We start from the raw sequence: 56,428 nt of genomic DNA, 5'->3' as shown, positions 1-56,428 counted from the left end.
CCCACGCAGGCGACCCTATGCCTGCAAGGAGAGAAATGAATGTCCCCTCTTGAAGGTTTAAAAGTGGTCGAGTTGGCCAGAATTCTGGCTGGACCGTGGATCGGTCAATCGCTGGCCGATCTGGGCGCAGATGTGGTGAAGGTCGAGGCCGAAACCGGCGATGACACCCGTGGCTGGGGTCCGCCCTTCATCGAGCGCGACGGCGACAAGACCGCCGCCTATTACTATTGCGCCAACCGGGGCAAGGACGTGATCACCGCCGATTTCCGCACGCCTGAAGGGCAGGAGAAGGTGCGTGACCTGATCAAGGATGCCGATATTCTGGTCGAGAACTTCAAGGTCGGTGGGCTGGCGAAATACGGGTTGGATTACGACAGCCTGTCGAAACTGAACCCGCGCCTGATCTATTGCTCGGTCACCGGGTTTGGGCAGGACGGACCGTGGGCCAAACGCGCGGGCTATGACTTCCTGCTTCAGGGTCTGTCGGGTCTGATGTCCGTGACAGGAGACCCAGCAGGACAGCCCCAGAAAGTGGGCGTCGCGATCACCGATATCGTCACCGGGCTTTACGGCACCATCGGCATTCTGGCCGCGGTCGAGCAGCGCCACCGCACTGGGCGCGGTCAGCATGTGGACATGAGCCTTCTGGACTGCGCGACCGCTCTGATGGCCAATCAGGCGATGAACTATCTGGCGACGGGCACCAGCCCCAATCGGCTGGGCAATGAGCATCCAAACATCGCGCCCTATCAGGTCTGCCCGGTAAAGGATGGGCATATCATTCTAGCGGTTGGAAATGACGGACAGTTTCAACGGTTCTGCGGCGTGATCGGGCGCGAGGATTTGGCAACTGATGCGCGGTTCGGCACCAATTCAGACCGTGTTGCAAACCGTGCCGCCCTGACCCCGGCGATTGAGGAAAGCCTATCGACGTGGACCATGGCCGACATTCTGGCCGCGCTCGAGGACGCCACCGTCCCTGCCGGTCCCATCAACACGATGGAGCAGACCTTCCAGAACCCACAAATCCTGCATCGCGGAATGCAGATCACTCCGGAAGGCGTGCCGGGAGTACGCGGACCCTGGGTGTTCTCGGATGCCGCGTTGAAGCTGGACAAGACAGCGCCGGTACTGCCACGCAACACCAATTAAACAAGCCCACAAAAGAAACCGCCGGCGCATCAAGCACCGGCGGTTTTGTTTTTGCTTCGCTATTCTATTCAGAAGAGCAGACTTGGAAGCCACAGTGCGATCTGTGGGAAGGCCACTACCAGCACCAGACCAATAATCTGCAAAATCACGAAGGGGATCGCGGCCTTGTAGATGTCACCGATAGAAATCTCCGGCGGTGCCACCGAGCGCATATAAAACAGGTTATATCCAAATGGTGGCGTCAAATATGCTGACTGCATCGACAAGATGAACAGCACCGCAAACCATGTCGTGTCATATCCCAGCTCTCGTACGATGGGCACGAAAAGCGGCACGGTGATGAAAACGATGGCGAAATCATCCAAGAACATGCCCAGCACAAAGTAAGTAAACAGCATCGCAATGATGACGAAGATTGGAGATAGCTCAAAATCCTCGATCAGCTCGCCCACGATCTGGCCCGCACCAAGACCAACATAGATCTTGGAAAAGAACACCGCGGCGATGGTAATCCACATCAGCATTCCCATCAGCTTGGCGGTGGTGGTCATGACATATTGCATCATGTCCCAGCTGACACGGCGGTGTAGCGCGGCGATCAGCAAGGATCCAAAGGCGCCAATGGCCGAAGCCTCGGAGGGCGAGGTCACGCCCCCGATGATACAACCGAGCACTGTCGCGATCAGAATGCCCGGAGGCAGCAGGTGACGTAGGGACTTCACCTTTTCCATACCACTGAACCGTTCCTCGGGTGGTGCGGGGGGGCCAAGATCAGGATTGATGCGGCAGCGGATCAGGGTATAGGCGATATAAATACCTGCCAGCATCAGACCCGGCATAAGGCCCGCAGCGAACAGCTTGCCCACCGAGTCACGACTGAGAAAGGCGTAGATAATCATCAAGACAGAGGGTGGTATCAGGAAGCCCAAAGCGCCACCTGCCATGATCGTCCCCGTTACTAGTTTTTTGTCATATCCACGGTTCAGCATTGCTGGCAGGGCGATAATGCCAAGCGATACAGTGGCCGCACCGGACACCCCGGCCATGGCCGCGATCAGAGCACAGATGATCACCGTGCCGACACCAAGTCCGCCAGGGATGCCACCCATCAACTTGTGTATCATTTCAAAAAGGTCGTCGGTTATCCCAGACCTTTGCAGAACAAGTCCCATGAAAATGAACAGCGGCAATGCCACCAACAGGAAGTTGTCCATAGCGCTGTAGGTCGAGCTGACCAGAAGTTCGAGACCTCCCGGCCCCCACAGCATGTAGGCGCTACCCACGCCAGTAATCGTCAATGCCCAGGCAAGTGGCGCTCCCAACGCCATCAGCGCAAGCATCGACAAGAACATGATCGCGGTCACCATGAGCGGATCGAGTTCAGCCATAATTTCTCCTCCCAAGTGGCGCAAGGCCACCCGTCAATTGCGCCTCAATCCCGAGCGGCTTTCAAAAGTTCTGGATCGATGTCGGATTCAACTTCTTGTTCGCGCGGATCTTCAAAGTCGATCCCCAGCAGGGTTAAGACGGCCCGAACAAGTTCAGCAATGTTCTGCAAAATGACCAAGCCCACGGCGATCGGGATAACCGTCTTGATGGGATAGATCGCTGGCTGCCAGATGCTTTTGTTGGAGTACTCCCGCACAGCCCAGCTATCGGCAGCAAAACCCACGGCCAGCTTGAAAAAGACACCAAGAACCACGAGGCCAAGAGTGAAGATGATGGTGTCGCAAAAGGCTTTGCCGCGTGGTCCCATCAGGCCATAGATCACTTCGGACCTTACGTGGCCGCGGTGGCGCAACGTATAAGCCCCTGCCAGCATACAAAATGCGCCGTAAAGCATTGTGCTTGTTTCATGGGCCCAAATTGTCGGGGAGTTCAGGAAATAACGAGCGACGATCTCCAGCATAAGCACGGCAATCATCGCCAGCGTTAACCAGGAAATGGCCCGCCCGACAAATTCGGACAGGCCATCCTGGAGAACAAGATATCTTGTCACCAGGTCCATGGTTTAGAGGCGACCTTGCGCCTTTGCATTGGCGATCAACGCGTCAACCAGTGCCTTGTTGCGATCAGAGCGGGCAGCTTCTTCGGCCCAAACGGCTTGCGAAGCCTCGGTCAGAGCTTTTGAATCCGCATCTGGCAGCGTCGCGTATTCAAAGGTGCCTTCAGCCACGCCTTTGTTGCCATCGTCCAGCCACTGATGGATGTCGTCAGCAAACTGGCCAATTGCGGTCTTCAGGATCTGCTTGTGCTCATCGCTAAGCTTTTCCCACATCTCTGGGTTGGCCAGGAAGGTTTCGGTCCAGCCAGGCATCAGCATGTTCATGAAGGTATAGTTTTGAGCGGTTTCGTGCAGCTTCAGCTGCTCGTACTCTACCGGACCACCATATATCGCGCCATCAATCACGCCGGTCGACATACCGATATAAAGCTCCTGCGCGGGCAGGTATACGGTGGGAATGCCAAAGGCGTTCAGAACCTTGGCAACGTTCGATGTCGCCCGGATTTTGCGCGTCTTCAGATCTTCCAATGAGGTGACCGGGTCTTTGGTCAGCAGGTCGTAGTTGTGGCCATAGCCCTTGCCCAAATAGACGGTGCCCGCTTCGGCGTAAGCTTCGGTCAGCAGCTTGTCGACTTCAGGACTTTCAAACAAAGTCTTGGCTTCGTCGACGCTGGCCCACGCACCAGGAAGACCGGCTTCGATGTTGCCTACGTCAATCTGACCCGACCAGTAACCACCGGTACCATGCACGATGTCGATGGTGCCTTTGGCAGCCGCATCGGCAAACTGATCCGACGCAACAAGCTCACCACCGCGGAAGTACTGGATCCGCAGGCTTCCGTCCGACATGTCTTTTACGGTGTCGCGAAATTTGTCGGCGATGTGGTCAATTTCAGTGCCGTAGAATGTGTGGAAGCGCAGGCGCACGGTATCTGCCGATGCCGCAGTTGCAATTGATGTCAGCGCTGCGGCGCCGGCCATCGCGCCCAGAACAGCGCGGCGAGTGATAGTCAGTTTCATCTTATTCCTCCTTTGGGGATCGGTGTCCCGTACCTTCAAGCCACGCTTTTTGATCAAAAATTTGCGCAAAATTACGTCGACTTGGCGGACTGCATATACGGAAAAGTCAATTTCGCGCAATAAATAATGCGCTTTATTATTGCAGTTTGCTCAGTATAGTGATCATATCGACCACGCATAACCCACCCAGATTCACCGTTATCTTCACATTATCAAAGGTTTGCGTGTCTTTTGATGGGAGGGTCAGACTCATGTCGCTCAATTTAGTGAGCAAATTAATGTCGCTTTATAGAGCATTGTCTATCTATAATGTTGTGCGGATGCGCGAATCACTGCTTCCGCTACGTCAAGAATTCCAATCCACGTCTGTGAGGAGATGGCCCAACATGAGTACTGAAAATGCACCCTTGAGGGGTCTGACGGAGATTTACCGTTATCTTCGCCGCAACGAGACGCCGATCTACGTGATCATGCCGACCCCCTTCAACCTAATGGGTCTGGATCAGTGGGTTGGTGGGCTGGAATACGTCAACTACTTCGATATCTTCGATGGTCGTCATCCGCGGGTCTTCCTGCCTACCCAAACGGAAGCACAGGATTTCCGCTCTATGGAAGACGTGGGCAACTATCTTGTCGACCACGCCGAGTTCCGCGCCCGCGCACAGTCCCAGAAACCGGGGATGGCCCTGTTTGTGCAGTTCGATGAGAAAACTGAGGAACTCTGCGAAGAAATCGGGCTGACCATCGCGCTGCCCTCAAACGATCTGCGCAATCGCCTAGACAGCAAGATCGAAACCACCCGCTTGGGCAACGAAGCGGGTGTGGCCAGCGCGCCCAACATCATGGGCGAGGCGAATACCTTTGGCGAGCTAATCAAGCTGGCCGAGCGCGCCGGACTGGGCAACGATCTGGTTGTGCAGACACCCTATGGTGACAGCGGCCGCACCACTTTCTTCATCAAGTCCCGCGAAGATTGGGACAAAAACTCCAGCAAGATGACCGGTCAACAGCTGAAAATCATGAAGCGGCTCAATCACCTGCCCGGTACGATCGAAGGTTGCGCGACCCGCCACGGCACGCTCGTTGGTCCAGTCATGACCGACATTACGGGCTTCGAAGAGATCACGCCCTATAAAGGCGGCTGGTGCGGTAACGATATCTCTCCTGGGATCCTGCCCGATGGCGTGCCGGAGAAGGTGCGCGACATGGCCCGCAAATTCGGTGACCGTCTGTATCAGGAGGGCTACAAGGGTGTCTTCTGTATCGACTTCCTGCTCGATACAGACACCAACGAGGTTTACTTGGGCGAGCTAAACCCCCGCATCTCGGGCGCTTCACCGCCCACCAACCTGATCACCTCGACCTATGGGGGCTGCCCTCTGTTCCTGTTCCACCTGATGGAATTCATGGAAGTCGAATACGAGATTGACATAGACGAAGTACAATCACGTTGGAACGATTACGATCACTGGACTCAGCTAATCCTGAAACAGACCGACGACAAGGTTGAGTTGATCACCAAGGCACCGCAATCTGGTGTCTGGCAGATGCAGGATGATGGTGAAATCGAATTTCTGCGGCCCAGCCACAGCATCAACACCCTCGGAGATGAGAATGAGGCGTTCTACCTGCGGGTCTATGGTGTTGGCGAATTTTGTTATCACGGTGCCGACCTAGGGTGTCTTTTGGCGCGAGGCCGAATGCAATCAGATGATCGTGAGCTGCTGGACCGAGCTACGGATTGGAACAAAGCGATCAAGGCCGAGTTTAAGTCGGTGCCGCTCTCGCCTAGCACCCACGTGACTCTTCCTTCGGACATGACGGCAGGAAAATGGTTCTAGGCAATGATGCACCTCATGCGGACGGGCCTGCTCAGACACAGCTGACTTTCCGCAGCCTGACTGAGGACGCCCCGGGCAAGGCTTGGCGGCGCGTGGTGGCACATGGCTGGCCCGGTTGGCGCGAATGGTTCACTGAGCGCGGCGGCGGCGAGCTATCGTTGACCGATGCACGCCGTGCACTTCGCCGACATATGCCGGAAATTGAAACGCTCTGGGATGACCTGGTTAACACCGCCGATGCCGGAAACACACTGCGTCGGTTCCTCAGCTTTTGGTGCCCACCGCGTTATCTGGTCAATTGCTCTCAGGCCGTTCTGGTTGATGACGATGGCCCCTTGCTCATCCGCAACTACGACCTGGATCCGGCGCTGAACGAGGCAACGATGCTGACCACCAATTGGCGCGGCACCCGCGTCATCGGGATGGTCGAGGCCATGTCGGGACTTGCTGACGGAATGAACGAGCACGGGTTAGCCGCCTCGTTAACTTTTGGTGGGCGCATCGAAGTGGGCAAGGGTTTTGGTATTCCGTTGATCATGCGCTATGTGCTGCAGATGTGCCGCGACGTGACCGACGCCGTCGAAGTGCTCCGTGCCGTGCCCTCACATATGTCCTATAATATCACGCTCGCCGATGCTTCGGGTAAATGGGCCACCGTTTTCATCACACCTGATCGACCGACGATGGTGCAGGAACAACCTTGGGCAACCAATCATCAAATTGGGGTGGAATGGCCCCGCCACGGTCGCATCTCCAACACATTGGGCCGGGCCGAGCATCTTGAACGTCTGCTCACTGATCCTGCCACCAATGCAACCAGATTGAATCGTGAATTTCTGCAAAGCCCGATCTTCAGCACCAACTACCGTCAGGGCTTTGGTACTGTCTACACCGCAGCTTACCGTCCTACACAAGGACGTGTCAGGCTCAGCTGGCATGACGGCACGTCGCAGGATTGGAACATCGCCAAACCTGTCACCCGTGAGCAGTCGATCGCGTATTCTGATGGCGGTTCTTATGCTCTGCCTTCGCCGAACTACATTGCCCACGATCCGCACCCGGCATGGTTTGGCCGGTTCATCGCCGAAACCCACGCCACCAACAAGGGCCCCGAGCAGGCCCGGCTGGCTGCCTTCTGGCGGCGCAATCACTATGGAACAGAAGGGGATTGGTCGAACCTGGTTCCCGTCACCACAAAAACCACTCAGGAGGACCACTAATGTCCAGATTTGCCATCGCCGGCATCCAGATGCATATCACCACGCATCGCAACATCGAAGAAATGCGCCAGCGCATGGAGATCCTGTTTCATCTCTATCCTTGGGTCGAGATGGTGGTGTTTTCCGAATTGGCCGCACATGGCCCCGCGATCCACGCCGCCCAGCCGATGGGCGGAAGCTTTGAACGGGAGTTCGCCGAGATGGCGCGCCACTATGATACCTGGCTGATCCCGGGGTCGTATTTCGAGAAGCTCGACGGCGCGATCTACAATACCACGCCTGTGTTCAATCCGCAGGGCGAAGTGGTCACCCGCTATCGCAAAATGTTCCCGTTTACACCTTATGAAGAGGGTGTGACCCCTGGGCGTGAATTCTGTGTCTTCGACGTGCCTGATGTAGGCCGCTTTGGCGTATCAATCTGCTATGATCTGTGGTTCCCCGAAGTGACGCGGACGCTGACCTCGATGGGGGCCGAGGTGATCATCAACCCGGTCCTCGCAAGCTTTGTCGACCGTCCAGCCGATCTTGCCATTGCGCAAGGTTCGGCCGCGATGTTCCAAAGCTATGTCTTCCACATCAACGGTCTGCTTGCGGGTGGCAACGGCTATTCGATGGTAATCGATCCTGCTGGTCAGGTCCTGCACCGCGGCAACGTTCAGGAAGAGATGATTCCGATCGAGGTCGATTTCGACCTGGTCCGCCGACAGCGTCGCAACGGTGTCCTGAATATGGGGCAGCCACTTAAAAGCTTCCGCGACCACACCGTCGACTTCCCGGCCTATCAACCCGGATTTGACCGGAGCTACCTCAATTCACTCGGGCCGCTTCAGAAGCCCGGACGCCCCTCAGGGAAACAACCCGTGGCAGCCCTGCCGGTTGCCGCACCCGATACAAGCCCGGACAGCGCGCAATCCAGTGCGCGAAAACGTTCCGACAAGTAAATGTGGAAAGGAAATCACATGACTACCTCCCAAGCAAAAATCCCGACCAAGCCCAAAGGGTTTAACGCAATCACTGCCTCGATTTCAGTGACCAATGTCGCCGACGCGATTGCGTTCTATACCGACACTCTTGGTGCCGAGACGGTTGAAATCCTCACGGTTCCCGGAACCGAGATAGCAATCTATGCGACGATCAAGGTTTCCGGCACCACCGTGGTTCTTAATCTCGATGAAAATGCCCAGCCATATAACGGCCAGGGGCAAGTCACCCTGCATCACTATCTGGAAGACGTCGAAGCCGTGTTCGAAAAGGCCGTCAACAATGGTGCAGCCGTCGTCTCGGCCATCACCCCGACATGGTGGGGTGATATGACCGCCATCCTCGTCGATCCGTTTGGTGTCCGCTGGAGTCTGGCTCAGCGCGCCGAGCAACTAAACGCCGAACAACGTCAGGCGCGCCTCGAGTCCATCTACGACACGCCCGAAGGCGTGGTCGCGACCGAAGTTGAAGAGGTTGAGCCTGCCGCTGCTGAGGCTGAACTTTCAGCCTGAGTGCGACAGGCGGAGTGCGACAGCCCCCGATAAGTAGCAAACGCCGGCCTTTCGCGGCCGGCGCTTTTTATTCAGCAAATGTACCCTGCTTTAAGTTTGAGTCAGAATTCGGCTCATGTCGTTAAACAATGTCCGACGCCCGTGTAGCGCATCCTGAAGAAAGCGCATTAAGTGTTGTCCAAATTATCAAGCGGGTTCTCCCCGGCGTCGCTTCGTTTCAATTGCTGACAATTACCAGAACTACACGAGTGGCGGGCTAGACCTCTGCAATGCATGCAGCGATGGGCCGCTTAGTGCTCTCTTGGTCTGAATGTAGCATCGGAAAATCCCAGACCGGCGATTATCCTTCAACGCAGGTGGGCGCCCCCCCGCAAAGCAGGTATTGAAGCAGGTCGCAGCAAATTCACACTGCCCACCAGTTATTGGATATTCGAGCATCTACTCTTTTAATTTCCTATGTTCGATACTCTTGACGCCCAGAAGCCCATGAAATATGTCCTGTTTTTACTGAGCGGGCGTTGTGTAGTGGTAAGACCTTAGCCTTCCAAGCTAATGACGCGGGTTCGATTCCCGCCGCCCGCTCCAGAAACTTCTGACATCGTAGATTCGACATCCCAATAGGGTCTTTCGCGGACGCTTAGCCCCGCGCGCAGACCTCTTCGTAGCGGATGATGTCATCTTCGCGCAGATAGGATCCGGTCTGAACCTCGATCAGAACCATGGGCACCTTGCCAAGATCTGCCAAAGGCACAAATTCGGTCGGCCCTGACTTAACGTTTCGCTTGTGCCGAATTTGGAGAGGGCATTTCGGGACTCTTTTTATATGGGTGAATGTGCCAAGGGGCTGTCAATCCGCAGGTCACTCTTCGATTTTTCGCGCCTCATCCACCAGCATCACCGGGATGCCGCCACGGATCGGGAAGGCCAGATTGGCGGCCTTGGACAGGAGTTCCTGTTTGTCCGCATCATAGGTCAGCTGCGTCTGCGTCACGGGGCAAACCAGAGCCTCGATCATGCGACGGTCAAACTTTGTTTCAGCTGGGGTGGTCATTGAACTTTCTCCTCGCCTGCGCCTTTGCGCAACGCAAATTCCATAAGAGTTACAAGGGTTTCGCGGCGTGTGGGCAGCGATGGTGCCTCGAGCAACGCCTGCTTGTCTTCGGGTGCAAAGGGGCACAGCATGGACAGGGCGTTGATCAACAGCTCGTCCTCGGCTGATTCAAGGCTTTCCCAATCGGTCTGCAATTCCTGCAGATTGAAGTACCGCGTCAGCAGCGCCAGAAATTCCTCGCGGTTCAGGGCTCTGTCATGTTCGGGCTGACCAAGGTCACGGTCGAAACTGTCCCACCCCATCTGCGCTTTCAGATAGGGCATGAACCCGGATTCTACCTGCCCAAGACGAAAGCGCGACACGCCGGTCAGAGTGATCATATAGCGCCCGTCATCGGTTTCCGTGAACGACGTGATCCGCCCCGCGCAGCCGATGCTGTGCAGCCGCGTATCCTCGCCGCATTCCTCGCCAATGGGCTGGATCATCCCAAGCAATCGCCCCGGCGTTTTCAGCACATCGTCCACCATCGCAAGATAGCGCGGTTCGAACACATGAAGGGGAAGCCGGCCACGGGGCAAAAGCAATGCGCCCGGCAACGGGAAGATCGGAAGCGTATCCGGCAGATCAGCTGATGAAATCATAACAGCAGTCTAGCGCGACTTTTCCATTCACACAAAGATCATCGACGACAGCTTGCGGCGACCGGTCAGAGCGATCGGATCCTTGGCGTCCAGAGCGTCGAAAATGGTGAAGAGCTGCTGCTTGGCGGCGGCGTCATTCCAGTCTCTATCCCTGCGGAAAAGTTCCAAAAGTTCATCCACAGCGCCTTGCACATCACCATCTGCATTCATCGCAACGGCCAGATCGAAGCGCGACTGGTGATCGTCAGGGTTGGCATCGACAGCGGCGCGCAGCTCGGCCAGCGGACCGGCACTTTCGGCCTGCCGCGCAAGCTCGATCTGAGCACGGACGGCTTCGACTTCGGGCGCATCCGAGATCTCAGCGGGGGCACCATTCAGGGTCGCTTCGGCATCATCTGCATTGCCAACAGCAAGGTGCGTACGGGCCAGACCGGCATAGGCAGGGGCTGAGTTCGGGTCTTCCTCAAGGATCGCGGCATAGGTCTGGGCGGCGTCCTGAACTTCGCCCGCTTCCAGCATTTCATCAGCGGCAGCGATCGCATCCGCCAAGCCACCGTCACCGCCAAGGGCCGCGACACGGTTGACGAATTCCTTGATCTCGCTGGGCGGCACTGCGCCTTGGAAGCCGTCCACAGGCTGCCCCTGAAAGAAGGCATAGACGGTCGGGATCGACTGCACGCGCATCTGGCCGGCAATCATCTGGTTTTCATCCACGTTAACTTTGGCCATGCGGACTTTGCCACCGGCTTCGGTCACTGCGGCTTCCAGAGCCGGGCCAAGCGTTTTGCACGGGCCGCACCACGGCGCCCAGAAATCGACGATCACCGGCACCTCTTGCGAGGCTTCGATCACGTCCTGCATGAAGGTCGCTTCGCCTACATCCTTGATCAGTTCCACGCCCGCAGACGCGCCGTCCAGTCCGAATTCCATGGCTTTGGCTCCGTTTAAAAGGTCTACCGCTTATATGGCGCGGGTCAGGCCGGTTTTAAAGATCGAATGTGGCGAAGACCGGTGCGTGATCCGACGGCTTTTCCCAGCCGCGCGCATCGCGCACCACCCGCGAGCCATGGCCTGCGTTGGAAATATCGGGCGTAGCCCAGACATGATCCAGACGACGGCCTTTGTCGGCAGCATTCCAATCGCGGGCGCGATAGGACCACCAGCTGTAAAGCTGTCCTTCCGGAATATCCTGACGGGTGATGTCGACCCACCCAGCAGCGTCCTGTACGTCGCCCAGCGCTTCAACCTCGATGGGGGTGTGGCTGACCACTTTCAAAAGCTGCTTGTGCGACCAGACGTCATCTTCGCGCGGAGCGATGTTCAGATCGCCCACAAGGATCGACTTCCGCGGATTGGCCTTCCCAAAATGGTCACGCATATCGGTGAGGTAATCGAGTTTCTGGCCAAACTTCTCGTTCACCTCGCGGTCCGGCACATCGCCGCCCGCAGGAACATAGAAGTTGTGAACCGTCACGCCATTTTCCAGCTGCCCCGCGATGTGACGGGCATGGCCCAGATCGGCGAAGTCAAAGCTCTCGGTCTCGACCATCGGGATGCGCGACAGGATCGCAACGCCGTTATATCCCTTCTGCCCACGGGCAACCATGTGGGTGTAGCCCAGCGCCTTGAAGCCCTCCAGCGGGATCTTCTCGACCGGGCTTTTGCATTCCTGCAGGCACAGCACATCCGGCGCTTCCTCTTCCAAAAGCTTCAGCACGATCGGCTCGCGCAGACGGACCGAGTTGATGTTCCAGGTGGCAAGGGTAAAGCTCATCGGGCGTCTTCCTGTTGATGGTCGCTTGAGCCATCAGTCTTGCCAGAAAATCGGGACTGGCACCATTCAGAAATTATTTGCACACTTGGAATAGAAACGAGCGCCGAGTGTTGTGGGACACTGGCGCTCTCGCATCATGGTCAATACTAATTACTCACCCCACCTGTTCACGCCTACCGCCCAACCAGCATTGAGACGCGCCCTACACTCCATGACTAAGAATTTGATCGCATGAAAACCCCTGCAAATACAGCCCGTTGGAATGAAATGCATGTTATTGCCATCAACGGTACACGTGTTCGGTGCGATTGGAGCGTTCTGCATCGGTTGCTCATTTCGGCCCGGATGAATGGCACATTCATCTTGGCTGCTTTCGCGATTGCGTCATACAGGCCAGTCCTGTTCGCGGTTCCCGCCCCCTATCTGACCCGGATCCTGTTTTGGCTGATCGGGGTCTATCTGGGTGTCCTGTTCTGGTATCTGCTGATCCGCGCGATACATCTGATCCTGTATCGCCTGCGGATCAGCATTGCCGTGATTAACTATCCGGTCGTCGCGATCGCAACCGTGGGCGCTATATTTGCCAGCACGTTTCCGCTCAACCTGCTGACACAAAGCAACTTCTTGATCGAAAACCTGACTTGGCCTGATTTTGCCCGCAATCTACTGATTGCCGCGCTGGTCGAGCTTTTGACCGCCACAAGTATTCTGCCCATCTTCTTGAAGGGCGACACGCCTGCGACTGGACAGGATGATGCGCCCGACCCAGCCCCTCGGCCGGACACCATTCGGTTCGAAGAGCGGGATATCCATCTTCCTTCCCTTCTGCATGTCCAGTCGCAAGAGCACTATCTCGAGTTCGTTTTCGATCAGACCAAATTCCTGCTGCGAGGCGCGCTGAAGGATTTCGTGGCCCTCTGCGATGAGGCCGATGGCATTCAGTGTCACCGCTCGCACTGGGTGGCAAAGAAAGCGGTCACCAGCCGCAAGCGTCAGGATGGGAATCCAGTGTTGCTTCTGTCCAATGCCGCCGCCGTGCCGATTGCGCGCGGCCGATTGGCGGACGTGAAACGCTGGCTGAAATACCACCGACCCGAGATCTGATCCATACGGCTCAGGCGTAGGACACGACCTCCCATTCGACGCCATCATGGTCATCGAAATAAAACCGCTTCCCCGGCTCGTAATCCGCGTGGTTGTGCGGGGCGAACCCCGCCGCTTTCACCCGTGCTTCGATGGCGTCTATGTCGTCCACGACAACTCCCACATGGTTCAAGCCAGCGCGGGTCGTATAGGAGTGCTGCGGATCCTTCATCGCCATGTTGGGCGTGTAAAGAGCCACATATGACCCCTCATCGCCCACGTGCGCGGTGTATCCGCCTGATATCGCGTCGCCCTCCCACCGGGTGGTCCAGCCAAACACTGCGCCAAGCCAGGCGGCGGTTGCCTTGGGATCGCTTACGGTCACATTCACATGCTCTAGATTTGCCATTTTGGCCTCCTTGATCTTCGATGTGACTCGGTTGATAATTCCTAAAGCTAACTTTAGCTCAAGCACTTTCTTTCGGGGGATTCCATGGAACGCAGAAACGAGATATCCATTGGCACATTGGCCAATCGCACCGGGTTGGCCGTGTCCGCGATCCGGTATTACGAAACCCAAGGGTTGGTCGCGCCGGAACGCAACGCAGGTGGGCAGAGGCGCTTTTTGCGCTCAGACATCCGCCGCCTGAGTTTTGTGATGATCGCGCAGAAATTTGGTTTCACGCTGGACCGCATCCGCGAAGTATTGGGCCACCTGCCCCAAAGCCGCACACCGACCGCCAAAGATTGGGCCGAGATATCGCAGGATTTCCGCGCAGAACTCGACGAACAGATCGCAGCCCTGACCCGTTTGCGCGACAAACTGGACGGCTGCATCGGTTGCGGCTGCCTCTCGCTGGATCGCTGTGCGCTTTATAACCCGGACGATGTGGCGGCAGATAAGGGTGCTGGCCCGCGGTATTTGATGGGGGATCAGGCCGTGCGGCCCGAAGACTAATTAGGTTTCGGGTCTATTGATCTGCCTTAAGGCGGCATCGCCCCCACTCCTTCAGACTGTGCTGAAGGAGATCGCCCATGTCAGATCACGGACACAGCCCGCAGGAAATCACCGCCCGCATCGGCGCCCCACCCGGTCGCGGGGTGCTGCGGGATGCCGTCTATGGCGCGATTGATGGTGCTGTAACCACTTTCGCCATCGTTGCGGGCGTCGCTGGGGCGGGGCTGTCGCCGCTGATCATCGTCATTCTGGGGCTGGCAAACGTGCTGGCCGACGGGTTCTCGATGGCTGCCGCCGCCTATTCCGGGACCAAGGCAGAACAGGACAATTTCCAGCGCATCCGAAAGGTCGAAGAGGACCACATCGCGCGTAATCCCGATGGCGAATGGCGCGAGGTGCGCGAGATCTTGGCGCAGAAAGGCCTGTCCGACCACATCCTGGACGAGGCAACAGACGCCATCACCAAGGACAAGGAAAACTGGATCGCAATGATGATGGAGGGCGAATACGGTCTGGGCGGTATAGACCCTAACCCGCTGCGATCAGCCACAACGACCTTCGTTGCCTTCCTAGTCGCCGGCATGGTCCCCCTGCTGCCCTTCATCCTCAAACTCGACGCCGCATTCACGGTGTCCGCATGGATGACCATGGCAAGTTTCTTCGCCATCGGCGCACTGAAAAGCCACTGGTCCCTCAGCCCGTGGTGGCGCTCGGCCATCGAAACGCTTCTGATCGGAGGCACGGCGGCGGCACTGGCTTACGGCGTGGGAAGTTTGTTTAATAGCTAGGGGCAGTGGGCGGATTCCAAGACCGGCCCTACAACACCAACTTCATGTGAATGACCCGTTCATCATCCCCGCCAAACGCCTCGGGATCTTCATAGTATTCGAACCCAAGACTTTCATAAAGCGGTAGCGCCTCGACATGCCGATACAACGCATCAAGCCACACGACCCCCATACCCAGCGCGCGCGCCTCATCCACCAAAGCTTGCCCCAGAGTGCGCCCGATCCCATTTCCGCGCGCCGTGTCACGCACATACATCCGATTCATCTCGACATCATTTTCGCCATGAGGCCGCATCATGACGATCCCCACAAGATCATCGTTCAGTCGCGCCAGAAAACACTCGCCATTTGGCGGTTGAAAAAAGTCCTTAAATTGGCTGAGCTGACCAGCAACATCCTGATCCTCAAGATAATTATCTATGGTCTCGTGCATTTCTGGATAGCGAACGCGAAGAAAATCGAAGAACTCCCAAACCAAGTTTCGGACTGCTTCAATCTCGTGTGATTTGCGGACCTTTGATATTTCAACTGCCATCACATCCCCCTCATGTTTGATCAGTTTACCACAGAGCGCTCGAAACAAAAAAACCGGGCCACGAGGGCCCGGTCAGTCTTCAGGGAGGAAATGTGCCTTTAACCTCGGCACCAGAGGAATCTTAGGCGTTCAAACGATAGCCACCGCTTTCCGTCACCAACAGCCGTGCGTTCGAGGGATCGGGCTCGATCTTTTGGCGCAGGCGATAGATGTGGGTTTCCAGCGTGTGGGTGGTGACGCCCGCGTTATAGCCCCAAACCTCGTGAAGCAGCACATCGCGGGGCACGACGCCATCGTTTGAACGATAGAGGAACTTCAGGATGTTGGTCTCTTTCTCGGTCAGGCGGACTTTGCGGTCATCCTCGGTCACCAGCATTTTCACGGATGGCTTAAATGTATACGGCCCAAGCTGGAACACGGCATCTTCCGACTGTTCGTGCTGACGCAGCTGGGCGCGAATGCGAGCCAGAAGGACCGGGAATTTGAAAGGCTTGGACACATAGTCGTTGGCGCCTGCGTCCAGACCCAGAATGGTGTCCGCGTCGGTGTCATGGCCGGTCAGCATCAGGATCGGGCATTTCACACCCTGCTTGCGCATCACGCGGCACAACTCGCGGCCATCGGTGTCTGGCAGACCCACGTCGAGGATCACCAAATCATAGAGCGCCTCTTTGGACTTGGTGATCGCCTCGGCCCCGTTCCCAGCTTCGAAAACATCGAAATCCTCGGTCATCAGCAGTTGTTCGGCCAATGCGTCGCGCAGATCCTCGTCGTCATCTACCAGCAAAATCTTTTTCAACGTGGACATGGCGCCCTCCTCTGTCGTGTTGCTTTCAGATTTGTGGGTGCGCACGGAAATGACAAGATATGCAACAAAACTCTCACGGCCTCGTGTCATTTCACCGGGAAATGTTTCATATGGTGACAGAACCGCCTATCTAAGGCGGGAAAGGATGCCCATGACACTTGCCCCAAACCAGACCGAGCTTCTTGCCCGCGCCCGTGCCGATCTGCGCATGGGTGTGCCGGTTGTGTTGCGGTTGGACGGGCGGGATGTGGTCGCTGCGGCGGCCGAGACCTTGTCGGCGGGGCGCTTGGATGATCTGCGCGCGTTGGGGGACGCCGTTCTGGCGATCACGCCACGCCGGGCCGAAACGCTGAAGGCGCGCGCCTATTCCGACCGCGTCGCGCGGATCGAGCTGCCGTCGGACGCAGATACCCGCTGGATCGCCTCGGTCGCGGATCCTGCAGATGACCTGTCGAATCCGATGAAAGGCCCGTTCCGCACCTGCCGTGGTGGCGATGACGCGCTCGAGGCGCATGCGATCGCGCTGTGTAAATCGGCGCAGCTTTTGCCTTCGGCTTTGGTGGTTGAAACGCTGGATGCCAATGAGCTGACCCAAATGCATGGCCTGACGTCGGTACATCTGAACCCAGAAACGCTCCGCGATTTGCATCTGGCCCCCGTGGCTCACGCCCGCCTGCCCATGCAAGTGTCCGAGGCTGGGCGACTACATATTTTCCGTCCCGAAGACGGCGGGGAAGAGCATTATGCGGTCGAGATTGGCCGTCCCGCGCGCGATGAGCCGGTGCTGGCGCGGCTACATTCGGCCTGTTTCACCGGCGACGTACTGGGCAGCCTGAAATGCGATTGCGGCCCACAGCTGAACGCGGCTTTGGCAGCGATGGGGGCAAGCGGTGCAGGCGTACTGCTTTACCTAAACCAAGAGGGTCGCGGCATTGGGCTTGCCAACAAAATGCGCGCTTATTCCTTGCAAGATCAAGGGTTTGATACGGTCGAAGCCAACCATCGGCTTGGCTTTGAAGATGACGAACGCGACTTCCGCATCGGGTCTGAGATCCTGAAATCCATGGGATTTTCTCAGGTCAAGCTGATGACGAACAACCCGCGCAAGGTGGCGATGATGGAAGACAACGGCATCCAAGTGGCCGAACGTGTGCCGTTAAAAGTTGGGGAAGGCGCACATAACGCGGCCTATCTGGCGACCAAGGCCAAGAAATCCGGGCACCTGCTGTGACACTGCCTCGTCGCCATGACATGGTAGTCACCCGCTGGGGTGCACGTTTCATGGGGCGACGCTTTCCTGTGGCGATCGGGCGCGGCGGCATGACCGATGACAAACGCGAGGGCGACGGAGCGACCCCGCGTGGCGCTTGGCGTTTGGTCGGCGGCAGTTTTCGTGCAGACCGTCTGGCTCATCCCGCGTCGCCACTCGAACTCAGCGCCATCGGCCCGATGGATATCTGGTCCGATGATCCCGCAGACCCGGCCTACAATCACGGGCTGCGCACGCATAACTATCCGCTAAGTCACGAGAAAATGCGCATGACCGCGCCGCTCTATGACGTAGTTCTGTTCAGCGATTGGAACTATCCGGACGCCACGCCCGGCAAAGGCTCGGCCATTTTCGTGCATCAGTGGCGCAAACCGCGCCACCCGACGGCAGGCTGTCTGGCTTTTGCATCGAAGGATCTGCGCTGGATCATACAACGCTGGACCCCACGCAGCCGGATCATCGTCCGCTAGGCGCATTTTCTTGCCAAATGTATCCTGGGGTGAGAGCCAAAGGCTCGAGGGGCAAAGCCCCTTACCCGTAGTCACGCTCGCCAAAGATCGCCGATCCAACCCGTACATAGGTCGCGCCCTGCGCAATCGCGCGCTCGAAATCACCGCTCATTCCCATCGAAAGTCCCTCAAACCCGTGCTTTTTCGCCAGCTTGGCCAGAAGCGCGAAATGCAGGCTGGGCTCTTCGTCCGAGGGCGGGATGCACATCAGACCTTCAACAGGAAGGTTCAGCTCGCGGCACAGCGCGACCAGCTCGGCCAAGTCGCTTGGCAAAACACCTGCTTTCTGATCTTCTTCGCCAGTGTTCACCTGAATGAACAGACGGGGGCAGTGGCCATCTTCTTCCGCGATACGCGCAATGGCGCGCGCCAGCTTGGGGCGGTCGACCGAGTGGATCACGTCGAACAGCCCAATGGCCTGCCGGGTTTTATTGGTCTGAAGCGGGCCAATCAGGTGCAGCTCGACCCCGTCGAACTTCTCTTTCAAGTCGGGCCATTTTCCAGCCGCCTCTTGCACTTTGTTTTCACCGAAGACGCGATGACCTTCTTCCAGCACAGCCACCACGCGCTCCAAGGGCTGGACCTTGGATACGGCAATCAGTTTTGCCGACCCGGGGGTACGGCCCATGCGCGCCTCTTCCTTGGCGATGCGGTCCTGAATGTCTGAAAGTGCCATGGGTCATCCTGTCGTTTGTCTAAAACAGGTGTCCAAAAACGTATTCGCGTGAACCTGAAACAGGATCACGCGGAAACGTCTCGGACATCATTAGTGTCGCGTGCGTTTCGAGAAAAATCCAAAACTAGATTTCTCTCGAAACGCTTACAAAAGAAAAGAGCGGGCGCAAGGCCCGCTCTTCCCTTACCAAATAATCCGTTAGGATTAGAAGGACATGTTGATGCCCAGATCGGCAACGGTGGTGGTGCCGTTGTCTGCAACACCAGCGTCGATCGAAGCGCCGCCGCCCAGGTCGTACGAAACGCCCAGACCGTATACGTCACCCGTTACGCCCAGAACGCTGACGCTCGAGTAAGCTGCGGTGATGGTTGCTGCACCCATGGTGTAACCAGCGGTTACGCCGAAAGTGTTGGTGTCGATGAAGCTCGAACGCGAGTACAGAGCGTTCAGTGCTACGTCACCGAAGTTGCCGCCAGCTTTCACGTGGAATGCGCTACCGCCAGGAATTACGTTGCCCCAGTCATCGTAGCCGATGCCGAAGTTGTAGTCGCCCATGGCGTAGGTTGCAACAACCGAGAAGATCTCGGTGCCCTGCATGTCGTACGACAGAGCCACACCGAAGTCACCGAACGAACCGGTGTACATGATGTTGCCCGAGTCAGCACCGTCGATCAGAACTTCTGCAACGTTGTCGGTACCCAGACCCGAGTAGCCGATGTCGCCCAGACCCAGTTTAGCGTCCGAAGCCGAACCAACAGCGCCAACGGTCAGCTTGCCGAAGCCGCCTTCAACGTGCACTTCGGTGTCACCAACAGCGATTGCGCCGTTGTCTTGGGTGATGTCGTAGTCTGCGCCGAACGACAGGCCACCATCGGTTTCACCGGTCATCGAAACCGACAGAGTGGTGTAGTAGTCGGGGTTCCAGTCGGAACCGTCATAGGTAAGACCAAAACCAGCAGCGCCCGAGAAGCTTACTTCTGCAGCAGCGAAACCAGCCGAAGCGACCAGAGCGGTCGAAGCGAAGAGAATCTTTTTCATTTCGTTTTCCCTCATGAGATTTAAGAGTTCGCCTCAATTCAGGGGAATCCGAATTGAGTATGCATCGTTCAATCCACCTTTCCGCTTCCCATTGCAAGCCGACTGAAACCTCGAAAACCGATTGCGGGGCGTATTGGTGCTTCTATGCCACAGTTTCATTCTCGCGGTCGGCGAAAACCCGCAATATCAAGCGATTCTCTAATTATATGACTCGTATACGGTGCTTGGGAAAACGCTTGCCCGCCCGCAGGGGCTTATATACTAACAAGAGGAATTTTTACTTATGGGGCTGTTTCATGGGCATCCTTAAAACGTCTGCTTTTGGTCTGTCATTGATCGCTATGCTTGGTCTTTCTGCCTGTGGTGGCAGCCGTGGATCAGTTGGTTCCGCTGGATCGGGCAATATTTTCGGAGGCGGCTCGAACGCTCAGCAGCAAGGTGGTGGGCTTGGCCACACCCCTGAAGTTGAAGAACCCCGCGAAACCATCTGGGATCTGTTCAAGAACGTGGACGACCCCAACACCACGGTCGAAGTAAACCGCTATATTTGGAATGCGGCGCTGGATGTTCTGAACTTTATGCCCGTTCAGGCGGCTGATCCGTTCTCGGGCATTATTGTATTTGGCTATGGCCGTCCGCCGGGCGGTGGTACTGCCTATAAAGCCACCGTATATGTACGCGATCCCGCGCTGGACGCGCGTTCGCTGTCGGTTGCGCTGTATACACGCAGCGGCCCCGCCAGCGCCGAGGCTGTCCGCAAGGTCGAGGACGCGATCCTGACTCGCGCACGCCAACTACGTATTCGTGACGGTAAACTCTAGACCCGGATCGACCAGACTTATAAGACATGCGCCGGGCCACACGCCCGGCGTTTTCACATCAAGGACCTGACGAATGTCGCGATACACTGCCGCAGATATCGAACCGAAATGGCAAAAAGCCTGGGACGAGGCCGGAATCTTCACCGCAACGCGCGATGAATCGAAGCCGAAATATTATGTGCTCGAGATGTTCCCCTATCCGTCGGGCCGCATCCACATGGGCCACGTGCGCAACTATACGATGGGCGACGTGATCTCGCGCTATAAGTCGTCGTGTGGCTTCTCGGTTCTGCACCCGATGGGCTGGGACGCCTTCGGAATGCCCGCCGAAAACGCGGCGATGGCGCAGGGTGGCCACCCCGGCACGTGGACCTATGACAACATCGCCACCATGAAGGGCCAGATGCGTCCGCTGGGTCTGTCGATTGACTGGAGCCGTGAATTTGCCACCTGCGACCCGGAATATTACGGCCAGCAGCAGGCGATGTTCATCGACTTCATGGAGCGTGGGCTGGTTTACCGTAAAAACGCCACGGTGAACTGGGATCCGGTCGACATGACCGTTCTGGCCAACGAACAGGTGATTGACGGCTGCGGCTGGCGCTCGGGCGCGCCGGTCGAACGTCGCGACCTGACGCAATGGTTCTTCAAGATCTCGGACTACTCGGGCGAGTTGCTTGATGCGCTGGACGGTTTGGACAACTGGCCCGAAAAAGTGCGCACCATGCAGGCCAACTGGATTGGCCGTTCGCAAGGTCTGCAGTTCAGCTTTGAACGCGTGGATGGTGGTGAGTCGATTGAGGTCTATACGACACGCCCCGACACTCTGAACGGCGCCAGCTTCGTCGGCATCTCGCCCGACCACCCGATTTCCAAGGCGCTAGAAGCGGAAAACCCGGAAATCGCCGCGCAGCTTGTTGAAATGCGCAAGGGCGGCACCACCGCCGAGGCCATCGAGACCGCTGAGAAGCTCGGCTATGACACCGGCATCCGCGTGAAACACCCGCTGAACCCGGAATGGGAGCTGCCCGTCTGGATCGCAAACTTCATTCTGATGGACTATGGCACCGGCGCGATCTTCGCCTGCCCGGCCCATGACCAGCGCGACTTGGACTTCTGCCGTAAGTATGACCTGCCGGTTGTGGACACGTTCCTGTCGTTGGAAAACCCCTCGTCGGTCGAAAACGAAGCTTTCGTGCCGCCGAAAACCGAGAAAGTGAAATGGGTCGACCACTTCGCCGGTCTGGACGAGGCCACGGGCGAGGAAGCCATCGACGCCACCGTCAAGTTCGCCGAAGACGCCGGCTGGGGCACGGGCGTCGAGAAATTCCGCCTGCGCGACTGGGGTCTAAGCCGCCAGCGCTACTGGGGCTGCCCGATTCCCGTGGTCCATTGCGACGATTGCGGCGTGGTGGCTGAGAAGAAAGAAAACCTGCCGGTCAAACTGCCCGAGGACGTGTCCTTCGACACCCCCGGAAACCCGCTGGACCGTCACCCGACCTGGCGCGACTGCGCGTGCCCGTCCTGCGGCAAGCCCGCCAAGCGCGAAACCGACACGATGGACACGTTCGTCGATTCGTCCTGGTACTACGCGCGCTTTACCTCTCCGAACGCAGCGACGCCGACTGATCTGGAAGAAGCCTCCTATTGGATGAATGTCGACCAGTATATCGGCGGCATCGAGCACGCGATCCTGCACCTGCTGTATTCGCGCTTCTTCGCCCGCGCGATGAATATCTGCGGCCACCTGCCGGATTCGGCCCGCGAGCCGTTCAACGCACTGTTCACGCAGGGCATGGTGACCCACGCGATCTATAAAAACGCAGACCGCACCGACGAAAACGGCCGCGCGATCTATCACTACCCCGAAGAAGTCGAGGAACGTGATGGCAAGACCGTGGTGAAAGAGACCGGCGAGGCGATCAAAGTGATCCCATCCGCCAAGATGTCGAAGTCGAAGAACAACGTGGTCGACCCGGTGAACATCATCGACGCCTTCGGCGCCGACACCGCCCGTTGGTTCGTCCTCAGCGATTCGCCCCCCGAGCGTGACGTGGAATGGACGGCATCCGGCGCAGAGGCCGCCGCCAAGCATTTGGCCCGCGTTTATGCGACTGCTGTGAAAATCAGCGAGATGGACGACGCCGACGGCAATGACGAAGAGCTGCTGCGCGCCATGCACAAGGCCATCCATGATGTGACCATGGGCATCGAAAGCTTCGGCTTCAACGCCGCAATCGCCAAACTCTACGCCTTCCAGAACGCCGTCTCGAAATCGAAGGCGGGTGGCAAAGCGCAGAAGCAGGCCATGCGCACGATGGCTCAGCTGATGTCGCCGATGACCCCGCATATGTCCGAAGAAATCTGGTCGATGCTGGGCGGAGAAGGTCTGGTCGCCCAAGCCGCGTGGCCTGTCGCGGATGAGGCCATGTTGGTCGAGGACACCGTGACCCTGCCGATCCAGATCAACGGCAAACGCCGTGCGGAAATCAGCGTGCCCAAGGACATGGACAAAGCCGAGGTTGAAAAACTCGCGCTGGCCGAGGATGCTGTCGTCAGGGCGCTGGACGGTAAGGCCCCGAAGAAAGTCATCGTTGTTCCGGGACGTATTGTGAATGTCGTGGTCTGATCGCCGCCATTTCTTGAAGATCTCCGCCGCTGCCGCGCTTTTGTCCGGCTGCGGCTTCACGCCCGTCTATGCGCCGGGTGGCTCGGCTGACGGGTTGCGCGGGGCGGTGACAATCGCCGCGCCGGATGATTCCAACAGCTACGAGTTCGTGAAGCGGATGGAAGAACGGTTGGGCCGCAACCTGTCGGCCCCGTATCGGTTGGACTATACGATCACCACAAGCTCGGAAGGCGTGGGTGTAACGCCCAATCAGGAAATCACCCGCACGCAGGTTCTGGGCACAGCGGAATTCACCGTGACCTCGGTCGCCACGGGTGACGTTGTCGAACGCGGAACCGTGTCGAACTTCACGTCTTACTCGACCGAAGGATCGACCGTGTCGACCGCCGCCGTTGAACGTGACGCAAACCGACGCTTGATGGTGCTGTTGGCCGACCAGATCACCACACGCTTCTTAGCCACTTTCGCAGGCTGGGGCGAATGAAGCTCGCCCCTCGGGACGCCAGCGGATATTTCGCCAAACCCGATCCTAGGCGGATGGGCGTACTGATTTTCGGGGCAGACGCAATGCGCGTGGCGCTGAAACGGCAAGAGCTCATTGCCAATCTGATTGGGCCGAACGGCGAAGAGGAAATGCGCCTGACCCGCATTCCCGCCGCCGATCTGCGCAAAGACCCAGCGATGCTGTCGGACGCGATCAAGTCGCAAGGCTTCTTCCCCGGCCCCCGCGTGGCGTTCGTCGAGGATGCGACCGATACGCTCGCCAAAATCATCACGCCCGCCATTGCCGACTGGCAAGAGGGCGACGCGCAAGTGGTGGTAACGGCGGGATCGCTGACGGCACGTTCAGCCCTGCGGAAGTTGTTCGAGGGCCATCCGAACGCCTATGCGGCGGGCATCTATGACGATCCGCCCTCGCGCGACGAGATCGAAGCCGATCTGAAACGCTCTGGCGTCGGACAGATCAGCCCCGAGGCGATGAACGACTTGATGGGCCTGTCGCGCGATCTGGATCCGGGGGATTTCCGGCAAACGGTCGAGAAGCTGGGGCTCTATAAGCTGTCCGACCCCTCACCCGTCACGCCCGACGATGTGCTGGCCGTCGCCCCTGCTTCGACCGAGGCCGCGTTGGATGATCTTCTGCACGCTGTGGCCGAGGGCCGAGCGGGTGAAATAGGCCCTATTCTTGCGAAACTGCAGGCCCAAGGCGTCGCGGCCGTAGGCCTCTGCATCGGGGCAACCCGCCATTTCCGCGCGCTGCACGGTGCCAGTTCAGACCCCGCCGGACCCGGACAAGGCATCAATCGCCTGCGCCCGCCCGTGCATTTCAAATCCCGGGATCGGATGGTTCGGCAAGCCAATAAATGGGGGCTGCGGCGGTTGGAACAGGCTTTGGAAGTGCTGATTGATACAGATCTGAAGCTGCGTTCTGCCCAGAAAGCCCCGCAGATGGCGCTGATGGAGCGGACCTTGATCCGCTTGGCGATGATGGGCGGGCGGCGCTAACGCGTCGCGTAAGCCGCTGCGGCACGCCCAGCATGGCGCCCCGTGGCAAAACAGGTGGTCAACAGATAACCGCCGGTCGGGGCTTCCCAATCCAGCATTTCACCACAGGCAAAGACACCCGGTAGCGCCTTGATCATCAGCCCCTCATCCAGCGCCTCGAACGGCAAACCACCTGCAGTCGAAATAGCTTCGTCCATCGGACGCGGACCTTGATGGGTGATAGGTAGGGCTTTGATCAGCGCAGCGAGTTCAGCAGCGCCCTGTGGCAATGGGCGCGAAAACTCCTGCAATAGAGACGTTTTTACCGGATCCAACTTCAGTGTCTTGCGCAGGTGGTTGGACAGGCTGGCCTTACCGCGTGGGCGGGATAGGCGGGCGGCGATGTCCTCAAGGCTGCGACCGGGCATCAGGTCCAGTGTCAGGGGTGCTCCGTCCCGCATCGCACGGCTAACGGCATAAATCGCGGACCCTTCGATGCCCCGCGACGAGATTACGAACTCGCCCAGCACCGATTGATCCCCGGCGGTGACGCGCACGGATTTCACGGGTTGGCCGAAGTGGCGCGCCATATGGTCGCTCCACGCGACGATGAACCCCATGTTAGCAGGTTGGAAGGGCACGCAAGAAACACCGTTTTGGGCAAGAATAGAGACCCATTCTCCGTCCGCCCCTAACCGCGCCCAACTGGCCCCGCCCAGCGCAAGGATGGTGACGTCTGGCCGTACGGATTGCGGACCTTCAGGCGTGTCGAAGCGCATCGCGCCGTCCTCGATCCCAGTCCAGCGCCAGTTTCGGCGCAGCTCCACCCCGGCCTGATCCAACCGCGCCAGCCAATTGCGCAGCAAGGGGGACGCCTTCATCACCTTTGGAAAGACACGCCCCGACGAGCCCGTAAAGACCTCTTGCCCCAGTTCACGCGCCCAGTCCTGAACCGCGTCTGGTCCAAACCCGGCCACGATCTTCCGCAGACTGTCTGGCCCGTGAATATGGGGCAAAAATGCAGAAATAGGCTCTGATTTTGTCAAGTTTAGACCCGACTTCCCGGCCATCAGGAACTTGCGCGCAGGGGACGGCTTGGCATCGGCCACCACAACGGACAGCCCGGCCTTCGCCAGTTCCTCGGCCGCCATCAGGCCCGCTGGGCCGGCTCCAATGACCAACGCGGTTTTCACGACGGCTTCACCCCGTCGCCCAACATCTCGACCACGCGGTGCGGATAGGGGATTTCAATATCGTTGGCCTTAAGCGCCTTCCAGATCTGCATCATGACGCGCGGCGTGAACTTATTGCGGCCGTCGTCGATGCCGTTCACCCAGAACTCCAACGCGAAATCAACGCCGCTGTCGCCAAAGGCGCGCAGCTCGCAATCAGGCATATGCTCTTCGCTGTCGGTCAGCACAAAATCCAGCTCGGCCACGGCCTGCTCGATAATGCCCGGCACGGCCTCGATATCTGCCTTGTAACTGACAGAGAACGGCGCTTCGTAGCGGTTGGCGCTGCCCGCGTCCGAGTAGTTCACCACGCGGGTGGTGATGAAATGCTCGTTCGGGACGACGATCCACTTGCCGTCAAATGTCTCTAATATGGCGGCGCGGGCGGTCATTTTGACGATCGTTCCGGCCTCACCCCCGTCTAGTTCAACATAATCACCGACAGTCGCCTGCCCTTCCAAAAGCAAAATGACCCCCGAGATGAAGTTCGAAGCGATCTGCTGCAACCCGAAGCCCAGCCCCACGCCAATCGCACCCCCAAGCACCGCGAGGGACGTCAGATTGACCCCCATGATGTTCATCAGAATCAGGAACGCGGCACCGAATATCGCAATCTCGGCCGCTTTTACCGCCAATTCACGGGCGGCGGGGCGCATCTCTTTCTGTTTCTTGATGGCTTGAGCGGTTTGGTCATTCGACCAGCGGCCCAGCCAGAAGATGACGCCGCCCAGCACGGCAAAGCGGATGGCGAACAGCAACGAGAAGCTCATGTTGCCAAGCGGGACGACGGTTTCGTCCAGCTTGGTGGTCACAAGATCAAGCAGCCCAACAGTATACAGCGCGGCCATCGGGATCAGGATGTACCTGCCCAGAAGTTTCAGGAACGGATCCTTGATGATGTGCTGCGCAAAGGCGCGCACCGCCAAGAACAGGAACACGCGTTTCCCGAAGGCGATCACCGCGCCCGAGCCGAAGATCGAGCGCGTCACCTGCTCGCCCATCGCAGTAAACGCCCACGCCAGAAGCGGCATGGTCAGGGGCAGGAAGATCAGCGCGAACAGGCGGACCTTGGCAATCGGGTGATTACGGTCGCCATTGGGGGTCAGGATCCGCGTCAGGAAGGGTTCAAGTTTTCTGTCGGCAAACCGTGCGGCCAGATAGGCAACGACCAGCAACCCGAACTGAGACCACGCAGCGGGCGACAGAAGCCAACCTTCCGCGATCTCCCACCCTTGGTTCAGATAGCCCAGCGCGGTGTCCACGATCTGAGGTCGATTTTCCATCTGCTGTCCCTTGCCTTCACGCGATCACTGATAAAACCTTTGGAAATGGATAGCGGTTTGACCTCAAAGGGCAAGACTTCCTTGCCGGAATGCGCTTTGTGTGGGCGCGTGATCCCGCCGGATGTCGCGCAAAGCCACCATCATCTGATTCCGAAACTGAAGGGTGGAGCCAAGCTGAATTAGAGCCTGTTTCAGGGGATCATCTGCTTCATCGCCGCAACGTGATCAGCGCTTTGCGATCGGGCGTGGTCGGCAAGCTCCAGCGCGGCCTCCATCAAGTTGTCAGGCTCGACCACACGGTCGACCAGACCCCAGGACAGCGCCTCGTCCGTTTGGATTTTCTGGCCCGCCATCAGGATCATCTTAGCCCGCGCTGGACCGACCAAAGCGGCCAGACGTGCGGGATCGGATGGCTGGGGCAGATAGCCCAGTTTCATCACCGGATAGAAAAACTTGGCGCTGGGCACCGAGATACGCAGATCGCAGGCCAAGGCCATACCGAATGCTCCGCCTGCCAACGTCCCGTTCAAGACGGCGATGGTCAGGCAGGGCGCGGCGGCGATGGCGCCGGACAGACGCTCCCATACATCGTCGGTGGCAAGTCCAGCCTTTGCCTCGTCCAGATCTGCGCCAGCAGAAAACACCTTTCCTGCGCCGGTCAGCACCAGAACGCGCGCGTCCCCCGCCGCGTCCTGCGCAATCTGGGCGAGCCGTTCCAACATCGCCTTGGTCAGCGAGTTCGCCTTGTCCGGGCGGTTAATGGTAACCAGCCAGACTCCATCTTCTTTGGTCAGTTCAATCATCCGAAAACGTTCGCTCGTTGCCTAATATCAATGTCGCGCAGCGAGATTTCCTTGCCCAGAAACTCGTCCGCATCTTCACTGCACATCCACAACAGCGCGCGGGCAGGCCATTCTGCGGGGATGTGTTCTTCCCAGTTCAAACGCGCCACCGCGTTGATGCCCGAGGCCTTGATTTCGCGCTGCATCTGGGTGGCGACGGTGCCCGGCGACAGGCCAATGGCGCGGATGCCTTTACCGGCGGTTTCAAGGTGCAGCGCCTCGTTGAACATATGCACGCCCGCCTTCGAGGTGCAGTAATGTGCCCAGCCTTCAAGCGGGCGGTGGGCGGCCCCGGAACTGATCGTCAGGATCGAGCCTCCGCCCTGTTCGATCATGTGCGGCAAAGCGGCTCTTGCGCCGTAATAGACACCTTTTAGGTTCACATCGATGACATGGCTCCACCCCTCGGGGTCCGAGGTTTCAAGCGGGCCGATGGGTTCAATCACGCCCGCGTTGTTGATCAGCACATCCACCGTCCCAAAGCGCCCGTGGGCCATATCAATGGCGGCTTTCACCTGGCTCCAGTTCGACACGTCGCAGGTCACGGCCAAAGCACGCTCGCCGATGGATTCCGCAATGGCTTGGATTTGCGTAGCACTGCGCGCGGTCAGCACTACGTTCGCCCCGGCCTGCGCAAAGATGTGCGCGGCGGCTTCTCCGATCCCGCGACTTGCGCCGGTGATCACAACGGTTTTCCCTGTCATATCATGCATATGGTGCCCTCCCTTCCCTTGATGCTAGCGCAGCATTCGCCCAGATGCCAGAGACACATCTTGCGAGCGCGGGGTGCAGGGGTTACCTGAGAGGCACGCAATTGAAAGGACGCCCCATGCGCGCATCGCTTGATAGCCTGACCCAACAGCTTTTGGACGCCGCCCGGAAGGCCGGGGCGGACGCGGCAGATGCGTTGGCGGTAGACGGCACATCGGTGTCGATCGACGTCTTGAACGGCCAGCTGGAGCATGCTGAACGGTCCGAGGGCGTGGATATTGGGTTACGCGTGATGCTCGGGCAGCGTCAGGCTTGCGTGTCGGCCTCGGATGTATCCGAGGCAACAATTGAAGCCATGGCCGAGCGCGCAGTGGCAATGGCCAAGGAAGCGCCCGAGGATCCCCATATCGCACAGGCCGATCCGGCGGATTTGGCAACGGGTTGGGATTTGGAGGCCTTGGAAATGGCCGACCCCAGCGCCGAGCCGGACCCCGCGGCACTGGAACGCGATGCGTTAGAGGCTGAAGCCGCCGCGCTCGCCGTCAAAGGCGTGTCGCAGGTCAGCAGCTCGTCGGCGGGATATGGACGGCATCAGTTTCATCTGGCGTGCTCGAACGGGTTTTCGGGGGGCTATGGACGTACTCACCGGGCCATTTCCGCGGTGGCGATCACCGGCGAAGGCGCAACGATGGAACGTGACTATGCTGGCGAGATGCGCACCTTTCAGGCCGATCTGCCCAGCGCCGAGGAAATCGGCACTAAGGCGGGTAACCGCACCGTGGAACGTCTGGGCGCGAAGAAGCCGCCGACGGGCGCTTATCCGGTGCTCTATGACGAACGGATTTCGGCGTCCTTGATTGGGCACCTGCTGAGCGCCGCGAACGGGTCCATGATCGCACGTGGATCGTCGTGGCTGCTGAATGCGTTGGGCGAGCAAGTTCTGCCCGACGGCATCGACCTGATCGAAGATCCGCACCGCAAACGCATTTCCGGCTCGCGTCCCTTTGACGGGGAAGGTCTGCCCACACAGCTGCGCAAGATTGTCGACAACGGGCAGCTGACCGGCTGGACGATGGACATCTCCACCGCGCGTCAACTGGGAATGCAAAGCACCGCCAGCGCATCGCGAGGAACATCCTCGCCGCCGTCACCCTCGATCTCGAATGTGGCTCTAACGCAGGGCAAATCATCGAAAGAGGACCTGATCGCGCAGATGGGAACCGGGCTTTTAGTGACCTCGATGATTGGGTCCACGATCAACCCGAACACGGGCGATTATTCGCGCGGGGCGTCGGGCTTCTGGATCGAGAACGGGCAGATCGCCTATCCCGTCAACGAATGCACCATCGCAGGCAACCTGCGCGAAATGCTGAAGCGGATCATCCCGGCGAATGATGCCGAACCGCATCTCAGCCGGATGATCCCCAGCCTGCTGGTCGAAGGGATGACCCTTGCCGGTGACTGATGACCTAAGACTTCTGATCGACGCGGCGGAAGCAGCGGGCAAGATCGCCTCGGGCTTTTTTCACGGCTCGGCCGAACGCTGGGACAAGCCCGGCGGGCAAGGCCCCGTGACCGAAGCGGATTTGGCCGTGGATCGCATGTTGCGGAACGAGCTGACCGGCGCCCGCCCCGGCTATGGTTGGCTGTCGGAAGAGACCGAGGACAATCCTGCGCGGCTAGAAGCCGAACAGGTGTTCATTGTCGACCCAATCGACGGCACGCGCAGCTTCATCGAAGGCTCGACCACATGGGCGCATTCGCTTGCCGTCGCGCGCAATGGCATCGTCGAGGCTGCCGTGGTCTATCTGCCGGAACGTGGCAAGCTTTATGCCGCGGCCCGGGGGAAAGGCGCAACACTGAATGACGCCGCCCTGACCGTCAGCCCTAAAACCCGGATCGAAGGCGCAACAGTTCTTGCCGCGAAACCCAATTTCGATCCCACTTTCTGGCAGAATAGAGACGTTCCCCCGGTCGAACGCGTGTTCCGCAGTTCGCTGGCCTATCGCCTATCTTTGGTGGGCGAGGGTCGCTTTGACGCGATGATGACACTGCGCCCCACATGGGAATGGGATGTCGCCGCCGGGGCGCTGATCGTTGAAGAGGCTGGCGGCAAAGTGACCGATCAGGTCCAAGGATTAGCGCGCTTCAACAACCCACATCCGCAGTTGCGCGGCATGGTGGCGGGAACGCCTCCGGTGCAAGACGCGCTGGTCAGGCGGTTAGCGGAACCGTTAGTCTAACATCCCTTTGAAATTGGGGCATTGCCAAGCGGATATCTATCGCTAACATACAGCAACCCCATATGTTCAAGGATGCCTTCGTGACAGACAGACAGACCCCCCCGAACCGCCGCCCATTGACCCTTCGTGACGTATCCGAGGCCTCGGGCGTCAGCGAGATGACGGTCAGCAGGGTGTTGCGAAATCGGGGCGATGTCAGTCAAGCCACACGTGACCGCGTGCTGGAGGCCTCGAAGGAACTGGGTTACGTGCCGAACAAGATCGCGGGCGCGCTGGCCTCGCAGCGGGTGAACCTTGTCGCTGTGATCATCCCGTCGCTGTCCAACATGGTCTTCCCCGAAGTCATGATGGGCATCAACGAGGTGCTGGACGAAACGCCCTTGCAGCCAGTTGTCGGCGTCACAAATTACGACCCAAAGCGCGAAGAAAAAGTGCTGTACGAGATGCTGTCATGGCGCCCATCCGGGGTGATTATCGCAGGGTTAGAGCATTCTGACGCCGCCAAAGCGATGCTGAAGGCCGCAGGTATTCCGGTGGTCGAGATCATGGATACGGATGGCGACGCGATCGACGCCTGCGTCGGCATTTCCCACCGTCGCGCCGGACGCAAGATGGCCAAATCCATTCTGAAAGCAGGCTACAAGAACATCGGCTTCCTTGGCACCAAGATGCCGCTGGACCACCGCGCCCGGAAACGCTTTGAGGGCTTCACCGAGGTGCTGGCCAAAGAAGGGATCGAGATCGCGGATCGTGAATTCTATGAAGGCGGATCGGCGCTGGCCAAAGGTCGCGAGATGACCGAGGTGATGCTGGAACGCACGCCCGAGCTGGATTTCATGTACTACTCGAACGACATGATCGGCGCGGGTGGGCTTCTGTACTGCCTTGATAAAGGCATCAATGTGCCGGGTCAGATCGGCCTTGCGGGCTTTAACGGGGTCGAGCTTCTGGACGGTCTTCCCCGTCAACTTGCCACGATGGACGCCTGCCGCAAGGAAATCGGCCGCGCGGCTGCCCAAATCATCGCCGACCGCAGCACCGAAAGTGGTGACACCGGTGGCGGCGAACGGATCGAGCTTACGCCCAAGATCGAAGCAGGTGAGACCCTGAAACGCCGCTAGACAAGCCCGACCCGCTTGCCTATTTCCTGCGCAAACGGCCCCGTGGCTCAACTGGATAGAGCAGCCCCCTCCTAAGGGGCAGGTTGCAGGTTCGAATCCTGCCGGGGTCGCCAGAGATTCTTCTTATTTCTTTGCCTCGTCAGGGAAGAAGCTGCGCGGCGCAGGCATCACAGCCTCCCGTCGCCTATTTCAATTGACACCCACTCGGTAAGATCAGTGATCCGCGCCACCAGATCAGGCAGGCGATGCTCATTGAGAAGAGTCACCGTGGCGAAGCGGGGCGTACAGGGGTGTTCCGAGAACGCGAGATTGTAGTCTTTGTTTATCCCCCCGCCGGGGAACACCCCTTTGCCAAAGAAATCATAAAGAAGGTCATGGGCTTCACATTCTGGGTGGTAGTTGGCCTTCCAAACTGCGTACTGCCAGGAGGTGACGTCATTCAACTCAAAAAGTTCGTCACCTTCAAACCACCTCGCATCAATCATACGCCAGTGATCAGGCTGCAGGAGCGACTGCTCAACGCCTTTTCCAAACGCGCGCTCTAACACCTGGGTGCGGATAAGTGGTCGCGGGTCGGGCGAACCGTCACTATACAAGCGCAACCCACCATCGGGGGCGGGTTTTGAATAGATTGTGCGCCGTCGCGGTTCCGCGCGTAAGGGATGCTTATTTCCACGCTTTAGGTATGTGTCATGGTCGGCACTCGCGTGCTGCGCAAGAGGTGTCGCAGTCGTGCTGGCTGCCGCAGACTTCAAAAAGTTTCGACGTGAGATCATGTCGGTCTCCTTGGTTGAGACCGGCGCGATGATCGCTGTTTAGATGATGCAAACCCATTCATTACCGAACTGGCCACATCCCCTTTCGGGCGACCACCTTGCCGGGTTTGGCAGGTTGGTGGAGGCAAACGCCTCGCTCTTGATGCAAGGAAGAACGTAGTGTTGAGCAGGACAGTTATCAAGAGTTAGGTTTTGAGCCAGACTGGTCTGCCGTGTACGCCCTGTATCCTGCGCCCAACACGCGCTTATTCAGCTCGATACAACCCCGGAATCAAACCCTCGGCCAGCGTCTTCAGGGCCTCTGGCGTCGATCCCGGTGGTTGCGTCGCCCCGTAGTAAACCTCGTAACTGCCGCCCAGCTTCGCCAACAACTCGGACACATAGCGCAGCGAGGCGACCTCGCGGCCGATATATTCGTTGTTGCCGCTCAGGATGCGGGCGAGTTTTCGGGTGCGGTAATAGTGGCGCGAGTTTCGCAGTTCGGCGGAAGCGGGCACGATCAGCGCACCCGTTTCCGCAGACACACGGGTGATGCCGGTGCGCCATGGGGGTTCGACCAGCAGCCCCCCCGCCATATCCGCCACACGCCCAGAGCCGAAGACCAACAACGCGCCGCCTTGGCCCAGATGCGCCTGCATGTCGGCCCGGGTCTGCCGTGCGCCCAGCACTTTGTCCGAGCGATCGAGGTCCACGGCGACGATGCGGTCGGCCCCCAGAAACCGTTCGGCCTCGCGGTTGGCGACGACTTTCAGATCCGGTCGATGGTCCAGCAGCGCGCCCGCGTGTGAGATGAAATCGAACGTCCCAACCGGATGCGTTGCCCCAATGATCACGGCACCTTGGGTGGGGATGTTTTCAATCCCCCGCGCTGTGATCCGGGTGCCGCCCTGCATCGCTAAAAGCGCACTCACAAGATCCGGCCCCGTTCGCCCATCAAGCTCTCGCAGCACCTGTTCGGTCTCGCGCAGGGCGAAGAAGGCCTGTCCGGTCAGGGTGCGGCTGAACAGATCGACCGAGCCCATCAGAAGGCGTAACCCTATCAGCCGGAGATGCGCACGATCCGTCAGCCGAAGGCGCGCGCGCAGCAACTCGTCCATAGGGTTTTCAGTCTTCTGTCGGGGCAAAATCGGCTCGGCGCTTGGAAGTGGAGTTCAAAGACTGCAATCCCGCAGACCCCGCGGTCAATTCGTTTATCGCTTGCCCAGAGGGCAGTCGGTGTACAAAACTTGACGTGTCACCAATCGGTTACAGGCCGAGACGCCATACACGGGACGGGGGAAGCAGTATGAGTACACCAGCACAAGCTGGCATTGACGAGGTGATGCTGAACTTTTCGCCCACAAGTTTGCAGATCCTGAACGCCGTGCTTGCGATCGTCATGTTCTCGATCGCGATTGACCTGAAACCAAGCGATTTCAAGAAGCTGGCCCGCGAGCCCAAGCCCCTGCTGACCGGTTTGGCATCGCAGTTCCTCGCGCTGCCCGCGCTGACATTCTGTCTGGTTCTGGCTACCAATCCACGTCCGTCGATTGCGTTGGGGTTGATGCTGGTGGCGGCTTGCCCGGGGGGCAACATCTCGAATTTCATCACCCATCGGGCGGGCGGGAACGCTGCGCTTTCGGTGTCGATGACAGCGTTTGCGACGATCTTTGCAATCCTCCTGACGCCGCTGAACATCGCGTTCTGGGGCAGCCTGTACGAGCCGACGCGCGCGATTTTGCAGCAAACCTCGATTGATCCTGTATCAGTGGCGATCACCGTGGGCGTCATGCTGGTGCTACCGCTGTGCCTCGGCGTGATGCTGAACGCCAAACGGCCAGACATCACACGCCGACTGCGCACTCCGTTGCAATATCTGTCGATGGGAATTTTCATCGCCTTCGTCGTGCTGGCGCTGGCCGCGAACTGGGCGCTGTTCTTGGAATATGCCGAGGCCGTCGCCACCCTTGTCATCGCCCACAATGCGCTTGCGTTGGGCGCAGGGTTCGCCATCGCCACGCTGGCCGGGCTGTCCGCCTTTGACCGCCGCGCCATCATGATCGAGACGGGCATTCAGAACTCGGGCCTTGGGCTGATCCTGATCTTCGGCTTTTTCAGCGGGCTTGGCGGCATGGCCGTGGTCGCAGCCTTCTGGGGCATCTGGCACGCGGTTTCTGGGTTGGCGCTGGCCGGAGTACTGGCCCGCGGGGGCGCTATTCGGCCATCCTACACGTAAGCTTTATCCATCTGTTCTGTCTAACAAATCCAGCAACCACACGCGGAAATCAGTGGCGGCTGGGTTTTGGTCATTTACCGACAAATAATACCCTTCGTTGCTGGGGATCGAGGCCGGGTGAGCACGTTCCAACCGTCCGGTTTCCAGCGCATTCTGGATCAAAATCTCGCTGACCAACGCCACGCCATTTCCTTCGGCCGTAAGATTCAGAGCCATGCCGAAAGAGTCTGCAAACAGCGTGGGTTCGCACGGGCCACCGATCTGCGCGGCCCAGCTTTTCCACCCGCCCGAGGTGCCGACGGCCTCGATCAGCGGCAGGTCTTGCAGGGTGCCGCTCAGGGCCGGCGACTTCATCGCGACCAACCCGTCTGGAGTCAGCAGCTCGGCATTCTTGCCGACCTGTTTGGCGGACCCAAAGCGGATCTCGACATCTGCGCGCGAGGCATTGAATTCATCCGGCCAGATCGCGCTCAGGAAGCGCACGCGGACATTCGGATGCGTCCGCGTGAAGTCGTGCAGATGCGGGGAAATGATCCATTGGGCCACACTGACCGAGGCCGCAATGGTCAGAAGGTTCTGTGTGGGGCCCGCGTCAAATACCTCGGTCGCAGCGGCAAGTGTGCCAAGCGCCGCGCCCACTTGCGGCAGCAATTTGCGCCCGTCATCGGTCAGCGATAACCCGCGCGCATGTCGGGTGAACAGCGACACGCGAAGCCGGGATTCCAATGCTTTCACTTGCTGGCTGACGGCGGATTGGGTCAGACCAATCTCGTCACCTGCAGCAGTGAAACTTAGGTGCCGAGCGGCGGCCTCGAACGCGCGAAACCATGTCAGCGGGGGAAGCGATTTCTTCATGGGTCAATCCAGCCATTAGTGTTGCTAATACCTAAGCCAGTAAATCTATCATTTGTCAAAATATCAGGGTGTTCCGATGATGTCGCCAAGCGAACAGGAGACCAAGATGACGCCCGAAATCCGCAAAATTGTAACCTATGACGAAGAGGTTCTGATCGAAGGGTTCAAGCCCGCCGATACCCCGTGGCGCATGTTCGCCGTGGCCGCCGTGGTCAAGAACCCGTGGGCCGGACGCTTCGTTGAAGACCTGAAACCCGAGATACACGCCTTTGGCCCGGTGCTGGGCGAAATGATGACCGAACGGATGATCGCACTGGCCGGAAGCGGTGACGCGATCGAAGCCTATGGCAAGGCCGCTGTCGTCGGTCTGAATGGCGAGGTCGAGCATGCCTCGGGCCTGATCCACACCCTACGTTTCGGCAATTTCTATCGTGAAGCCGTGGGCGCGAAATCCTATCTGGCGTTCACCAACACCCGTGGTCCGGCGAACGCGCCGATCATGGTGCCGTTGATGGACAAGAACGACGCCGGGCGCCGCTCGCACTATCTGACCTTGCAGTTCGCCATCCCGGATGCGCCGCGCGATGACGAAATCGTCGTTGTTCTGGGTGCAGCCACCAGCGGGCGTCCCCATCACCGCATTGGAGACCGCTATCAGGACCTGAAGGATCTGGGACATGACTTGGACAACCCGGCCGCGGTCTGATCACGCCACCCTGTCCGCGATCACCGCTGGGCAGGGGGCGACCATCCTGTTCATTCACGGCGTCGGCCTTCGGGCCGAGGCATGGGGGGCACAGCTGGACGCGCTGTCGCCGCACTATCGCGCGGTGGCCGTGGACATGCCGGGGCATGGGGACAGCGCCCTGCCCGCGGGCGATTTGGATCTGACCGACTACACCGATGCCATCGCCGCCGGGACCGACGGGCCGGTGATGGTGGTCGGGCATTCGATGGGCGCAATGATCGCGCTAGATATGGCGATCCGCTATCCGGGGAAGGTGCAAGGCGTCGCGGCCCTGAACGCGATCTATCGCCGTCGCCCCGATGCCTTAGACGCGGTGCAGGCCCGCGCCGCCAGTCTGGATGGGGTCCGGATGGCCGATCCCTCGGGCACGTTAGAGCGGTGGTTTGGCACGGATGCCTCGCCCGAGCGCGAGGCCTGCCACGCATGGCTGACCGATGTGAACCCGGCGGCGTACAAAGCCGCCTACACCATCTTCGCGCATCAAGACGGACCAGATACGGATGCGCTGACCGCCTTGCCCTGCCCCGCCCTGTTCATGACCGGCGCGGACGAGCCGAACTCGACCCCTGCCATGTCGCAAACCATGGCGGCGCTCGCTCCACAAGGCCGCGCGCAGATCATCGACGGTGCCGCGCACATGATGCCGATGACCCATGCCGCAGACGTGAACGCGGCCCTTCTGGACTTCGCAAAGGAGATTTGGACATGACCGAGTTTGACCCCCGCGCCCTGCGCCAAGCCTTTGGCCGGTTCATGACCGGCGTCACCGTGGTCACGACCCGCACACCGGACGGCACGCCCTATGGCTTCACGGCGAACTCGTTTTCGTCGGTGTCGATGGACCCGCCCCTGCTGCTGGTCTGCCCCGGCAAGTTCCTGTCGTCCTTCGATGCTTTCGCAAGCAGCATGCATTTCGCGGTGAATATTCTGGCCGAGGGGCAAGAGGACGTGTCCAACACCTTCGCCAGCTTCAAAGGCGACCGGTTTGCCCAAGTCAGCCATCGCGAAGACGCAAACGGCATCCCTCTGATCGACGGCGCGATTGCGCAGTTTTCCTGCGCCACGTGGAAATCCCTGCCCGCAGGCGACCACCAGATCCTGATCGGCAAGGTGACTGACTTTACCCAGTCCGAAGGCCCGGGCCTTGGCTATGCAGGCGGCCAGTATTTCAGCCTTGGACTGGAACGCGCCGCGCTGGAGCAAACCGAGGGACGCGCGATCTACGGTGCGATTGTCTCGGTCGGTGACACCGTTCTGCTGGAGCAGACGCCAGATGGGTTCCGCCTGCCGCAGATCGAACGCTCGGATCGCGGGCAAATGCGGCAGGAGCTGCAGGACGATCTGGCCGCGCGCGGGATCCAAGCAAAACTCGGACCGGCCTATTCCGTCTATGACGACGCCAGCCGTGGCCAGCATTTCGCCTATTTCCTGGGCTCCAGCGATGTCGTGCAAGTGGACGCGCCCCTTCAGGCCATCCCCGTCGCTGACCTTCCAACCCTTACCTACACCACCCCCGCCATCGCCGACATGATGGCGCGGTACGCCCTTGAGTTCCGCACCCGCAGCTTTGGCCTTTATCTGGGCGATGCAAAGCGTGGCGATGTGCATGCCCTGTCAGAAAGGACCTGATCCATGGAGTTTTCGCTGTTCGCCCATATGGAGCGCATGACGCCCGGCCAGTCACAAACGCAGCTGAATGACGAATTTATCGAGCTGTGCAAGATGGCCGATGACGCCAAGATGCGGGCTGTCTGGACCGGGGAACACCACGGGATGGATTTCACCATCGCGCCCAACCCATTTCTGACACTGGTCAATCTGGCCCACCACACCAAACATGTACGCCTTGGCACCGGCACTGTTATCGCGCCCTTCTGGCACCCGATCAAGCTGGCGGGTGAAGCTGCCTCGGCCGACCTGATCACCGACGGGCGGATCGAACTGGGCATCGCACGCGGGGCCTATTCCTATGAATATGAACGCCTGATGCCGGGCATGGATGCATGGGAAGCAGGCCAACGCATGCGCGAGATGGCCCCGCTGGTCCCGCAGCTGTGGAAAGGCGATTGCGCGCATGAAGGCGAGTTCTTCCAGTTCCCCGCCACGACCTCGGCGCCCAAGCCCGTGCAGGAAGACGGTCCGCCGATCTGGATCGCCGCGCGTGATCCGAATAGCCATGAGTTTGGCGTTCAGAACGGATTCAACATTCAGGTAACGCCGCTGTGGCAGGGGATCGAGGAAATCGAAAGCCTGATGGGGCGCTTCAATGACGCCTGCGATGGCTATGACGGCAAACGCCCGAAGATCATGCTGCTGCATCACACCTATGTCGGCAAAGACGCGGCGGATGTGGATCAGGCGGCGAAGGAACTGTCGAAGTTCTATTGCTATTTCGGCGCGTGGTTCCAGAACAAGCGCCCGGTCAGCCAGGGTTTGATCCAGGAGCTGACCGAGGAAGAAATGGCCGCGAACAAAATGATGGCGCCTGAGAACTTGAAGCGCGATCTGACCATGGGCACCGCGCAAGAAGTGATCGACCAGATTAAACGCTACGAGGATCTGGGCTATGATGAATACTCGTTCTGGATCGACAGCGGCATGAGCTTTGAACGCAAGCGCGACTCGCTGGCCCGGTTCATCGACGACGTCATGCCAGCGTTTCAGTGAGGTATCAGATGGAACAGAAACCACATTATCAGCTGTTTATCGACGGTCAGTGGGTCGACGGCGCCGACGGGCAAGTCATGGCCACGCAAAACCCGGCGACGGGGGAAGATTGGGCGACCTTTGCCTGCGCCGCACTCTCTGACGTTGACCGCGCCATTGCGGCCGGGCGTCGGGTACTGAACGATCCTGCATGGCGGGATATGACGCAAACCCAGCGGGGCAAGCTGCTGTATCGTCTTGCCGAGTTGATCGAGGAGAACGCCCAGCGCATTGGCCAGATCGAGACGACGGACAGCGGCAAGCTGCTGGCCGAAACCTCGTCTCAATCGGCCTATGTGGGCGACTATTACCGCTACTACGCGGGGCTGGCGGACAAGATCGAAGGGGCGGTTCTGCCCATCGACAAGCCCGACATGCATGTGTTCACCAAGCGCGAGCCTATCGGCGTAGTGGTCGCCATCGTGCCGTGGAACGCGCAGATGTTCCTGACCGCGACCAAGCTGGGTCCGGCCTTGGCGGCGGGCTGTTCCGTGGTGCTGAAAGCGTCCGAGATTGCGCCCGCGCCCATGCTGGAATTCGCACGCCTGGTCGAGACGGCAGGCTTCCCGCCCGGTGTCGTCTCGGTCATCACCGGGGACGCGGAAAACTGCGCCATTCCCCTGACCCGCCACCCGGATGTGGACCGCATCGCCTTTACCGGCGGCCCGGAAACTGCACGGCACGTGGTACGCAACTCGGCCGAGAACTTCGCGGTGACTTCGCTGGAACTCGGCGGCAAGTCCCCCATTCTGGTGTTCGAGGATGCCGATCTGGACGGCGCGGCCAATGGGCTGATTGCCGGAAACTTCGGGGCCTCGGGGCAAAGCTGTGTGGCGGGATCGCGCGGGCTGGTGCATCGCTCGATCTTTGACGCGCTCGCCCAACGGATCGAAGAGAAAATGCAGTCGGTCGTCGTGGGCGATCCCCTGTCTGCGGACACCCATATTGGCCCGCTCTGCACCAAGGCGCAGGTCCAAACCATCGAAACCACTCTGCAGGCCGCCCGTGACGGTGGCGCGCGCATTCGGTTCGGAGGCGCGCCCTTGGACCGCCCCGGCAACTACATGGCGCCGACGCTGGTGGAATGCCCCAACACCGACATCGAAACTCTGAAAGTCGAGATGTTCGGGCCGGTCATGTCCCTGATCCCCTTCGACACGGAAGAGGAAGCCATCGCGATCGCCAATTCTACGCCCTTCGGGCTGGGATCGGGTGTGTTCACCGAAAACGTCGCCCGCGCGCATCGCGTGTCGTCGCGGCTGAAGGCGGGGATTTGCTGGGTGAACACCTATCGGGCCGTGTCGCCGATTGCGCCATTCGGGGGCTATAACCAGTCCGGCTATGGCCGCGAGGCAGGGCTTGATGCAGTGTTGGATTACACCCGTACGAAAACCACATGGATCAGCACCTCGGACACACCGATGGCCAATCCCTTTGTGATGCGCTGATCAGGTCGGGGCGTGCGTGGTCACGCCCCGTTTTATTGCGCTTGGTTAGGGCGCAACCTGCACTTCCAAGTGCATGATTAGGTATTTCCTTTTCCGAGCGCATGAACATTAGGCTACACCTAATCAGCGCTGACTCATAACGTTCTTTCCCGCTGGTCCCAAAATGACAATGTAGGGCGATCGCAGAAGAAGGCGCGCCCTTCCCATTACGTAGAGACGACATTCAGACACAAGGACCAGACACATGCCCGTTGAGACCATTGATACGCTTGTTGTTGGCGCCGGACAGGCCGGAATTGCCCTCAGCGAACACCTTGGAAACAGTGGCGTGCCTCATCTGATTCTGGAAAAGAACCGCGTGGCCGAGGCATGGCGCACCGCGCGCTGGGACGCGCTGGTGACCAACGGGCCCGTCTGGCACGACCGCTTCCCCAGCCTTGAATTCAAGGGCAATGATCCGGATGAATTCGTGACGAAAGACCGCGTGGCGGACTATCTGGAGGAATACGCTCAGATGGTGAACGCCCCCGTGCGCACCGGGGTTGAGGTGCTGAAAGCCGAACGCCTGCCGGATCAGGCCGGGTTCCGGGTCGAAACCTCGGGCGGTGTGATCGAGGCCAAACGGATCGTCGCCGCGACCGGCGCTTTCCAACATCCGGTGATCCCACCCATCGTGCCGGAAACGGCCAAGGTCACTCAGATCCACTCCTACCACTACAAGAACCCCGCGCAATTGGCCGAGGGGGCAGTGCTGGTGGTTGGGGCCGGGTCGTCAGGTGCCCAGATCGCGGACGAACTGAACCGCGCGGGGCGCAAGGTGTTCCTGTCGGTCGGGCCGCATGACCGCCCGCCGCGCCGCTATCGTGGCCGCGATTTCGTCTGGTGGCTGGGCGTTTTGGGCCTGTGGGACATGGCCGCGCCGAATCCGGGGACGGAACATGTGACGATCTCGGTCAGTGGGGCCTATGGCGGCAATACGATGGATTTCCGCCGCTTGGCGGGCGAAGGCGTGACGCTTTTGGGCATGACGGACGGGTTCCTTGATAACACCCTGACCTTCCGCGACGATCTACAAACAAATGTGGCCGCAGGTGACGCGAATTATAACGAGATGTTGGACGCTGCCGACGCCTATCTGGACCGCACCGGGCTGACCCTGCCAGAAGAACCCGAAGCCCGCATCGCCTTCCCCGACCCCGACTGCCTGACCAACCCGATCCGCACCGTTGATCTGGCCAAGGAAGGGATCACCACGATCATCTGGGCCACCGGATTTCGGCAAGATTTCGACTGGATGAAATTCGACGCCTTCGACGAGAAAGGCGCACCGATCCACCAGCGCGGCGTATCGGTCGAACCCGACGTCTATTTCCTTGGCCTGCCGTGGCAGTCCCGCCGCGGCTCGACCTTCCTGTGGGGGGTCTGGCACGACGCCAAACACGTCGCAGATCAGATCGCAATCCAGCGCGCCTATCTGGATTATGAGGGCCCGGCGGCTGTTGTGTCCTCGGCTGCAGAATAAGTTACACGAGAGAGATACCCAGATGGCAAAAGATCACATCGACCCCGTAGAAGAACTTCGCCAGAACACCGCCGAACCGTTCGAGCAGGCCCATGCCATGCCGCCGTCGGTCTACACGTCCGAAGAGTTCTTGAGCGAAGAGCTAGAGCACATCTTCTCGAAGGATTGGTTCTGTGTGGGTCGGGCCGACGCGCTGAAAGAGCCGGGCCAGTACACCACCTGCGAGCTTGCCGGGCAGCCGGTTCTTGTCATCCGCGACCGGGACGGCGAGCTGCGCGCAATGTCCAACGTCTGTCTGCACCGCATGTCGACGCTTTTGCACGGCAACGGCAAGACGCGCGCCATCGTCTGCCCCTATCACGCCTGGACGTACAATCTGGATGGCAGCCTGCGCGGCGCCCCGGCGATGACCCTGAACGAAGGCTTCTGCAAGGACCAATACCAGCTGCCTCAGGTGAAATGTCAGGAATGGCTGGGTTGGGTGTTCGTCACCCTGAACCAAGACGCGCCCGACGTGTCTGATCAGCTTTCCCAAGTTGAAGAGATGATCGCAGGCTATGACATGACCAACTACACCGAGGCGTTCTATGAAGAGCACGTCTGGGACACGAACTGGAAGGTGCTGGCCGAGAACTTCATGGAAAGCTATCACCTGCCGGTTTGTCATGCGGGCACGATCGGCGGTCTGTCGAAGCTCGAGGATATGATCTGCCCGCCGGGTCTGCCTGCCTTCAACTATCACACCATTCTGAAGGACGAAGAGCTGCTCATCGCGATGGCGCACGCAAAGAACGACCGTCTGAAGGGTGAAGAACGCCGCACCACCTATCTGTTGGCGATCTATCCCAGCCTGCTGATCACCCTGACGCCCGGCTATTTCTGGTACCTGTCACTGCACCCCAAAGGGCCGGGCCAAGTGCAGATCCGTTTTGGTGGCGGCATGTCGAATGATTTCGCCGATGACGCGGATATCGACCAGAACTTTGCCGACCTGAAGGCGCTTTTGGATGACGTGAACGTCGAAGATCGCGGCTGCACCGAAAAAGTGTTCAAAGGCCTGTCGTCCGACCGCGCCGCGCCGGGGCATCTTAGCCATCTGGAACGCCCCAACTATGACTTCGCGCAGTATCTGATGGCCCGGATCGAGGCCGGACGCGCCGCTACCTGACACCACATAAAGGGACGCCCAATGGCCCATACCCGTATTCGCAAGTTCAACACCTCGGACACCTACCCCGAGCAAAATCTGGACAACGACCTGTGTCAGGCCGTGGTCACGCAGGGCGGCAAAACCGTCTATCTGCGCGGCCAGTGCCCGCAAAACCTAGATGATGCCGTCAATATCGACAGCCACGATCCGGTCGAACAGACCCACAAGGTGATGCAGAACATCCGCCAGCTGATCGAAGAGGCCGGCGGCCAGATGGAGCATCTGGTGAAGGTGGTCGTCTACATCACCGACGTCCGCCACCGCGAGGCCGTCTATCGCACCATGGGCGAATATATCAAGGGTGTGCATCCTGTCTCGACGGGTCTGGTGGTGCAGGCGCTGGCGCGACCTGATTGGCTGGTTGAAATCGACGGGACGGCAGTGATCCCTGACTAAACGGTAAGCGAGGGGGCTGTCTGCCCCCCTCGCGCTCCCCCGAGGATATTTCGGACAAGAAAAAGGAAGCTTGGATGACGTTTTCACTGGTGGCCCGCTGCGCAGAGACCGGCATGTTCGGCATCGCAATCTCGTCGTCATCCCCTGCGGTGGCGGCACGCTGTGCCTATGCGCGTGCGGGTGTTGGTGCGGTGGCCTCGCAGAACGTGACCGATCCAATGTTGGGACCACTGGCTCTGGATCTCATGCAGGGCGGCATGTCCGCATCCGAAGCGATTGCGGGCGTGAAAGATCTGGGCCGGTTCATCGAATATCGGCAAGTATTGGCGGTCGACAAGAATGGCGCCACGGCAATCCATTCCGGGCCAAACAGCCTTGGCATCTGGACGCAGGCGCAGGGGCCGGATGTGGCGTCGGGCGGGAACTTGTTGGCGAATGACGGTGTGCCGCAAGCCATCGTTGACGGATTTCTGGAAAGTTCCGGCCATTTGGGCGACCGGCTGATTGCCGCAATGCGTGCCGGTCTTGCGGCAGGCGGCGAAGCTGGCCCAATCCATTCGGCAGGCATGATGCTGGTCGACAAAGTCGCATGGCCCGTCGCCGATCTGCGCTGCGACTGGACCGAGGACTGTCCGATCGAAAATATCGCCACCGCGTGGGAGATCTATAAGCCGCAGCTGGACGCCTATGTCCAACGCGCGCTCGACCCGCGCGAGGCGCCGTCCTACGGCGTCCCCGGCGACGAATAACGAGTAACCCAAGAACGCAACAGGAAACGGAGGGTAAGATGGGTGACCTAAGAACTAAACTTCAGGATTTGGCCGCCTTACCGGCCGATCGCCCGATGGGAATGCCGGGCGCATACTACACAAGTCAGGCGCAGTTCGACCACGAGGCAGCCACCGTGCTGCGTCATGGCTGGCATTGTCTGGGTCGCGCGGATGAAATCCCCGAGCCCGGCGACTATTTCACCGTGCAGCTTTTGTCCGAACCGTTGATCGTCGTGCGCGGCGATGATGGGAATATCCGTGTGCTGGCCAATGTGTGCCGCCACCGCGGCATGCCACTGGCCGAAGGTCGGGGCAATGTGAAGCGCTTTGTCTGTTCCTATCATGCTTGGGCCTATGGCCGTGACGGTGCGCTTCTGCGCGCCGCGCGGATGGAAAACGCCGGGTTTGACAGCAAGTCCTGCCGCCTACATGGGCATAACGTGCATCTGTGGAACGGCTTCATCTATGCCAATCTGGATTGCCACGCGGCCCCGTTTGACCACCCGGATCTGGACGGATTGCTGGCCCCTTACGAGACTGAGAAGTTCCGCCTTGTGCACGTGGCCGAAGAGAACTGGCAGACCAACTGGAAATGCCTCGTCGAGAACTTCATGGAAGGCTACCACCTGTCGGTGGTGCACCCGCAGACGCTGCACGGCTATACGCCCACGGGTCTAGCGCGCAAATTGCTGTCGGGGTACGACTTCACGTCCTACGCTGCGAATTATCCCGACACGATCCCGCCGCGCGGGCATGGCGCCGATGGGCTCAGCGATGACGAGCGCATGCGCTCGACCCTGTTTGCCAAGTTCCCGACACAAGTGGCCAGTCAAGCGGCCAGCCTGTTGGTTTCGCTGTCGATCTTCCCACTGAGCGCGGGTGAAATCCGCGTGAAGTGGACCATGTCCGTCTATGGCGAGGATCTGGACGATGCGACCATCGCCGCGCGCATCAAACTGTGGGAAGAGGTCAACCGAGAGGACCGCGAGAAACTTGAACGCATGCAGGTGGCCTTGGGGTCCGAGCACGCGCTTGAAGGGCCATTGGCCAGCGATGACTATGAAGGCACGATCCGTGACTTCCAGATCTGGCTGGCGCGCCAAGACAGGGATGTCGTGGCCGCCGAGTAAGAAAGCGATGCTGGACCCAATAGACCACGTATCAGGCTTGAACCATGTGAACCGTAAGGCATAATCGCACGATGGCTTTGCGGTTTACTCTTCGTCAGTTGGAATATTTCGTCGCCGTGGGCGAGGAAGGCTCGATCGCGCAGGCAAGCGCGCGGGTGAATGTATCGTCGCCGTCGATCTCGGCGGCGATTTCCCAGTTGGAGGACGAGTTCGGCCTGCCGCTTTTCGTCCGCAAACACGCGCATGGGCTGAGCCTGACGCAGGCCGGACGGCAGTTCATGGCGCAGGCCAAGCTGGTGCTACAGGAAGCGGACGCGCTGAACCGGCTGGCGGGCGACATCTCGGGCAATGTGCAGGGGCCGCTGAATATCGGCTGCCTTGTCAGCTTTGCGCAGGTGCTTTTGCCCGCGATCCGGCGACAGTTTGAGCTCAAGTATCCGGATGTCCGCGTCAGCCAGATTGAAACCGATCAGCTAAGCCTGATCGAGCAGCTGCGCCGGGCGCAGATCGACGTGGCGCTGTCCTATGACCTTGAAATCCCGCCGGATCTTGAGTTTGTGCCGCTTCGGTCCCTGCCCCCTTACGCGATGGTGCCCGAAGGCCACCCCCTTGCCCGCCAGAACGAGGTCGAGGTGGCCGAGCTTTTGGACTATCCGATGGTCCTGTTGGACCTGCCGCTCAGCAGTAACTATTTCCTCAGCTTCTTTGACCAGACAGGCCGCAAGCCGCGCATTGTCGAACGCACGCGGGACATGGCAGTGATGCGGTCGATGGTGGCGAACGGGTTTGGCTATGCAATCGCCAATATCAGACCCTATTCCGACCTTTCTCCGGATGGGCGGCGACTGGTGTTTATTCCGCTGAAAGGCGAACAGCGCCCCATGCAGCTGGGCTTGATCATCCCCGAGGGCGCACGCAACGTGCTGACGGTCAACGCCTTTATCGAGCACGCCGCAACGGTGATCCGCGACTGGAATTATCCGGGGCATGCCATCCCGCCCAATCGCTAAATTTACCCCAAAATCGGACCGAATGACCGCATGAGAACTCTGGACATCCTCGACCGGCTGATCGCCTTTCCGACCGTCAGCAAAGACAGCAATCTGGAGCTGATCCGCTATGTACAAGGCCTGCTGCAAAGCGCAGGCTTCGCCGTGGTGCGCATCCCGTCGCCCTGCGGGCAGAAAGCCGGGCTGTTTGCCCGGATCGGGCCCGAGGTCGGCGGTGTTTGCCTGTCGGCGCATACGGATGTGGTGCCGGTCGAGGGGCAGGATTGGTCTAGCGACCCGTTTGCCCTGACCCGCCGTGGGGATCGTCTGCACGGACGGGGCACGACCGATATGAAGGGCTTCCTGGCCTCAGCCCTTGCGATGGCGGAACGTGCTGCCAAAGCGCCCCTGTCTGAGCCGCTCAGCCTTTCGATTTCCTATGACGAGGAAATCGGCTGTGTCGGCATTCGCCAGATGATGCCCACGCTCGCGCCCCTTCTGGGCAGCCCCCGCGCAGTGATCGTGGGCGAGCCGACCGCGATGCAGGTGGCAACGGGGCATAAGGGCAAGGTGGCACTGAAGGTCACTTGCCACGGCGAGGCAGGTCACAGCGCGCTAGCACCGGATTTCACCAACGCTTTGCATGTTGCCGCCAAGTTCATCGACGAAGTCCGCGCGCTGCAAGATCGGCTAGCCGACGGAGCGACCGACGCGGCGTATTCCGTCCCCTACTCGACCGTCCACGTTGGCCGCATGAGCGGAGGCCGCGCGTTGAACATTGTGCCGGATTCCGCTGTGTTAGAGACGGAATTCCGGCATTTGGTGCAAACACCGGCTGAGGACATCCTGTCCGCGTTGAACGACATCGCCCAGCGCGTCGGCGCCGCGTTCGAAAATCCCAACGCGGTCGAGATCACGCAGACCAATGCCTATTTCGGGCTGGACACGCCCACCGACGATCCGGTCGTCAGCTGGGCAGGTCGGATGGCAGATACCCCCGACACCACCAAGGTCGCCTTCGGCACCGAGGCAGGGTTTTTCGCAGCTGAAGGCATCCCGACGGTGGTCATTGGACCCGGCGACATGGCGCGCGACGGCCATAAAGCGGACGAGGGCGTAGACCTGTCCGAACTGGCCGCCTGCGACGCGATGATGGACCGGATCCTGACCGATCTAAGCGCCTAAGCGCCCGGATTAGATTCGCATCCGTGGCACATCATTGGGATCCAGTCGCAGCTCGATCAGCAAAGGCTTCGTGCGTGTATCAATCGCGGTAATCGCGCTTTCCAACGTCTCGACACTGTCCACATAGATGCCCTGCCCGCCCAGCGCGGTGCCGATCTCGGCGAATGACGGCCAGTCGAACATGGACAGACCCGGGTCCATCTTACGGTCGAGGAACTGGATATGCTCGGCCCCATAGGCACTGTCATTGGCAACGATCACCACCAGATCCTGCTTCATGCGCACGGCGGTGTTGAACTCGTTGATGCCGCCCATCATGAAACCACCGTCGCCGGTGAACAGCACCACAGGACGGTCCTTCACGGCAAATCCAGCGCCAATCGCCACCTGAAGCCCCAAGCCGATCGAGCCGAAATTGGTCGTCGCGATGAAGCTTTCGGCGTTGGGAGCGGCAACGCGGCACCAGACCTCGGTCATGAAGCGGCCGCCATCGGTGGTCAGAAAGCGATCCTTGGGCAGGGCAGCGTCCAGACGATCCAGCGCGTATTCGAAGTTCACAAAGCCCGGTGCGGATTTGTCGGGATTGCCTTTCGGGTGGGCGGTCAGAACCTCCATATCCAGCTCGGCGGTAAAGCCGCTGGGGGGGATTTCGGCCTCGTCCAGCCACCAGACAATGTTGTCGGCGGTCAGGCCCGCATCCGCCACCAAGGCCGCGTCGGGGTGATAGTTTTTGGAGACTTCCGTCACCGTGTCATTCACTTGCACCACGCGCTTGCCCTTCATCAACGCACCCTTGTCGGTGGTGAAGTGATGCAAAGAGGTACCGAAGGCCACCACGCAATCGGCCTTGGCGATGGCTTCATACGCGGCGGGGGTCGACAGCGTGCCGAAAATGTCGATGTTGAACGGGTGGTCGTTGAACATCCCCTTGGCTTTCAGCGTGGTTGCCAGCGGCGCTTCCAAACGGTCGGCCAGCTTGATGATCTGATCCACCGAATCCTTCGCCCCGATCCCCGCCAGAATGATCGGGCGCTTGGCGCTGGCGATCATGCCAATGGCCTCGTCCAGATCGTCGCCTTCGGGCACATGGGCCGGGGCGCTGAAGGCTGGAAAGACGTGCTTTTCATGCGTGGCCTCTTCCCACATGAAATCGGCGGGTATGTTCAACACGATGGGACGTTTTTCGACCTGTGCGCGGTAAATGGCGTGGGCCACGTCGTAAGACGCCGTCTCGGGCGAGCGCATCTGCTCGAACCCGGCACCGGTGATCTTCACGGTCTCGCGCTGGTCGATGTTTTGCAGATTCTGCGGATTGGCCACGGCGGTGTCACCTGCCAAAAGAACCATCGGCACACGTCCGCGCACGCCCTCGGTCAGGGCGGTGACACAGTTGGTCAGGGCCGGACCGTGGGTGACGGTGGCAATGCCGACGCTGCCCGACACGCGGCCATAGGCCAGTGCCATCAGAACGGCGCTGCCTTCGAACGCGACGGGGACGAATTCTCCACCGCATTCGCGGACATAGTGATCAACCATAAACAGGTTCGCATCGCCCATCAGGCCGAACATGGTGGTGTGGTCGTGATCCACCAGCGACTGCGCGATGGACTGATATACATAAGCTGAGGCGCTCATCTATTGGACTCCCTTAAATAGACCCGGCGTTCGGATTTGCCGGTCTCACTTCTATTCTGGTGTCCTATGTATGTGCGCTAACACCGCTTGGTCCACTGTTTTCTTGCAAATGAAACGATCTACTCAGGCGCGCGGGCGCTGGTTGTCCGGATCATAGGCACAAGTTTCGATCACCTCGCCCTCTCGCATTTCATTGTGGATTTTTACTTGAAGCTTGGAACCCGGAGCGGTCAGCTCCTGTGGAACCAGCGCCATCGCGATGTCATGCTGACAGTGATACGAGAACCCGCCGGACGTGACACGTCCCACGATCTGTCCGTCATGATAGACCGCCTCGTGCGCAATAACCGAAGTCTCACAGAAGGGCAATTTCAGCGTGATTAGTGTCTGATATCCACCCTCTTCCTTCTGGCGTAGCAGGGCATCTTTCCCGATGAACTCCCGGTCTTTCATCGCCACGAAGCGGTCAATCCCAGCCTCGAACGGGGTCATGTCTTTACAAATCTCGCGGTTGATCGCGCGATAGGATTTGTCCAGCCGCATGCTTTCCAGCGCCAGCGCTCCGAAGGGCCGCACACCGGCCTTCAGAAGCAGATCAACGATGTGGCGGTTATAGTTGACGGGGTGGTGAATTTCCCAACCCAGCTCTCCGGTATAGCTGACGCGCAAGAGGCGCACGCCCTTGGCATAGCCGACCTCGCCCATCTGGGCAGTCAGCCATGGGAAGGCCTCGTTCGACAGGTCGTTGTCGGTCAGCGGTTGCAAAATCTCGCGCGATTTCGGCCCCGCCAGCGCGACCACACCGTATTGTTCCGAGATATCCTCAATCTGAACCGAGCCATCCTGAGGCAGACGCTTGGACAGCTCATCCCAGTTATAGACCTGACCGTTGGGGGTCGAGACCAGATAGAATGCATCCTCCGTATCGCGCACAATGGTGTATTCGGCATCCATCCCGCCCCGGTCGTTCAGCATCAAGGACAGCGTCATCCGCCCCACTTTGGGCAGCTTGTTCGCCATCAACCCGTCCAACCATGAAGCCGCCCCCGGCCCACGCACCGTGAACTTGGTCATGGGGGACATCTCGATGAAACCAGCCTCTTCGCGTGTCGCTTTCACCTCGCCCGCGACATGGTCCCATGCGTGGGTCTGACGGAACGATGCGACCGGGATCGCTTCCTCAGGTGATGGGGCGAACCATTTTGGGAACTCATAACCGTTGTAGGTCGTCCAAACCGCCCCCCTTGCGGTCAGCAAATCATACGAGCCAACGGTGCGCATCGGGCGCGCGGAATAGAGATCCTCGCCGGGGATATGCGCGTGCATATGCGTGCCCCACGTCTCGCGCACCTTGTCCATGGTCCAGCGTTTCGAGGCATAGTCGCCAAACCGGCGCGGATCGAGTTCCGACATATCAATGGCAGGGCGCCCATTCAGGATCCACTGCGCCAGCTGGTTGCCCACCGTACCGCCCCACAGGATACCGCCCGGCATGCCTTCAGCCAGCCACAGGTTGTCATGCCCCGGCGCGGGGCCGGCCAAGGGCAGTTCGTCGGGCGTCATCTGGAACGGGCCGCGGGTGTTGGCCTTGATACCGACCTCACCCAGCACCGGAACGCGTTCAATGGCGCGTTCCCACTGAGTTTCCACGGCATCGAAATCCTCGGGCAGAAGATCAGCACCAAATTCTGGCGGCACGCGGTCCTCGGCGAACAGCTTCAGGTCTTTCTCGAACTCGTAAGGGCCGAACTGAAGGCCGCCGGTGTCTTCACGCAGATAGGCACCGTAATCCTCGTCCCGCAGGATCGGGTACTCGGACAGGCCTTGCTGTTTGCGGTCGATCAGATGTGGCACCGTTTCCGTGGTCCAGTACTGGTGCACGATCGGGATGCAGGGCAGGTCGATCCCAACCCGACGGGCGTTTTCCCGCGCGTAGTTTCCTGTTGCAAAAATCAGGTGTTCACAGGTGATTTCGCCTTGATTAGTGCCTACTTTCCACAATCCGTTCTCTAGCTTCTCATAGCTCTGCGCCTCGGTGTTCTGATACACTTTGGCACCTGCATCGCGGGCCAGCTTGGCCATCGCCTGCGTGATGTCGGCCGGGTTCACATAGCCGTCTTCGGTATGCAGAATGCCGCCCTGAATGCTGTTGCTTTGGTTCAAAAGCGGATGTACTTCGGCGATCTCTTCCGGGGTCAGCAGCTTGCAGGGCACGCCCGCCGCCTCGGCCACGGACAGATAGCTTTGGAACTCATCCCAGCGTTCCGGCGTGTTGGCCACGCGCAGTTGGCCGACCTTTTTCAGACCAACCGACATGCCCAACTTTTTCTCGACCTCGGTATAGATCCGGATCGTTTCCAGCGTCATTTTCGAGACATTGTGAGAGCGCACAAAGGTCACCAGCAGCCCAGCCGCGTGCCAGGTGGACCCAGCTGTCAGCTGCGTGCGCTCCAGCATAACAGCATCGGTACATCCGTGTTCCGTCAGCCCGTACAGGATCGAGGCGCCAACGCAGCCGCCCCCAACAACAACGACTTTCGCATGAGACTGCATGGGATCCCTCCGGTTCAGCATTCCTCTTACGAAGAACTGTAGAGCCAAACCGCATCCTGACTTCTCTGAAAACGACACGCCCATGCCGTTCGGAAGCCACGAGAACCCCGCCTGCAACAGCGGGCGGGGTTGCGTTGGTCAATGGTGTTGTGTGTCAGACTGCGTAAGCCGGAAATGCCGCGCAAAGACTGGCGACCTTATTTGCTGCTTGGTTCACCGCAGCCGTGGTCGTTACATCATCTCCGGCGGCCTCGGCATCGATCAGATCTGCAATGATCTCTCCCAGCTCCGCAAATTCGGCTTCCTTCATACCGCGCGTGGTGGCCGCACTTGCCCCAAGGCGTAGGCCGACCCATTCTGGCGGGCGGGGGCTGTCATTTGGGATCGCGTTCTTGTTGGCGGTGATGTTGGCGCGCTCCAGAACCACCTCGGCTCGCTTGCCGGTCAGACTCTTCCCGCTTAGGTCCAGAAGCACAATATGTGTGTCTGTTCCACCGGAAACGATGCGAATTCCACGTGCGGCCAATGTGCTGGCTAAGGTAGCTGCATTCGCCTTGATCTGGTGCGCGTAAGCTTTGAAGTCATCCGTCATCGCCTCGCCCAGACAGACCGCCTTGGCCGCAAGAACCTGCGTGTGGATCGAGCCTTGAACACCCGGGAAGACCGCGGATTGCAGGCGCTTGAACCAGTCTTCATTGTTGGTCAGGATCAGCCCCCCGCGCGGACCGCGCAGGGTTTTGGTGGTGGTGCAGGTAACGATATCCGCATGCGGGAACGGCGACGGATGCGCCCCGCCCGCGACCAGCCCCGCGATATGCGCCATGTCCACATGGAACCACGCGCCGACCTTCTTGGCAATCTGGCCCATACGTTCGAAATCAATCTCGCGCGGATAGGCCGATCCGCCAGCGATCAGCAGCTTTGGCTGCAGCGCGATGGCCTGCTGTTCCAGTTCGTCATAGTCGATCACCTCGGTCTCGGAATCGACGCCATAATGATGCGGTTCGAACCAGCGGCCCGACAGATTGGCCTTCAGCCCGTGAGACAGATGCCCCCCTGCAGCCAAATCCAGCGACAGCACTTTGTCGCCCGGTTTCAGCAGCAAAAAGAACACCGCAAGGTTGGCCTGCGACCCGGAATGGGGCTGTACATTTGCATAATCGCAGTGGAATAGAGCCTTTGCGCGGTCAATCGCGGCTTGCTCGACCACGTCGACAAAGCGACCTCCGCCGTGAAAGCGATTACCGGGATAGCCTTCCAGCGTCTTGTTGGTCATCTCATGGCCCAACACGTCCAGCACCGCGCGGCTGACGATGTTTTCCGAGGCGATCAGCTCGATCTGATCCTGCTGGCGTTGCTTTTCGTTGTTCAGCGCATCGGCAATCAGAGGATCGGTTTGCGCGACCGGCGTATTGAATTGAAAGGTCATGGCGTCCTCACTTTCCTGAAGAGGTGTCGCATTCAGGATCAGGCAGAGGGGCTGGATCGCGCAAATCAGTATTGCTATTATTTTGGTGTAGAAAAACTCAATCTTATCGCAGGCCCGCCATGCCCGTCTCACCCCCGCGCCCGAAAGGCCCACATCTGAACGCCCTACGCGCGTTTGAAGCTGCGGCGCGTCTGGGCAGTTTCTCGGCAGCGGCCGAGGAGTTGTCGGTCACGCCCGGCGCGATCACCCAGCATATCAAGACGTTGGAAGCCTGGGCCGAGACCCCGCTTTTCGTCCGCAGCGCCCGAGGCGTTGCACTGACCCCGATGGCCGAAGCGCTGGTGCCCGCGTTCACCCGCGCCTTTGACCAACTGGGCCTTGCTGTCCATGCGCTGCGCAAGCAGGTGGCACCCAACAAGATCAAGCTGGCGACGCTGCCGTCGCTTGCGCAATACTGGCTGCCCGCCCGTTTGGGAAAGCTGCGCCAGATTGCCTCCGATTTGCAGGTGTCCGTAATCGCGTTGGAGGAGCCGCCGAATCTGGTGCGTGAACCCATTGATATATCGCTGTTTTTCACCTCGGACCCCTTGGGGCCAAATGACATTGAAGTTCTGCAAGATCGCATTTTCCCGATCTGCACTCCAGACGTGGCCGCCCGTCTGACCCGCCTTGAAGACCTGCGCAATGAAACGCTTCTTCGCGACAGCACATGGTCCGATGATTGGGAGCATTGGCTGTCCGCGCAAACAGATCTGGGCGGCATCGCTTCGGGCGGGACGGAACATTCGCTGTTTGCCGTCGCACTGGAAGAAGCTCGGCACGGCGGTGGCGTTCTAATGGCGCACGAAGCCTTGGTGCAGCGCTTTCTGGACAGCGGCGAGTTGGTGCGTCCTTTCGAAGGCATTGTGGACCTCCCACGAAAGCTGGTTCTGCACCTATCACCCGAAATGGTCCGCTCGGATCAACTGGCGCAGATCAACGAGGTTCTGGTGGAAATCGCCAAGTAAGATAGGTCGCCAAGCACCCCACCCGGATGCGTTGAGCCGAATATCGCCAATACCCCGAAGGGTATTGTAACCCCAAAATCGCTGACATACCTTCGCGCCAATTGAACACTGAGTGCAAAGGATTATCGCACATGCAAACTCTTGCCACCCGGTTGACCGGCGCCGCTATTTTGGGCGCCGCATTCCTGCCCGGTACCGCCTTCGCGGATCTGTCCACCGGCGACGTCTGGACGCATCTTCAGCAAAGCTCGTCCGTTTTCGGTGGCGCGCTCAGCGCCGAGACTTCGACGCGCGGCGAGGGCCTTGCACTGCAGAACGTAACTTTCGACATGACGCTTCCGTTTGACGTGGGATCCGTAAGCCTGGATCTGGGCGCATTCGATCTGATCGATATGGGAGATGGCCGGGTCGAGATGATCGTGCCGGAAAACAGCACCTATACACTGACCTATTCCGGCACGGATGGGGAAAGCTTCGGCGGCGCGATGACGATGACCCACCAAGGGTTCACCAACATCTTCTCGGGCAGCCCGGAAGAAATCACCTTCGACCAGAAAGCCGCCCGGTTGGATATCGCGATCGAGCTTGATGACGTACCGGAAGAGGTCATGGGCTTCTCGATGAACGGCACATATCTTGGCCTTGTGGGTCAGTCGGTGACCAAATCGGGCGAGATGACGACCTCGGACATCACCTTCGCTGCGGATGAACAGAACATCACGTTCAACCAGTCGATGATGGTCGACGACGAGGGGCCAATCACGGCTGCGTCGGTCATGAAGTCGGGCCGTATCGAAGGCGAGATGCGCATGGTGACTCCGTCCGCCGGAATCGACTTCACCAATCTTGCCAAGGCGTTGCGCGAGGGGCTGGTGATGGACATGACCACCCGTATGGCTGACTACAGCACGGAACAGGTGACCTCGCAGGGGGATACACTAATGATGGCGCAATCGTCTTCGGCCAGGTCCTATGACTCGTCGATGAAGCTGGATGCAAGCGGCGTCACCATCTCGGGTCCGGCCGAAGATTTCCGTCTTCAGATGGAAATGCCGATGATGCCGGGTCTGGCGCTGGGTGGAAACATCGCGTCAATGTCGGCCACCATGCAGGCGCCGCTTCTGGCGGATGACAGCTTTGGCCCCGTGGCGTTCAACCTCGATCTGAACGGGCTGACGCTGGACGATATGGTCTGGGCGATGGGTGACCCGATGGGCGCCTTGCCGCGCGATCCGATCCATCTGACGCTGGATCTGACTGGGACACTGAAGCACAACGTCGAGTGGCTGGATTTCGCGAATCTCGAAACCAACATCGTGGCGCTTGGGGACAGATTGCCCGTAGAGCCGGGCAGCGCGACGCTGAACGCTTTGCGCCTGTCGGCTGTAGGGGCCGAGATCACTGGCGAGGGGGCGTTCACATTTGACGCCACCGATCTTGAGACCTTCAACGGCATGCCCCGGCCTGAAGGCAAGCTGACCCTGCGCGCGAAGGGGTTGTTCGCGCTGTCGCCGAAACTGGTCGAGATGGGTATTCCGGCAGAACAAGTTGCCCAGTCATTTGCGATGCTTCAGATGTTTACCACCGACGATTTCGACAAAGGCGGCGATACCCATATGACCACG

Annotated in this window: 54 protein-coding genes, 2 tRNA genes, 1 pseudogene and 1 riboswitch (1 of these 58 running past the window's edge); of the genes and pseudogenes, 34 read left to right on the top strand and 23 right to left on the bottom strand. The window is 59.4% G+C overall.

Features of this window, described 5'->3' with window-relative positions:
* The first annotated feature begins 39 nt into the window (after window positions 1-39).
* Window positions 40-1,152, top strand: coding sequence for a CaiB/BaiF CoA-transferase family protein (locus G0Q00_RS13895; protein ID WP_163040308.1), 1,113 nt, complete (start codon window positions 40-42; stop codon window positions 1,150-1,152).
* 68 nt (window positions 1,153-1,220) lie between these two features.
* Here G0Q00_RS13895 and G0Q00_RS13890 read toward each other — a convergent pair whose 3' ends face one another.
* The 3 genes from G0Q00_RS13890 to G0Q00_RS13880 are packed head-to-tail and all read right to left on the bottom strand — an operon-like array spanning window position 1,221 to window position 4,177.
* Window positions 1,221-2,540, bottom strand: a complete 1,320-nt coding sequence (locus G0Q00_RS13890) for a TRAP transporter large permease subunit (RefSeq protein WP_163040306.1) — start codon at window positions 2,538-2,540, stop codon at window positions 1,221-1,223.
* 44 nt (window positions 2,541-2,584) lie between these two features.
* Window positions 2,585-3,160, bottom strand: a complete 576-nt coding sequence (locus tag G0Q00_RS13885; protein WP_163040304.1) for a TRAP transporter small permease subunit — start codon at window positions 3,158-3,160, stop codon at window positions 2,585-2,587.
* Between the two features lie 3 nt (window positions 3,161-3,163).
* Window positions 3,164-4,177: a TRAP transporter substrate-binding protein gene (locus G0Q00_RS13880; protein WP_163040302.1), complete on the bottom strand. Its 1,014-nt coding sequence runs from the start codon at window positions 4,175-4,177 to the stop codon at window positions 3,164-3,166.
* A 386-nt stretch (window positions 4,178-4,563) separates the two neighbouring features.
* On the opposite strand from G0Q00_RS13880, the gene G0Q00_RS13875 reads away from it, so the two are divergent.
* The 5 genes from G0Q00_RS13875 (at window position 4,564) to G0Q00_RS13855 (ending at window position 9,316) form a co-directional block, all read left to right on the top strand.
* A complete protein-coding gene (locus G0Q00_RS13875; protein ID WP_163040300.1) occupies window positions 4,564-6,018 on the top strand; it encodes a biotin carboxylase in 1,455 nt (484 codons plus the stop codon).
* Complete coding sequence (locus G0Q00_RS13870) at window positions 6,009-7,238, top strand: C45 family autoproteolytic acyltransferase/hydolase (protein WP_163040298.1); 1,230 nt, start codon at window positions 6,009-6,011, stop codon at window positions 7,236-7,238. The genes G0Q00_RS13875 and G0Q00_RS13870 overlap by 10 nt, the downstream gene beginning before the upstream one ends.
* Complete coding sequence (locus G0Q00_RS13865; protein WP_163040296.1) at window positions 7,238-8,179, top strand: carbon-nitrogen hydrolase family protein; 942 nt, start codon at window positions 7,238-7,240, stop codon at window positions 8,177-8,179. Before G0Q00_RS13870 ends, G0Q00_RS13865 begins: the two co-directional genes overlap by 1 nt.
* 18 nt (window positions 8,180-8,197) lie before the next feature.
* Window positions 8,198-8,731, top strand: a complete 534-nt coding sequence (locus G0Q00_RS13860; protein WP_163040293.1) for a glyoxalase/bleomycin resistance/extradiol dioxygenase family protein — start codon at window positions 8,198-8,200, stop codon at window positions 8,729-8,731.
* A 511-nt stretch (window positions 8,732-9,242) separates the two neighbouring features.
* Window positions 9,243-9,316: transfer RNA gene (locus tag G0Q00_RS13855), tRNA-Gly, on the top strand.
* A 52-nt stretch (window positions 9,317-9,368) separates the two neighbouring features.
* On the opposite strand, the pseudogene G0Q00_RS13850 reads toward G0Q00_RS13855, so the two are convergent.
* From G0Q00_RS13850 to G0Q00_RS13830, 5 genes and pseudogenes are all read right to left on the bottom strand, one after another.
* Window positions 9,369-9,476: pseudogene (locus G0Q00_RS13850) on the bottom strand (hypothetical protein); the annotation flags it as partial.
* 114 nt (window positions 9,477-9,590) lie between these two features.
* Window positions 9,591-9,782 carry a Trm112 family protein gene (locus tag G0Q00_RS13845; RefSeq protein ID WP_133485500.1) on the bottom strand — a complete coding sequence of 64 codons (192 nt, stop codon included), beginning with the start codon at window positions 9,780-9,782 and terminating at the stop codon, window positions 9,591-9,593.
* A complete protein-coding gene (locus G0Q00_RS13840) occupies window positions 9,779-10,423 on the bottom strand; it encodes an LON peptidase substrate-binding domain-containing protein (protein ID WP_163040291.1) in 645 nt (214 codons plus the stop codon). The genes G0Q00_RS13845 and G0Q00_RS13840 overlap by 4 nt, the downstream gene beginning before the upstream one ends.
* A gap of 27 nt (window positions 10,424-10,450) precedes the next feature.
* Complete coding sequence (gene trxA / locus G0Q00_RS13835; protein ID WP_163040288.1) at window positions 10,451-11,353, bottom strand: thioredoxin; 903 nt, start codon at window positions 11,351-11,353, stop codon at window positions 10,451-10,453.
* 55 nt (window positions 11,354-11,408) lie between these two features.
* The gene (locus tag G0Q00_RS13830) at window positions 11,409-12,197 is read right to left on the bottom strand and encodes an exodeoxyribonuclease III (RefSeq protein ID WP_163040287.1); all 789 of its coding nucleotides are present in this window, start codon (window positions 12,195-12,197) and stop codon (window positions 11,409-11,411) included.
* Between the two features lie 231 nt (window positions 12,198-12,428).
* On the opposite strand from G0Q00_RS13830, the gene G0Q00_RS13825 reads away from it, so the two are divergent.
* Entirely contained in the window at window positions 12,429-13,301 is an 873-nt protein-coding gene (locus tag G0Q00_RS13825) for a LytTR family DNA-binding domain-containing protein (RefSeq protein WP_163040285.1), read from the top strand.
* A gap of 10 nt (window positions 13,302-13,311) precedes the next feature.
* Here G0Q00_RS13825 and G0Q00_RS13820 read toward each other — a convergent pair whose 3' ends face one another.
* Window positions 13,312-13,689 (bottom strand): VOC family protein, encoded by a 378-nt coding sequence (locus G0Q00_RS13820; RefSeq protein WP_163040283.1) that lies wholly within the window; start codon window positions 13,687-13,689, stop codon window positions 13,312-13,314.
* Between the two features lie 84 nt (window positions 13,690-13,773).
* On the opposite strand from G0Q00_RS13820, the gene soxR reads away from it, so the two are divergent.
* Both soxR and G0Q00_RS13810 read left to right on the top strand, forming a co-directional pair.
* Window positions 13,774-14,238, top strand: a complete 465-nt coding sequence (gene soxR / locus G0Q00_RS13815) for a redox-sensitive transcriptional activator SoxR (RefSeq protein ID WP_163040281.1) — start codon at window positions 13,774-13,776, stop codon at window positions 14,236-14,238.
* A 77-nt stretch (window positions 14,239-14,315) separates the two neighbouring features.
* A complete protein-coding gene (locus G0Q00_RS13810; protein ID WP_163040279.1) occupies window positions 14,316-15,026 on the top strand; it encodes a VIT1/CCC1 transporter family protein in 711 nt (236 codons plus the stop codon).
* 28 nt (window positions 15,027-15,054) lie between these two features.
* Here the strand turns inward: G0Q00_RS13810 and G0Q00_RS13805 are convergent, their stop codons facing one another.
* Together G0Q00_RS13805 and G0Q00_RS13800 are read right to left on the bottom strand one after the other, a co-directional pair.
* Window positions 15,055-15,459 carry a GNAT family N-acetyltransferase gene (locus G0Q00_RS13805; protein WP_163040277.1) on the bottom strand — a complete coding sequence of 135 codons (405 nt, stop codon included), beginning with the start codon at window positions 15,457-15,459 and terminating at the stop codon, window positions 15,055-15,057.
* A gap of 223 nt (window positions 15,460-15,682) precedes the next feature.
* Window positions 15,683-16,369 (bottom strand): response regulator transcription factor, encoded by a 687-nt coding sequence (locus G0Q00_RS13800; RefSeq protein ID WP_163040275.1) that lies wholly within the window; start codon window positions 16,367-16,369, stop codon window positions 15,683-15,685.
* Between the two features lie 151 nt (window positions 16,370-16,520).
* Between G0Q00_RS13800 and ribA the strand changes: the two genes are divergently transcribed.
* On the top strand, window positions 16,521-17,600 hold the full coding sequence (gene ribA, locus G0Q00_RS13795; RefSeq protein ID WP_163040273.1) for a GTP cyclohydrolase II: 1,080 nt from the start codon (window positions 16,521-16,523) through the stop codon (window positions 17,598-17,600).
* Between the two features lie 20 nt (window positions 17,601-17,620).
* Window positions 17,621-18,109 (top strand): L,D-transpeptidase, encoded by a 489-nt coding sequence (locus tag G0Q00_RS13790; protein ID WP_163040411.1) that lies wholly within the window; start codon window positions 17,621-17,623, stop codon window positions 18,107-18,109.
* 61 nt (window positions 18,110-18,170) lie between these two features.
* Here G0Q00_RS13790 and G0Q00_RS13785 read toward each other — a convergent pair whose 3' ends face one another.
* Both G0Q00_RS13785 and G0Q00_RS13780 read right to left on the bottom strand, forming a co-directional pair.
* A complete protein-coding gene (locus tag G0Q00_RS13785; protein WP_163040270.1) occupies window positions 18,171-18,824 on the bottom strand; it encodes a YggS family pyridoxal phosphate-dependent enzyme in 654 nt (217 codons plus the stop codon).
* A gap of 204 nt (window positions 18,825-19,028) precedes the next feature.
* Window positions 19,029-19,862 (bottom strand): porin, encoded by an 834-nt coding sequence (locus tag G0Q00_RS13780; protein WP_163040269.1) that lies wholly within the window; start codon window positions 19,860-19,862, stop codon window positions 19,029-19,031.
* 296 nt (window positions 19,863-20,158) lie between these two features.
* Between G0Q00_RS13780 and G0Q00_RS13775 the strand changes: the two genes are divergently transcribed.
* From G0Q00_RS13775 to holA, 4 genes are all read left to right on the top strand, one after another.
* The gene (locus tag G0Q00_RS13775; protein WP_163040267.1) at window positions 20,159-20,683 is read left to right on the top strand and encodes a DUF3576 domain-containing protein; all 525 of its coding nucleotides are present in this window, start codon (window positions 20,159-20,161) and stop codon (window positions 20,681-20,683) included.
* A 73-nt stretch (window positions 20,684-20,756) separates the two neighbouring features.
* Complete coding sequence (gene leuS, locus G0Q00_RS13770; protein ID WP_163040266.1) at window positions 20,757-23,312, top strand: leucine--tRNA ligase; 2,556 nt, start codon at window positions 20,757-20,759, stop codon at window positions 23,310-23,312.
* Window positions 23,299-23,796 (top strand): LPS assembly lipoprotein LptE, encoded by a 498-nt coding sequence (gene lptE, locus G0Q00_RS13765; protein ID WP_163040259.1) that lies wholly within the window; start codon window positions 23,299-23,301, stop codon window positions 23,794-23,796. Before leuS ends, lptE begins: the two co-directional genes overlap by 14 nt.
* The gene (holA, locus tag G0Q00_RS13760; protein ID WP_163040256.1) at window positions 23,793-24,818 is read left to right on the top strand and encodes a DNA polymerase III subunit delta; all 1,026 of its coding nucleotides are present in this window, start codon (window positions 23,793-23,795) and stop codon (window positions 24,816-24,818) included. Before lptE ends, holA begins: the two co-directional genes overlap by 4 nt.
* Here the strand turns inward: holA and G0Q00_RS13755 are convergent.
* The 4 genes from G0Q00_RS13755 to G0Q00_RS13740 all read right to left on the bottom strand — a co-directional run bounded on the left by G0Q00_RS13755 (window position 24,815) and on the right by G0Q00_RS13740 (window position 28,867).
* Window positions 24,815-25,990, bottom strand: a complete 1,176-nt coding sequence (locus G0Q00_RS13755) for a TIGR03862 family flavoprotein (protein WP_163040254.1) — start codon at window positions 25,988-25,990, stop codon at window positions 24,815-24,817. The genes holA and G0Q00_RS13755 overlap by 4 nt on opposite strands.
* Window positions 25,987-27,312 carry a mechanosensitive ion channel family protein gene (locus G0Q00_RS13750; RefSeq protein WP_163040251.1) on the bottom strand — a complete coding sequence of 442 codons (1,326 nt, stop codon included), beginning with the start codon at window positions 27,310-27,312 and terminating at the stop codon, window positions 25,987-25,989. The genes G0Q00_RS13755 and G0Q00_RS13750 overlap by 4 nt, the downstream gene beginning before the upstream one ends.
* Before the next feature lie 191 nt (window positions 27,313-27,503).
* Window positions 27,504-28,115: an enoyl-CoA hydratase/isomerase family protein gene (locus G0Q00_RS13745; RefSeq protein ID WP_163040248.1), complete on the bottom strand. Its 612-nt coding sequence runs from the start codon at window positions 28,113-28,115 to the stop codon at window positions 27,504-27,506.
* Window positions 28,112-28,867, bottom strand: coding sequence for an SDR family oxidoreductase (locus G0Q00_RS13740; protein WP_163040245.1), 756 nt, complete (start codon window positions 28,865-28,867; stop codon window positions 28,112-28,114). Before G0Q00_RS13740 ends, G0Q00_RS13745 begins: the two co-directional genes overlap by 4 nt.
* 116 nt (window positions 28,868-28,983) lie before the next feature.
* Between G0Q00_RS13740 and G0Q00_RS13735 the strand changes: the two genes are divergently transcribed.
* The 4 genes from G0Q00_RS13735 to G0Q00_RS13720 all read left to right on the top strand — a co-directional run bounded on the left by G0Q00_RS13735 (window position 28,984) and on the right by G0Q00_RS13720 (window position 32,342).
* Entirely contained in the window at window positions 28,984-30,330 is a 1,347-nt protein-coding gene (locus G0Q00_RS13735; protein WP_163040243.1) for a TldD/PmbA family protein, read from the top strand.
* Window positions 30,317-31,108 (top strand): 3'(2'),5'-bisphosphate nucleotidase CysQ, encoded by a 792-nt coding sequence (locus G0Q00_RS13730; protein WP_163040240.1) that lies wholly within the window; start codon window positions 30,317-30,319, stop codon window positions 31,106-31,108. The genes G0Q00_RS13735 and G0Q00_RS13730 overlap by 14 nt, the downstream gene beginning before the upstream one ends.
* A gap of 80 nt (window positions 31,109-31,188) precedes the next feature.
* Window positions 31,189-32,229, top strand: coding sequence for a LacI family DNA-binding transcriptional regulator (locus tag G0Q00_RS13725; protein ID WP_370458575.1), 1,041 nt, complete (start codon window positions 31,189-31,191; stop codon window positions 32,227-32,229).
* A 36-nt stretch (window positions 32,230-32,265) separates the two neighbouring features.
* Window positions 32,266-32,342, top strand: a tRNA-Arg gene (locus G0Q00_RS13720).
* Window positions 32,343-32,396: 54 nt separating this feature from the next.
* On the opposite strand, the gene G0Q00_RS13715 is transcribed toward G0Q00_RS13720, so the two are convergent.
* Both G0Q00_RS13715 and G0Q00_RS13710 read right to left on the bottom strand, forming a co-directional pair.
* A complete protein-coding gene (locus G0Q00_RS13715) occupies window positions 32,397-33,005 on the bottom strand; it encodes a twin-arginine translocation signal domain-containing protein (RefSeq protein WP_163040236.1) in 609 nt (202 codons plus the stop codon).
* 47 nt (window positions 33,006-33,052) lie between these two features.
* Window positions 33,053-33,156: riboswitch (SAM-I-IV-variant riboswitch) on the bottom strand.
* A 94-nt stretch (window positions 33,157-33,250) separates the two neighbouring features.
* Entirely contained in the window at window positions 33,251-34,102 is an 852-nt protein-coding gene (locus G0Q00_RS13710) for a 1-acyl-sn-glycerol-3-phosphate acyltransferase (protein ID WP_163040233.1), read from the bottom strand.
* A 188-nt stretch (window positions 34,103-34,290) separates the two neighbouring features.
* Here G0Q00_RS13710 and G0Q00_RS13705 point away from each other — a divergent pair, with 188 nt between their 5' ends.
* Window positions 34,291-35,220: a bile acid:sodium symporter family protein gene (locus tag G0Q00_RS13705; protein ID WP_163040231.1), complete on the top strand. Its 930-nt coding sequence runs from the start codon at window positions 34,291-34,293 to the stop codon at window positions 35,218-35,220.
* Between the two features lie 3 nt (window positions 35,221-35,223).
* Here G0Q00_RS13705 and G0Q00_RS13700 read toward each other — a convergent pair whose 3' ends face one another.
* Window positions 35,224-36,075: a LysR family transcriptional regulator gene (locus G0Q00_RS13700; protein ID WP_163040228.1), complete on the bottom strand. Its 852-nt coding sequence runs from the start codon at window positions 36,073-36,075 to the stop codon at window positions 35,224-35,226.
* 106 nt (window positions 36,076-36,181) lie between these two features.
* Between G0Q00_RS13700 and G0Q00_RS13695 the strand changes: the two genes are divergently transcribed.
* The 12 genes from G0Q00_RS13695 (at window position 36,182) to argE (ending at window position 48,179) form a co-directional block, all read left to right on the top strand.
* Window positions 36,182-36,781, top strand: a complete 600-nt coding sequence (locus G0Q00_RS13695) for an amino acid synthesis family protein (RefSeq protein WP_163040225.1) — start codon at window positions 36,182-36,184, stop codon at window positions 36,779-36,781.
* Complete coding sequence (locus tag G0Q00_RS13690) at window positions 36,753-37,532, top strand: alpha/beta fold hydrolase (protein WP_163040222.1); 780 nt, start codon at window positions 36,753-36,755, stop codon at window positions 37,530-37,532. The genes G0Q00_RS13695 and G0Q00_RS13690 overlap by 29 nt, the downstream gene beginning before the upstream one ends.
* On the top strand, window positions 37,529-38,452 hold the full coding sequence (locus G0Q00_RS13685; RefSeq protein WP_163040219.1) for a flavin reductase family protein: 924 nt from the start codon (window positions 37,529-37,531) through the stop codon (window positions 38,450-38,452). The genes G0Q00_RS13690 and G0Q00_RS13685 overlap by 4 nt, the downstream gene beginning before the upstream one ends.
* 3 nt (window positions 38,453-38,455) lie before the next feature.
* The gene (locus G0Q00_RS13680; RefSeq protein ID WP_163040217.1) at window positions 38,456-39,490 is read left to right on the top strand and encodes an LLM class flavin-dependent oxidoreductase; all 1,035 of its coding nucleotides are present in this window, start codon (window positions 38,456-38,458) and stop codon (window positions 39,488-39,490) included.
* Between the two features lie 8 nt (window positions 39,491-39,498).
* On the top strand, window positions 39,499-40,977 hold the full coding sequence (locus tag G0Q00_RS13675) for an aldehyde dehydrogenase (protein ID WP_163040215.1): 1,479 nt from the start codon (window positions 39,499-39,501) through the stop codon (window positions 40,975-40,977).
* Between the two features lie 244 nt (window positions 40,978-41,221).
* Window positions 41,222-42,499, top strand: coding sequence for an NAD(P)/FAD-dependent oxidoreductase (locus G0Q00_RS13670; protein WP_163040213.1), 1,278 nt, complete (start codon window positions 41,222-41,224; stop codon window positions 42,497-42,499).
* 22 nt (window positions 42,500-42,521) lie between these two features.
* Window positions 42,522-43,667: an SRPBCC family protein gene (locus tag G0Q00_RS13665; RefSeq protein ID WP_163040211.1), complete on the top strand. Its 1,146-nt coding sequence runs from the start codon at window positions 42,522-42,524 to the stop codon at window positions 43,665-43,667.
* 21 nt (window positions 43,668-43,688) lie between these two features.
* Window positions 43,689-44,105: a RidA family protein gene (locus tag G0Q00_RS13660; protein ID WP_163040209.1), complete on the top strand. Its 417-nt coding sequence runs from the start codon at window positions 43,689-43,691 to the stop codon at window positions 44,103-44,105.
* A 74-nt stretch (window positions 44,106-44,179) separates the two neighbouring features.
* A complete protein-coding gene (locus tag G0Q00_RS13655) occupies window positions 44,180-44,854 on the top strand; it encodes a DUF1028 domain-containing protein (protein ID WP_163040208.1) in 675 nt (224 codons plus the stop codon).
* Window positions 44,855-44,892: 38 nt separating this feature from the next.
* Window positions 44,893-46,005, top strand: a complete 1,113-nt coding sequence (locus G0Q00_RS13650; protein WP_163040206.1) for an aromatic ring-hydroxylating dioxygenase subunit alpha — start codon at window positions 44,893-44,895, stop codon at window positions 46,003-46,005.
* Window positions 46,006-46,076: 71 nt separating this feature from the next.
* The gene (locus G0Q00_RS13645; protein ID WP_163040204.1) at window positions 46,077-47,015 is read left to right on the top strand and encodes a LysR family transcriptional regulator; all 939 of its coding nucleotides are present in this window, start codon (window positions 46,077-46,079) and stop codon (window positions 47,013-47,015) included.
* Window positions 47,016-47,045: 30 nt separating this feature from the next.
* A complete protein-coding gene (gene argE, locus G0Q00_RS13640) occupies window positions 47,046-48,179 on the top strand; it encodes an acetylornithine deacetylase (protein WP_163040202.1) in 1,134 nt (377 codons plus the stop codon).
* A 9-nt stretch (window positions 48,180-48,188) separates the two neighbouring features.
* On the opposite strand, the gene G0Q00_RS13635 is transcribed toward argE, so the two are convergent.
* The 3 genes from G0Q00_RS13635 to glyA all read right to left on the bottom strand — a co-directional run bounded on the left by G0Q00_RS13635 (window position 48,189) and on the right by glyA (window position 53,796).
* On the bottom strand, window positions 48,189-49,814 hold the full coding sequence (locus G0Q00_RS13635) for a thiamine pyrophosphate-binding protein (RefSeq protein ID WP_163040200.1): 1,626 nt from the start codon (window positions 49,812-49,814) through the stop codon (window positions 48,189-48,191).
* 123 nt (window positions 49,815-49,937) lie between these two features.
* Complete coding sequence (locus G0Q00_RS13630; protein ID WP_163040198.1) at window positions 49,938-52,367, bottom strand: FAD-dependent oxidoreductase; 2,430 nt, start codon at window positions 52,365-52,367, stop codon at window positions 49,938-49,940.
* Window positions 52,368-52,521: 154 nt separating this feature from the next.
* Entirely contained in the window at window positions 52,522-53,796 is a 1,275-nt protein-coding gene (gene glyA / locus G0Q00_RS13625) for a serine hydroxymethyltransferase (RefSeq protein ID WP_163040196.1), read from the bottom strand.
* A gap of 119 nt (window positions 53,797-53,915) precedes the next feature.
* Here glyA and G0Q00_RS13620 point away from each other — a divergent pair, with 119 nt between their 5' ends.
* Window positions 53,916-54,803: a LysR family transcriptional regulator gene (locus G0Q00_RS13620; protein ID WP_163040194.1), complete on the top strand. Its 888-nt coding sequence runs from the start codon at window positions 53,916-53,918 to the stop codon at window positions 54,801-54,803.
* Between the two features lie 131 nt (window positions 54,804-54,934).
* Window positions 54,935-56,428: the 5' portion of a DUF2125 domain-containing protein gene (locus tag G0Q00_RS13615; RefSeq protein ID WP_163040192.1), read on the top strand. The gene runs 54 nt beyond the window's last position; the window shows 1,494 of its 1,548 coding nt (coding positions 1-1,494); the start codon lies at window positions 54,935-54,937; its stop codon lies beyond the right edge, outside the window.

The organism is Aliiroseovarius sp. PrR006 (assembly GCF_010500215.1).
In the GTDB taxonomy this organism is placed as follows: Bacteria; Pseudomonadota; Alphaproteobacteria; order Rhodobacterales; family Rhodobacteraceae; genus Aliiroseovarius.
This window is presented reverse-complemented; position numbering and strand designations above follow the sequence as displayed.

Bases quoted from the DNA above. Each gene is read 5' to 3' on its own strand.
- G0Q00_RS13895 (WP_163040308.1), top strand. From the start codon at position 40: ATGTCCCCTCTTGAAGGTTTAAAAGTGGTCGAGTTGGCCAGAATTCTG.
- G0Q00_RS13890 (WP_163040306.1), bottom strand. From the start codon at position 2,540: ATGGCTGAACTCGATCCGCTCATGGTGACCGCGATCATGTTCTTGTCG.
- G0Q00_RS13885 (WP_163040304.1), bottom strand. From the start codon at position 3,160: ATGGACCTGGTGACAAGATATCTTGTTCTCCAGGATGGCCTGTCCGAA.
- G0Q00_RS13880 (WP_163040302.1), bottom strand. From the start codon at position 4,177: ATGAAACTGACTATCACTCGCCGCGCTGTTCTGGGCGCGATGGCCGGC.
- G0Q00_RS13875 (WP_163040300.1), top strand. From the start codon at position 4,564: ATGAGTACTGAAAATGCACCCTTGAGGGGTCTGACGGAGATTTACCGT.
- G0Q00_RS13870 (WP_163040298.1), top strand. From the start codon at position 6,009: ATGGTTCTAGGCAATGATGCACCTCATGCGGACGGGCCTGCTCAGACA.
- G0Q00_RS13865 (WP_163040296.1), top strand. From the start codon at position 7,238: ATGTCCAGATTTGCCATCGCCGGCATCCAGATGCATATCACCACGCAT.
- G0Q00_RS13860 (WP_163040293.1), top strand. From the start codon at position 8,198: ATGACTACCTCCCAAGCAAAAATCCCGACCAAGCCCAAAGGGTTTAAC.
- G0Q00_RS13845 (WP_133485500.1), bottom strand. From the start codon at position 9,782: ATGACCACCCCAGCTGAAACAAAGTTTGACCGTCGCATGATCGAGGCT.
- G0Q00_RS13840 (WP_163040291.1), bottom strand. From the start codon at position 10,423: ATGATTTCATCAGCTGATCTGCCGGATACGCTTCCGATCTTCCCGTTG.
- trxA (WP_163040288.1), bottom strand. From the start codon at position 11,353: ATGGAATTCGGACTGGACGGCGCGTCTGCGGGCGTGGAACTGATCAAG.
- G0Q00_RS13830 (WP_163040287.1), bottom strand. From the start codon at position 12,197: ATGAGCTTTACCCTTGCCACCTGGAACATCAACTCGGTCCGTCTGCGC.
- G0Q00_RS13825 (WP_163040285.1), top strand. From the start codon at position 12,429: ATGAAAACCCCTGCAAATACAGCCCGTTGGAATGAAATGCATGTTATT.
- G0Q00_RS13820 (WP_163040283.1), bottom strand. From the start codon at position 13,689: ATGGCAAATCTAGAGCATGTGAATGTGACCGTAAGCGATCCCAAGGCA.
- soxR (WP_163040281.1), top strand. From the start codon at position 13,774: ATGGAACGCAGAAACGAGATATCCATTGGCACATTGGCCAATCGCACC.
- G0Q00_RS13810 (WP_163040279.1), top strand. From the start codon at position 14,316: ATGTCAGATCACGGACACAGCCCGCAGGAAATCACCGCCCGCATCGGC.
- G0Q00_RS13805 (WP_163040277.1), bottom strand. From the start codon at position 15,459: ATGCACGAGACCATAGATAATTATCTTGAGGATCAGGATGTTGCTGGT.
- G0Q00_RS13800 (WP_163040275.1), bottom strand. From the start codon at position 16,369: ATGTCCACGTTGAAAAAGATTTTGCTGGTAGATGACGACGAGGATCTG.
- ribA (WP_163040273.1), top strand. From the start codon at position 16,521: ATGACACTTGCCCCAAACCAGACCGAGCTTCTTGCCCGCGCCCGTGCC.
- G0Q00_RS13790 (WP_163040411.1), top strand. From the start codon at position 17,621: ATGGTAGTCACCCGCTGGGGTGCACGTTTCATGGGGCGACGCTTTCCT.
- G0Q00_RS13785 (WP_163040270.1), bottom strand. From the start codon at position 18,824: ATGGCACTTTCAGACATTCAGGACCGCATCGCCAAGGAAGAGGCGCGC.
- G0Q00_RS13780 (WP_163040269.1), bottom strand. From the start codon at position 19,862: ATGAAAAAGATTCTCTTCGCTTCGACCGCTCTGGTCGCTTCGGCTGGT.
- G0Q00_RS13775 (WP_163040267.1), top strand. From the start codon at position 20,159: ATGGGCATCCTTAAAACGTCTGCTTTTGGTCTGTCATTGATCGCTATG.
- leuS (WP_163040266.1), top strand. From the start codon at position 20,757: ATGTCGCGATACACTGCCGCAGATATCGAACCGAAATGGCAAAAAGCC.
- lptE (WP_163040259.1), top strand. From the start codon at position 23,299: ATGTCGTGGTCTGATCGCCGCCATTTCTTGAAGATCTCCGCCGCTGCC.
- holA (WP_163040256.1), top strand. From the start codon at position 23,793: ATGAAGCTCGCCCCTCGGGACGCCAGCGGATATTTCGCCAAACCCGAT.
- G0Q00_RS13750 (WP_163040251.1), bottom strand. From the start codon at position 27,312: ATGGAAAATCGACCTCAGATCGTGGACACCGCGCTGGGCTATCTGAAC.
- G0Q00_RS13745 (WP_163040248.1), bottom strand. From the start codon at position 28,115: ATGATTGAACTGACCAAAGAAGATGGAGTCTGGCTGGTTACCATTAAC.
- G0Q00_RS13740 (WP_163040245.1), bottom strand. From the start codon at position 28,867: ATGCATGATATGACAGGGAAAACCGTTGTGATCACCGGCGCAAGTCGC.
- G0Q00_RS13735 (WP_163040243.1), top strand. From the start codon at position 28,984: ATGCGCGCATCGCTTGATAGCCTGACCCAACAGCTTTTGGACGCCGCC.
- G0Q00_RS13715 (WP_163040236.1), bottom strand. From the start codon at position 33,005: ATGATCTCACGTCGAAACTTTTTGAAGTCTGCGGCAGCCAGCACGACT.
- G0Q00_RS13710 (WP_163040233.1), bottom strand. From the start codon at position 34,102: ATGGACGAGTTGCTGCGCGCGCGCCTTCGGCTGACGGATCGTGCGCAT.
- G0Q00_RS13705 (WP_163040231.1), top strand. From the start codon at position 34,291: ATGAGTACACCAGCACAAGCTGGCATTGACGAGGTGATGCTGAACTTT.
- G0Q00_RS13700 (WP_163040228.1), bottom strand. From the start codon at position 36,075: ATGAAGAAATCGCTTCCCCCGCTGACATGGTTTCGCGCGTTCGAGGCC.
- G0Q00_RS13695 (WP_163040225.1), top strand. From the start codon at position 36,182: ATGACGCCCGAAATCCGCAAAATTGTAACCTATGACGAAGAGGTTCTG.
- G0Q00_RS13690 (WP_163040222.1), top strand. From the start codon at position 36,753: ATGACTTGGACAACCCGGCCGCGGTCTGATCACGCCACCCTGTCCGCG.
- G0Q00_RS13685 (WP_163040219.1), top strand. From the start codon at position 37,529: ATGACCGAGTTTGACCCCCGCGCCCTGCGCCAAGCCTTTGGCCGGTTC.
- G0Q00_RS13680 (WP_163040217.1), top strand. From the start codon at position 38,456: ATGGAGTTTTCGCTGTTCGCCCATATGGAGCGCATGACGCCCGGCCAG.
- G0Q00_RS13675 (WP_163040215.1), top strand. From the start codon at position 39,499: ATGGAACAGAAACCACATTATCAGCTGTTTATCGACGGTCAGTGGGTC.
- G0Q00_RS13670 (WP_163040213.1), top strand. From the start codon at position 41,222: ATGCCCGTTGAGACCATTGATACGCTTGTTGTTGGCGCCGGACAGGCC.
- G0Q00_RS13665 (WP_163040211.1), top strand. From the start codon at position 42,522: ATGGCAAAAGATCACATCGACCCCGTAGAAGAACTTCGCCAGAACACC.
- G0Q00_RS13660 (WP_163040209.1), top strand. From the start codon at position 43,689: ATGGCCCATACCCGTATTCGCAAGTTCAACACCTCGGACACCTACCCC.
- G0Q00_RS13655 (WP_163040208.1), top strand. From the start codon at position 44,180: ATGACGTTTTCACTGGTGGCCCGCTGCGCAGAGACCGGCATGTTCGGC.
- G0Q00_RS13650 (WP_163040206.1), top strand. From the start codon at position 44,893: ATGGGTGACCTAAGAACTAAACTTCAGGATTTGGCCGCCTTACCGGCC.
- G0Q00_RS13645 (WP_163040204.1), top strand. From the start codon at position 46,077: ATGGCTTTGCGGTTTACTCTTCGTCAGTTGGAATATTTCGTCGCCGTG.
- argE (WP_163040202.1), top strand. From the start codon at position 47,046: ATGAGAACTCTGGACATCCTCGACCGGCTGATCGCCTTTCCGACCGTC.
- G0Q00_RS13635 (WP_163040200.1), bottom strand. From the start codon at position 49,814: ATGAGCGCCTCAGCTTATGTATATCAGTCCATCGCGCAGTCGCTGGTG.
- G0Q00_RS13630 (WP_163040198.1), bottom strand. From the start codon at position 52,367: ATGCAGTCTCATGCGAAAGTCGTTGTTGTTGGGGGCGGCTGCGTTGGC.
- glyA (WP_163040196.1), bottom strand. From the start codon at position 53,796: ATGACCTTTCAATTCAATACGCCGGTCGCGCAAACCGATCCTCTGATT.
- G0Q00_RS13620 (WP_163040194.1), top strand. From the start codon at position 53,916: ATGCCCGTCTCACCCCCGCGCCCGAAAGGCCCACATCTGAACGCCCTA.